Source organism: Marinobacter sp. HL-58, from assembly GCF_001314605.1.
Classification (GTDB): Bacteria; Pseudomonadota; Gammaproteobacteria; order Pseudomonadales; family Oleiphilaceae; genus Marinobacter.
On sequence record NZ_LIHP01000004.1, the window covers coordinates 114,943 to 172,613 of the forward strand.

The 57,671-nt window shown below is 58.5% G+C and carries 44 protein-coding genes (1 of these 44 running past the window's edge); 38 read left to right on the forward strand and 6 right to left on the reverse strand.

Annotation, left to right across the window (positions count from 1 at the left end):
* Positions 1 to 36: 36 nt before the first annotated feature.
* The 3 genes from HLUCCO03_RS04315 (at position 37) to HLUCCO03_RS04325 (ending at position 6,908) form a co-directional block, all read left to right on the forward strand.
* Positions 37 to 1,713 (forward strand): long-chain fatty acid--CoA ligase, encoded by a 1,677-nt coding sequence (locus HLUCCO03_RS04315; RefSeq protein WP_027832171.1) that lies wholly within the window; start codon positions 37 to 39, stop codon positions 1,711 to 1,713.
* A gap of 8 nt (positions 1,714 to 1,721) precedes the next feature.
* Positions 1,722 to 5,648 carry an ATP-dependent RNA helicase HrpA gene (gene hrpA / locus HLUCCO03_RS04320; RefSeq protein ID WP_027832170.1) on the forward strand — a complete coding sequence of 1,309 codons (3,927 nt, stop codon included), beginning with the start codon at positions 1,722 to 1,724 and terminating at the stop codon, positions 5,646 to 5,648.
* A gap of 138 nt (positions 5,649 to 5,786) precedes the next feature.
* Positions 5,787 to 6,908 (forward strand): beta-ketoacyl-ACP synthase III, encoded by a 1,122-nt coding sequence (locus HLUCCO03_RS04325; RefSeq protein WP_027832169.1) that lies wholly within the window; start codon positions 5,787 to 5,789, stop codon positions 6,906 to 6,908.
* A gap of 24 nt (positions 6,909 to 6,932) precedes the next feature.
* Here the strand turns inward: HLUCCO03_RS04325 and HLUCCO03_RS04330 are convergent, their stop codons facing one another.
* On the reverse strand, positions 6,933 to 7,340 hold the full coding sequence (locus tag HLUCCO03_RS04330; RefSeq protein ID WP_027832168.1) for a thioesterase family protein: 408 nt from the start codon (positions 7,338 to 7,340) through the stop codon (positions 6,933 to 6,935).
* A 95-nt stretch (positions 7,341 to 7,435) separates the two neighbouring features.
* On the opposite strand from HLUCCO03_RS04330, the gene HLUCCO03_RS04335 reads away from it, so the two are divergent.
* The 5 genes from HLUCCO03_RS04335 to dinG all read left to right on the forward strand — a co-directional run bounded on the left by HLUCCO03_RS04335 (position 7,436) and on the right by dinG (position 14,502).
* Complete coding sequence (locus HLUCCO03_RS04335) at positions 7,436 to 8,227, forward strand: VacJ family lipoprotein (RefSeq protein WP_027832167.1); 792 nt, start codon at positions 7,436 to 7,438, stop codon at positions 8,225 to 8,227.
* 36 nt (positions 8,228 to 8,263) lie between these two features.
* Positions 8,264 to 9,751 (forward strand): DUF3336 domain-containing protein, encoded by a 1,488-nt coding sequence (locus tag HLUCCO03_RS04340; protein ID WP_292016617.1) that lies wholly within the window; start codon positions 8,264 to 8,266, stop codon positions 9,749 to 9,751.
* Between the two features lie 98 nt (positions 9,752 to 9,849).
* Positions 9,850 to 11,565: an AAA family ATPase gene (locus HLUCCO03_RS04345; RefSeq protein WP_027832165.1), complete on the forward strand. Its 1,716-nt coding sequence runs from the start codon at positions 9,850 to 9,852 to the stop codon at positions 11,563 to 11,565.
* A 1-nt stretch (position 11,566) separates the two neighbouring features.
* Positions 11,567 to 12,313, forward strand: coding sequence for a general secretion pathway protein GspB (locus HLUCCO03_RS04350; protein WP_027832164.1), 747 nt, complete (start codon positions 11,567 to 11,569; stop codon positions 12,311 to 12,313).
* Positions 12,313 to 14,502: an ATP-dependent DNA helicase DinG gene (gene dinG / locus HLUCCO03_RS04355; protein ID WP_027832163.1), complete on the forward strand. Its 2,190-nt coding sequence runs from the start codon at positions 12,313 to 12,315 to the stop codon at positions 14,500 to 14,502. Before HLUCCO03_RS04350 ends, dinG begins: the two co-directional genes overlap by 1 nt.
* 260 nt (positions 14,503 to 14,762) lie before the next feature.
* Here the strand turns inward: dinG and HLUCCO03_RS04360 are convergent, their stop codons facing one another.
* The gene (locus HLUCCO03_RS04360) at positions 14,763 to 17,483 is read right to left on the reverse strand and encodes a LuxR C-terminal-related transcriptional regulator (RefSeq protein ID WP_027832162.1); all 2,721 of its coding nucleotides are present in this window, start codon (positions 17,481 to 17,483) and stop codon (positions 14,763 to 14,765) included.
* A gap of 251 nt (positions 17,484 to 17,734) precedes the next feature.
* Between HLUCCO03_RS04360 and cysB the strand changes: the two genes are divergently transcribed.
* Positions 17,735 to 18,712, forward strand: coding sequence for an HTH-type transcriptional regulator CysB (cysB, locus tag HLUCCO03_RS04365; RefSeq protein WP_027832161.1), 978 nt, complete (start codon positions 17,735 to 17,737; stop codon positions 18,710 to 18,712).
* A gap of 12 nt (positions 18,713 to 18,724) precedes the next feature.
* Here cysB and HLUCCO03_RS04370 read toward each other — a convergent pair whose 3' ends face one another.
* Positions 18,725 to 19,447, reverse strand: a complete 723-nt coding sequence (locus HLUCCO03_RS04370; protein ID WP_027832160.1) for a phosphoadenylyl-sulfate reductase — start codon at positions 19,445 to 19,447, stop codon at positions 18,725 to 18,727.
* Between the two features lie 201 nt (positions 19,448 to 19,648).
* On the opposite strand from HLUCCO03_RS04370, the gene thrH reads away from it, so the two are divergent.
* Entirely contained in the window at positions 19,649 to 20,260 is a 612-nt protein-coding gene (thrH, locus tag HLUCCO03_RS04375; RefSeq protein WP_027832159.1) for a bifunctional phosphoserine phosphatase/homoserine phosphotransferase ThrH, read from the forward strand.
* 52 nt (positions 20,261 to 20,312) lie between these two features.
* On the opposite strand, the gene pabB is transcribed toward thrH, so the two are convergent.
* Complete coding sequence (pabB, locus tag HLUCCO03_RS04380; protein WP_051603866.1) at positions 20,313 to 21,617, reverse strand: aminodeoxychorismate synthase component I; 1,305 nt, start codon at positions 21,615 to 21,617, stop codon at positions 20,313 to 20,315.
* A gap of 127 nt (positions 21,618 to 21,744) precedes the next feature.
* Here pabB and HLUCCO03_RS04385 point away from each other — a divergent pair, with 127 nt between their 5' ends.
* Positions 21,745 to 22,347 (forward strand): hypothetical protein, encoded by a 603-nt coding sequence (locus HLUCCO03_RS04385; RefSeq protein ID WP_027832158.1) that lies wholly within the window; start codon positions 21,745 to 21,747, stop codon positions 22,345 to 22,347.
* A 177-nt stretch (positions 22,348 to 22,524) separates the two neighbouring features.
* On the forward strand, positions 22,525 to 23,463 hold the full coding sequence (locus HLUCCO03_RS04390) for a DUF6160 family protein (RefSeq protein WP_027832157.1): 939 nt from the start codon (positions 22,525 to 22,527) through the stop codon (positions 23,461 to 23,463).
* Positions 23,464 to 23,610: 147 nt separating this feature from the next.
* On the opposite strand, the gene HLUCCO03_RS04395 is transcribed toward HLUCCO03_RS04390, so the two are convergent.
* The gene (locus HLUCCO03_RS04395) at positions 23,611 to 24,243 is read right to left on the reverse strand and encodes a hypothetical protein (RefSeq protein WP_027832156.1); all 633 of its coding nucleotides are present in this window, start codon (positions 24,241 to 24,243) and stop codon (positions 23,611 to 23,613) included.
* Between the two features lie 225 nt (positions 24,244 to 24,468).
* On the opposite strand from HLUCCO03_RS04395, the gene HLUCCO03_RS04400 reads away from it, so the two are divergent.
* The 10 genes from HLUCCO03_RS04400 (at position 24,469) to HLUCCO03_RS04445 (ending at position 35,614) form a co-directional block, all read left to right on the forward strand.
* The gene (locus tag HLUCCO03_RS04400; protein WP_051603865.1) at positions 24,469 to 25,506 is read left to right on the forward strand and encodes a DUF58 domain-containing protein; all 1,038 of its coding nucleotides are present in this window, start codon (positions 24,469 to 24,471) and stop codon (positions 25,504 to 25,506) included.
* Positions 25,506 to 27,605 (forward strand): transglutaminaseTgpA domain-containing protein, encoded by a 2,100-nt coding sequence (locus HLUCCO03_RS04405; RefSeq protein WP_051603864.1) that lies wholly within the window; start codon positions 25,506 to 25,508, stop codon positions 27,603 to 27,605. Before HLUCCO03_RS04400 ends, HLUCCO03_RS04405 begins: the two co-directional genes overlap by 1 nt.
* Before the next feature lie 31 nt (positions 27,606 to 27,636).
* Positions 27,637 to 28,641 (forward strand): DNA polymerase III subunit delta', encoded by a 1,005-nt coding sequence (gene holB, locus HLUCCO03_RS04410; RefSeq protein WP_027832155.1) that lies wholly within the window; start codon positions 27,637 to 27,639, stop codon positions 28,639 to 28,641.
* A gap of 114 nt (positions 28,642 to 28,755) precedes the next feature.
* Entirely contained in the window at positions 28,756 to 29,106 is a 351-nt protein-coding gene (locus HLUCCO03_RS04415) for a PilZ domain-containing protein (RefSeq protein ID WP_008171779.1), read from the forward strand.
* An 8-nt stretch (positions 29,107 to 29,114) separates the two neighbouring features.
* Positions 29,115 to 30,032: an alpha/beta fold hydrolase gene (locus tag HLUCCO03_RS04420; protein WP_036197502.1), complete on the forward strand. Its 918-nt coding sequence runs from the start codon at positions 29,115 to 29,117 to the stop codon at positions 30,030 to 30,032.
* The gene (locus HLUCCO03_RS04425) at positions 30,022 to 30,924 is read left to right on the forward strand and encodes a DUF4892 domain-containing protein (RefSeq protein ID WP_027832153.1); all 903 of its coding nucleotides are present in this window, start codon (positions 30,022 to 30,024) and stop codon (positions 30,922 to 30,924) included. Before HLUCCO03_RS04420 ends, HLUCCO03_RS04425 begins: the two co-directional genes overlap by 11 nt.
* A 5-nt stretch (positions 30,925 to 30,929) precedes the next feature.
* Positions 30,930 to 32,141, forward strand: coding sequence for a patatin-like phospholipase family protein (locus HLUCCO03_RS04430; protein WP_027832152.1), 1,212 nt, complete (start codon positions 30,930 to 30,932; stop codon positions 32,139 to 32,141).
* A gap of 60 nt (positions 32,142 to 32,201) precedes the next feature.
* Positions 32,202 to 33,086 carry a 50S ribosomal protein L3 N(5)-glutamine methyltransferase gene (prmB, locus tag HLUCCO03_RS04435; protein WP_027832151.1) on the forward strand — a complete coding sequence of 295 codons (885 nt, stop codon included), beginning with the start codon at positions 32,202 to 32,204 and terminating at the stop codon, positions 33,084 to 33,086.
* Between the two features lie 24 nt (positions 33,087 to 33,110).
* On the forward strand, positions 33,111 to 34,205 hold the full coding sequence (aroC, locus tag HLUCCO03_RS04440; RefSeq protein WP_027832150.1) for a chorismate synthase: 1,095 nt from the start codon (positions 33,111 to 33,113) through the stop codon (positions 34,203 to 34,205).
* A gap of 269 nt (positions 34,206 to 34,474) precedes the next feature.
* Complete coding sequence (locus tag HLUCCO03_RS04445; protein WP_027832149.1) at positions 34,475 to 35,614, forward strand: MFS transporter; 1,140 nt, start codon at positions 34,475 to 34,477, stop codon at positions 35,612 to 35,614.
* Between the two features lie 5 nt (positions 35,615 to 35,619).
* Here HLUCCO03_RS04445 and HLUCCO03_RS04450 read toward each other — a convergent pair whose 3' ends face one another.
* Positions 35,620 to 36,486 carry a LysR family transcriptional regulator gene (locus HLUCCO03_RS04450; RefSeq protein ID WP_027832148.1) on the reverse strand — a complete coding sequence of 289 codons (867 nt, stop codon included), beginning with the start codon at positions 36,484 to 36,486 and terminating at the stop codon, positions 35,620 to 35,622.
* Between the two features lie 627 nt (positions 36,487 to 37,113).
* Between HLUCCO03_RS04450 and leuC the strand changes: the two genes are divergently transcribed.
* The 16 genes from leuC to HLUCCO03_RS04530 all read left to right on the forward strand — a co-directional run.
* Complete coding sequence (leuC, locus tag HLUCCO03_RS04455) at positions 37,114 to 38,532, forward strand: 3-isopropylmalate dehydratase large subunit (protein WP_027832147.1); 1,419 nt, start codon at positions 37,114 to 37,116, stop codon at positions 38,530 to 38,532.
* Positions 38,533 to 38,549: 17 nt separating this feature from the next.
* Entirely contained in the window at positions 38,550 to 39,197 is a 648-nt protein-coding gene (gene leuD / locus HLUCCO03_RS04460) for a 3-isopropylmalate dehydratase small subunit (RefSeq protein ID WP_027832146.1), read from the forward strand.
* A 131-nt stretch (positions 39,198 to 39,328) separates the two neighbouring features.
* Complete coding sequence (leuB, locus tag HLUCCO03_RS04465; RefSeq protein WP_027832145.1) at positions 39,329 to 40,402, forward strand: 3-isopropylmalate dehydrogenase; 1,074 nt, start codon at positions 39,329 to 39,331, stop codon at positions 40,400 to 40,402.
* 119 nt (positions 40,403 to 40,521) lie between these two features.
* The gene (gene asd / locus HLUCCO03_RS04470; protein WP_027832144.1) at positions 40,522 to 41,637 is read left to right on the forward strand and encodes an aspartate-semialdehyde dehydrogenase; all 1,116 of its coding nucleotides are present in this window, start codon (positions 40,522 to 40,524) and stop codon (positions 41,635 to 41,637) included.
* Between the two features lie 384 nt (positions 41,638 to 42,021).
* Positions 42,022 to 45,219: a FimV/HubP family polar landmark protein gene (locus tag HLUCCO03_RS04475; protein ID WP_027832143.1), complete on the forward strand. Its 3,198-nt coding sequence runs from the start codon at positions 42,022 to 42,024 to the stop codon at positions 45,217 to 45,219.
* A 106-nt stretch (positions 45,220 to 45,325) separates the two neighbouring features.
* Positions 45,326 to 46,222 carry a tRNA pseudouridine(38-40) synthase TruA gene (truA, locus tag HLUCCO03_RS04480; protein ID WP_027832142.1) on the forward strand — a complete coding sequence of 299 codons (897 nt, stop codon included), beginning with the start codon at positions 45,326 to 45,328 and terminating at the stop codon, positions 46,220 to 46,222.
* A gap of 7 nt (positions 46,223 to 46,229) precedes the next feature.
* Positions 46,230 to 46,859, forward strand: coding sequence for a phosphoribosylanthranilate isomerase (locus HLUCCO03_RS04485; RefSeq protein WP_027832141.1), 630 nt, complete (start codon positions 46,230 to 46,232; stop codon positions 46,857 to 46,859).
* Complete coding sequence (trpB, locus tag HLUCCO03_RS04490) at positions 46,846 to 48,060, forward strand: tryptophan synthase subunit beta (RefSeq protein ID WP_036197499.1); 1,215 nt, start codon at positions 46,846 to 46,848, stop codon at positions 48,058 to 48,060. The genes HLUCCO03_RS04485 and trpB overlap by 14 nt, the downstream gene beginning before the upstream one ends.
* 20 nt (positions 48,061 to 48,080) lie before the next feature.
* Positions 48,081 to 48,893, forward strand: a complete 813-nt coding sequence (gene trpA / locus HLUCCO03_RS04495; protein WP_027832139.1) for a tryptophan synthase subunit alpha — start codon at positions 48,081 to 48,083, stop codon at positions 48,891 to 48,893.
* A gap of 41 nt (positions 48,894 to 48,934) precedes the next feature.
* Positions 48,935 to 49,861, forward strand: a complete 927-nt coding sequence (gene accD / locus HLUCCO03_RS04500) for an acetyl-CoA carboxylase, carboxyltransferase subunit beta (RefSeq protein ID WP_027832138.1) — start codon at positions 48,935 to 48,937, stop codon at positions 49,859 to 49,861.
* Positions 49,845 to 51,158, forward strand: coding sequence for a bifunctional tetrahydrofolate synthase/dihydrofolate synthase (gene folC, locus HLUCCO03_RS04505; protein WP_027832137.1), 1,314 nt, complete (start codon positions 49,845 to 49,847; stop codon positions 51,156 to 51,158). Before accD ends, folC begins: the two co-directional genes overlap by 17 nt.
* A 121-nt stretch (positions 51,159 to 51,279) precedes the next feature.
* Entirely contained in the window at positions 51,280 to 51,984 is a 705-nt protein-coding gene (locus HLUCCO03_RS04510) for an SPOR domain-containing protein (protein ID WP_027832136.1), read from the forward strand.
* Positions 51,985 to 52,079: 95 nt separating this feature from the next.
* Entirely contained in the window at positions 52,080 to 52,649 is a 570-nt protein-coding gene (locus HLUCCO03_RS04515) for a CvpA family protein (protein WP_027832135.1), read from the forward strand.
* Between the two features lie 35 nt (positions 52,650 to 52,684).
* Positions 52,685 to 54,208, forward strand: a complete 1,524-nt coding sequence (purF, locus tag HLUCCO03_RS04520) for an amidophosphoribosyltransferase (RefSeq protein WP_027832134.1) — start codon at positions 52,685 to 52,687, stop codon at positions 54,206 to 54,208.
* Positions 54,209 to 54,238: 30 nt separating this feature from the next.
* Positions 54,239 to 55,480 (forward strand): O-succinylhomoserine sulfhydrylase, encoded by a 1,242-nt coding sequence (locus tag HLUCCO03_RS04525; RefSeq protein ID WP_027832133.1) that lies wholly within the window; start codon positions 54,239 to 54,241, stop codon positions 55,478 to 55,480.
* A gap of 6 nt (positions 55,481 to 55,486) precedes the next feature.
* Positions 55,487 to 57,671, forward strand: the 5' portion of a protein-coding gene (locus HLUCCO03_RS04530; protein WP_027832132.1) for a DNA translocase FtsK. 404 nt of this gene lie beyond the right edge of the window; 2,185 of the gene's 2,589 nt are visible here — the first part of the coding sequence; its start codon is at positions 55,487 to 55,489; its stop codon lies beyond the right edge, outside the window.

The window sequence follows — 57,671 nt, forward strand, 5'->3', positions numbered from 1 at the left end:
AACATTACAAGCACAAACGCCTAACAGGAGATGGTGATGGATTTTGAGCAGTTCTATCAGGACAAATACCCACCCGGTGTACCCCGCACAGTGGACCTGGACAAGTACACCAGTATGGTGGACGTATTTGACCAGGCGGTAAAGAAGTTCGCTGACCGGCCTGCATTCAGCGCTGTTGGCGCTACGCTCACCTATCGCGACCTGGACACCCAGAGCCGTAATTTTGCTGCCTGGCTGCAGAACAAGACTGACCTCAAACCTGGGGACCGCATCGCTGTCCAGATGCCCAACGTGTCACAGTACCCGGTTGTGGTTTTTGGTGCCATGCGTGCGGGCCTGATTGTGGTGAACACCAACCCGCTGTACACCACCCGCGAGATGGAGCACCAGTTCAATGATTCCGGTGCCAAGGCGCTGGTCGTGCTGGCCAACATGGCCGACAACGCTGAGAAAGTGCTTCCCCATACCGGCATCGAGCACGTCATCGTAACCGAAATCGCCGATATGCATTCCCCGCTGAAGCGCACGCTGATGAACGCGGCGGTCAAACACCTGAAGAAAATGGTGCCGGCCTATAATCTGCCCCAGGCCCATAAGTTGCCAGCGGTCCTCAGCGCCGGCAGCAAGGAGAAGTTCACGCCGGTTGAGTGCAAGAAGGATGATATTGCGGTACTGCAGTACACCGGCGGTACCACGGGTGTGGCCAAGGGCGCCATGCTGACCCACGGTAACCTGGTGGCCAACCTGCTGCAGGTTCGCCCGATGATGGAAGACACGGTGGAGGAGGGCAAGGAAGTGGTCATTGCCCCGCTGCCGCTGTACCACATCTACTCGTTTACCCTGAACTGCGGCATCATGCTGGAAGCCGGCGCCCACAACGTTCTGATCCCCAACCCGAGGGATATCCCGGGCTTCGTCAAGGAACTCAAGAATCACAGGTTCACGGCTTTCCTTGGCCTGAACACTCTGTTTGTGGCGCTGTGCAACAACGAGGAGTTCCAGGACCTGGACTTCAGCGGCCTCAAGCTGACCTCGTCCGGTGGCATGGCGCTGACCAGCGATACCGCGAAGATGTGGCAGCGTGTTACCGGCTGTGAAATCTCCGAAGGTTACGGCATGACGGAAACCTCGCCGGTTGTTACCTTCAATCCGAACAGTGCCATTCAGCTTGGCACCATCGGCCTGCCGATTCCGGGTACGGAAGTGAAAACCATCGACGACGACGGCAAGGAAACGCCCATCGGTGAGCCGGGTGAACTGTGCGTGAAGGGCCCGCAGGTGATGCGTGGCTACTGGCAGCGCCCTGAGGACACCCAGAAGTCCTTTACCGAGGACGGTTTCCTGCAGACCGGTGACATTGCTCTGATCCAGGAAGATGGCTACATCCGTATTGTGGATCGCAAGAAGGACATGATCATCGTATCCGGCTTCAACGTATTCCCGAACGAGATTGAAGATGTGGTCAGCGGTCACCCGAAAGTCGTCGAGTGTGCGGCGGTCGGTGTACCCGATGCCAAGAGCGGCGAGGCGGTGAAGGTCTACCTGGTGCCCACGGCAGAGGGTGTCACGGAAAACGAACTGAAAGAGTTCTGCCGTGAGCGCCTGACCGCCTACAAGGTGCCCAAGTCCTTCGAGTTCCGCGATGAGCTGCCGAAGACGAACGTTGGCAAGATCCTGCGCCGCGAGCTCCGGGACGAAGCCAATAACAAGTAAAAGGCCCGATGACACAAGCCCCACCAGAACAGCCAGCGAATACACCATCAAACGGGGCGGCCGTGAAGGCCGTCCTGGAACAGTTGGACACCTGTAACCAGCAGGAAGCCGCCCGTATTCGCAAGCTGGTGGCCCGAAAAAAGGGCCGTTTGGGGCAGAAAGACCTGGAGAAAATGGCGCAGTGGCTTGACCGGGGCCAGGCAAAGGTCCGGGAACGCCAGGCCCTGCACAAGCCTGCGACTTTTCCATCGTCGCTGCCGGTATCCGAGCGGGTTGATGACATCCGTGAGGCGATTGAGCAGAACCAGGTGGTGATCATTGCCGGTGAGACCGGTTCCGGCAAGACCACCCAGATTCCCAAGATCTGCATGAACAGCGGCCGCGGGATTCGGGGGCTGATCGGCCATACCCAGCCCCGGCGGATTGCTGCCCGCACGGTCGCAGGCCGCATTGCCGAAGAACTGGGGGAGCAGACCGGTGGCCAGGTGGGCTACCAGGTACGCTTTACCGATACCACATCTGAGCAATCCCGCCTGAAAGTGATGACGGATGGCATTCTGCTGTCGGAAGTTCAGCACGACCGCTTCCTGGACCGCTACGACACCCTGATCATCGACGAGGCCCACGAGCGCAGTCTCAATATCGACTTCCTGATGGGCTACCTGCGCCAGCTTCTGCCAAAGCGCCCGGATCTTAAGGTGATCATCACCTCCGCCACCATTGAGGTGGAAAGGTTCAGCCAGTTCTTCAACGATGCGCCGGTGCTTGAAGTCAGCGGCCGCACCTTTCCGGTGGATATCCGCTACCGCCCGCTGACCGGTGATGAAGACGACCGTGACCAGGGCTGGACCGACGGCGTGCTCCGGGCCATGGAAGAAATCGAGCAGCACGAACGGGCGGAGAAACAACCCCCGGGGGACGTTCTGGTGTTCCTGCCGGGGGAGCGGGAGATCCGTGCCCTGAGCAAGGTGTTACGCCACGCCGACCTGCGGCATACCGAGGTGCTGCCGCTGTATTCACGCCTGAGCAACCGGGAGCAGAACCGGATATTCCAGAGCCACCGGGGCCGGCGCATGGTGCTGTCCACCAACGTGGCAGAAACCTCCCTGACAGTGCCGGGTATACGCTACGTGATTGACACCGGTGTGGCCCGGATCAGCCGTTACAGTGTGCGTTCCAAGATCCAGCGCCTGCCCGTTGAGCCCATCTCCCAGGCCAGTGCCAACCAGCGGGCAGGGCGTTGTGGCCGGGTGGCACCGGGCATCTGTTTCCGGCTATACGACGAAACCGACTTTATTAACCGGCCCGAGTACACGGATCCGGAGATACTGCGCACCAACCTGGCGTCTGTCATCCTTCAGATGACCACCTCGGGGCTTGGAGATATCCGCCATTTTCCATTCCTGGAACCGCCGGATCGCCGCCTGATCAACGACGGCTACAAACTGCTGGAAGAGCTGGGTGCGGTGGACGACAAACGCCGGGTGACCGGCCTGGGCCGCACCATGGCGCGGTTGCCGCTGGACCCCCGGCTTGCGCGCATGCTGGTAACCTCTTCGGAGCAGGGTAGCCTGGCGGAAACCCTGGTGATCATTGCCGGGCTCAGTATCCAGGACCCACGGGAACGCCCCCAGGACAAGCAGCAGGCGGCCGACCAGGCCCACGCCCCGTTCAACGACAAGGAATCCGATTTCCTGACGTTGCTGAACATCTGGAACTTCTATGAAGAACAGCGCCAGGAGCTGTCCCAGAACCAGCTCAAGAAGGTGTGCCAGAAAAGCTTCCTGTCCTGGATGCGTATGCGGGAATGGCGGGATATCCATCGCCAGCTGACGCTGATCTGCCGTGAACAGAAACTGAAGCTCAATAAGGAAGCGGCCAGTTACGAATCTCTTCACAAGGCCATACTGGCGGGCCTGCTCGGGCAGGTGGCTGTCAAGCTGGAAAAGAGGGAATACCTGGCCACCCGCAATCGCAAGGTGATGATCTTCCCCGGTTCCAAAGTGTCCAAAACAGGACCCAAGTGGATCGTGGCTGCCGAGATTGTTGAGACCAGCCGGGTATTTGCACGAGTAGTGGCAAAGATCGAACCGGAGTGGATCGAGCCCCTGGCCGGGCATGTGGTGAAGCATCATTATTTCGAGCCGCACTGGGAACAGAAGCGCGCCCAGGTGATGGGCTACGAGAAAGTCAGTCTGTACGGCCTGGACATCATTGCCAAACGCCGGATTCCCTACAGCAAGGTGGATCCTGCGGAATGCCGGAACCTGTTTATCCGCCGTGCGCTGGTGGAGGGGGATTATCAGTCCAGAGCGCCGTTTATTGCCCGCAACCGCGAGTTGCTGGATACCGTCGAGAACCTGGAGCGCAAGACCCGGCGCCGGGATCTGCTGGTGGAAGACGAAGTGCTGGTGGAATTCTATGACCAGCGACTGCCGGATGACATTGTCAGCGGGCGCCATTTCGAAAGCTGGTGGAAGCAGCTCGGCGCCGATGAACTGCGCAACATGGAACTGACCGAGTCGGATATTCTCCAGCGGCCGGTGGATGAGCAGGCGGGTGCCCTGTATCCGGATTACCTGGAATGGGAGGGTGTGCGTTACCCCCTGAGTTATGAGTTTGAGCCCACCAGCGAGCGGGACGGTGTCACCCTGCAGGCACCGGTGATGGCGCTGAAACAGCTGCCGGCCCGGCGGCTGGAATGGCTGGTGCCGGGATTGTTACGGGAAAAATGCATTGCCCTGGTCAAGGGGCTGCCCAAGGCGCTGCGGCGGAACTTTGTGCCGGTGCCGGACTTTGTGGATGCGGCCCTGGAAAACATGCAGCCTTCCAATGAGCCCCTGGCCCTGCAACTGGGTGAGCAGTTGCGCAGAATGACCGGGGTACGGATCGACCCGGACGCCTGGCCCCAGGAGGATCTGCCAAAGCACCTGCGCATGAACCTGCGAGTGGTGGATGATGCCGGCAAACCCATCGCCGAGGGCCGGGAGACGGAGAAACTCCAGAGCGAACTGGAAGACCGCGCGGAAGCGGCGCTGTCGTCCGCTACCCGCAAGGAGCCGGGCGACAAGCCTGCCAGTACCTCCCGAAGCTGGGATTTCGGAGAGCTTCCCGAAGCGGTCCGTACCGAGAAGAGTGGTATGGAGGTGACCGTATATCCGGCACTGGAAGACCTGGGTGAATCTGTGCGCCAGACCCGTTTCCTGGACCGCCTGACCGCGGACGATTCCACTCGCAGGGCGGTAGCACGGCTTATTCTGATCCGGTTGGGTAATGCGCTGGATGATATTGAGCGCAGGCTGCCCCATTTCAAGGCGTCTGCGTTGATGTTTGCTCCGGTGGGCAAGGCCCGTGTATTGCTGGACGACCTGTTGCTGGCAACCGCCATGCAGCATTTTGTACCCGGTGAGGTGCCGAGAAACGAGCGCGCCTTCGAGCAGGTTTTCGAGGCAGGCAGGGCGGATTTCTTTCCGGCCCTGGAAGAAGCCGATGAGCGTCTGCACCAGGCCATGACCGGCTATCATGGTGTGATGAAACAGCTGAAAGGCAAAATCAGCCTGGCGCTGGCCAACAGTATGGCTGACCTCAAGTTCCAGCTTCAGAACCTTGTTTATCCGGGCTTTCTCGTAGCGACGCCGCCGGAATGGCTGGCCCATTTTGGCCGTTATTTCGAGGCGGCCAGCATCCGTTATGAGAAGATTCCCCGGGAACTGGGCCGGGAACGGGAGTTCCTGCACACCATGGAACCCCTGTGGTCGCGCTATGCCAGCAAGCGGGATGAGCAGCAACGCCAGGGGGTGCGGGATCCGGAGCTGGTTCTGTACCGGTGGATGCTGGAGGAATTTCGTGTGTCCTTCTTTGCGCAGCAACTGGGTACCGCCTTACCGGTCTCGGTTAAGCGCCTGGACCGGCAGTGGGAGAAAACGAAGATCTAGGACGATTGTTCCCGCGGGCAAAACTTTGAGACTGTGTTAGTATTTGGCCAATATTGGTGCATTCATATCTCTGTCGGATTACGCCTGAGGCTCATTGTGCCCTTCATGGGTAAATCCGACCTACTACGTGGGGTGAGCGTGATTAAAGCCGTTATCAGCGGGACCGGGTTGTACACACCGCCAGCAACCATCAGCAACGACGAACTGGTGGAGGCATTCAATGCCTTCGTGGAGCTCCACAATGCCCGTCATGCCGACGAGATCGCAAACGGGGAGATGGAGCCCCTGCAGCCGTCCTCAACAGCCTTTATCGAGAAGGCCTCCGGGATCAAACGCCGGCATGTGATCGACAAGGAAGGCATTCTTGATCCGGAACGCATGTGCCCGAACATTCCCGACCGCAGTAATGACCAGCCATCGGTACAGTGCGAAATGTCGGTTGCGGCCTGTAATGAAGCGCTGGAACAGGCCGGCAAGTCGGCAGCGGACGTGGATGCGGTTATTGTGGCCTGTTCCAACCTGCAGCGCCCGTACCCGGCCATTTCCGTTGAAGTCCAGGATGCCCTGGGCGTTGCCGGGTTTGCCTACGATATGAACGTGGCCTGCAGTTCCGCCACCTTCGGGCTGCAGGCGGCGGTCAACGCGGTCGAAAACGGCACCGCCCGGGCAGTACTGGTGGTCAGCCCGGAAATCTGTTCCGGGCACCTGAATTTCCGCGACCGTGACAGCCACTTTATCTTCGGTGATGCCTGCACCGCGATTCTGGTTGAGCGGGATGCCGATGTAGCGGAAGGCCAGGGTTTTGAAATCCTAGGCACCAGCCTCAAAACCCAGTATTCCAATAACATCCGTAATAACTTCGGTTTTCTCAACCGGGGTGACGAGTCCGGCATCAACAAGCCGGACAAACTGTTTGTCCAGCAGGGACGAAAGGTATTCAAGGAAGTGTCGCCGCTGGTGGCCGAAACCATACTGAAGCAGCTTGATAGCCTGTCGCTTTCTCCCGACGACCTCAAGCGCATGTGGCTGCATCAGGCCAACCTGAACATGAATCAGCTGATTGCCCGTAAGGTGCTGGGGCGCGATGCCGACACCACCGAGGCACCGGTGATTCTGGATGAGTACGCCAATACCAGTTCGGCCGGCTCCATCATTGCTTTCCATAAACACAAGGGTGACTTCACCTCCGGCGACCTGGGTGTGATCTGTTCGTTCGGTGCCGGCTATTCCATCGGCAGCGTTGTGGTTCGCCGCCGATAGAACGTTGGGTTGAGGGCGTGGCCGTCAGTTTGCGGCCAGCGCCCTGAGTTTGTCCGGCAACGCCATGGAGCTGCGTTTGGTACGGTCAAACCAGACAATCTTTGCGTAACCTTCCGCGTAAAGTTCGCCGGTGTTGGCATCGGTCAGGGTATGATAGGTGTCGAGACTGGTGTTACCTGCCTTGTCAGCGTATGTTTTCACCTCAACCGTAGCCGGGTGGGAAAGTTCCTTCAGAAAGGTGGCGCTGGTCTTTATAATGACAGGCCCGTCGGGGTCGTTTTCTGCGCCAAGCTCGAGGGAAGCCAGCCAGACGATCCGGGCCTCTTCGAAAAAGCGGAAGTAGACTGTATTGTTGGCGTGACCGTATGCATCCATGTCACCCCAGCGCAAAGGCATGGTAATGGTACTGACCAGATTCCCGGGTACAGGCATCGGGCTCCTCCTGAAAAGGGGGTTAATAATAAGAAAAAGCAAAGCGCCGGTATTTTCGACGAACTGAAACAGGTTTAACAACCTCAGGCTTGATGATGAGAGACATTTTTTTCCGGCACCGGGTATTTGGCGCCCTGTTTGCACTATTTCTGTTTGCCGGCGGTGCAGCCGCGCAGACCGTTCAGCCCGCGGATCCGGAGACGGCCGGGCAGAAACTTGATGAGCCCGCCAGTGAGGTTGATCCCTACGAGGACTGGAACCGCAAGGTTTACCGCTTTAATGAAACCATTGATAACTGGTTTCTGAGGCCGGTTGCCAAAGGTTATCGCGCCGTTATGCCGGGATTCGCGGACCGCGGCGTTACCAACTTTTTCAACAACCTCACCGAGATCCGCAACTTCGCCAACAGTGTCTTCCAGCTGAAGGGCGAATCGGCCGTGGTTGCAGCCGGGCGTTTTACCTATAACACGGTATTTGGCCTGGGTGGATTTATTGATGTAGCAACCATGTTCGAACTGCCTGAAAGGCCCGAGGATTTCGGCCAGACACTTGGCTACTGGGGCGTTGAATCCGGGCCTTATCTGATGCTGCCGTTCCTGGGGCCGTCGAATCCCCGGGACTTCAGTGGTTTTGCATCCGACATGTTATTACTGCCCTCTGCCTGGGATCTGGCAGAGAGCCCGGACCAGTATTACGCCAGGGCTCTGCAGGTGGTGGACAAGCGGGCGGATCTGATCCCCGCGGAAGCATTCATGTCCGGTGACGGCTACACCTTTGTGCGCAACGCCTATCTTCAGCGCCGTGCCTATCTGATCAATGATGGCCGCACCGTGGACGATCCCTTCGCCAGCGAAGACGATGAAGACCTGATGCTCGAGGATTTCTGACCGAAGGCTCAGGCTTGAACAAGGGAGGTTGACCTGATGGCCGATGACCGTATCCGCAAATTCCGCAAACTGCTCGCGGAAGCGCCCAATTATGAAATGTGGAAGGCGGCTGCCCTGGAGCTGGATTTTCTGGAAGGCAATGTCGAGTGGAAGGAAGACTTCGCATCGGACCTGTATCATTACGAGCTGATCTACGACCGCCTCAGTAATCTGCGTAATTACCGCCAGCAGAATGATTTCGAACGCCTGAAGCGTGCCCTGCGGGAAGGACTCCACCATGACCTTGGCAATATGGGCAACACAGCGTTGTACACCCGCTCCCGTGTGGGCACCAAGCACCTGATCGAGGAATACATCACCCAGGTCTGTGAATCCCTCGATTTCCTCTGCGACACGTCTGTGCCGGGTTTTCCGGTAGCCGACAAGCTCCAGTTCTTCCGGGACACGCTCACCAGTTATGGCCGCCCCGCGCTGTTGTTAAGTGGCGGGGCTTCCCTTGGCATGTTCCATTTCGGGGTCATCAAGGCGCTATGGGAGAAGGGGCTGTTGCCCCAGGTGATCGCCGGTTCCAGCAGCGGTGCCATCATCGCCGGCATGCTCGGCGTTCACAGTGATGCCGAGGTGCCGGAGATGCTGGTGCCGGAAAACCACAATCTCGAGGCCTGGAAGTGGCGGGGAATACTCAGCGCCTTGCGGGGTGACGGCCTGATGGACCAGGCGCAGTTAAAGAAGTGCCTGCGGGCCAATATCGGGGAGTACACCTTCGAAGAGGCCTTCCAGAAAAGCGGCCGCTCCATCAACGTGAGCGTATCGCCGGTACAGACCCATCAGAAAGCCCGACTGCTGTGTGGTTATACCTCACCCTACCTGTTGGTCTGGAGTGCGGTGCTGGCCAGTGCGGCGGTGCCCGGGATTTTCCCGCCGGTGCCGCTGATGAAAAAGGACATTCACGGCAACATACTGCCTTATATGTCCCGTCTGAAGTTTGTGGACGGTTCCGTGGTCAGTGACCTGCCGATCGAGCGCCTGATGCATCTGTACGACGTGAATTTCACCATCGTCAGCCAGACCAACCCCCATGTAGTGCCCTTTCTCAACCGCCGGGGCCAGGATGAGAAGATCAATCTCGCCAATCTGCCCATGCACCTGCTGAAATCGGAAATCCAGTTCCATGGCCAGGGCATTTTCGATTACTTGCGCAAGCGGGTTCAGCCGGAAATACTGCGCCAGATATCGGGCCAGATGTACACCATCATGGGGCAGCGCTATTCCGGTGATGTGACCATCTCACCGTCCTATCGTTTGAAGGATTACCGCCGGATGCTTGCCAACCCCGACCCGGCCTGGGTTCGTGAGATGATATTGCAGGGGGAGCGGGCCACCTGGCCGAAGATTTCCATGATTCGTTCCCATGCCCGGATCTCCAAAACCCTGGAGCGTTGCATTCGCCGTCTCAAATCCGAGCAACGCCGTTCCACCGCCGAGTTACGACTGGTAAGCAGTGCGGATTCCGGCACATCATGAGATGACAGCCCCGGGAGCCGGGCGGTATGATACCGCGATGGCCGGGGAGCCCGATGGCGCCTCCCGCAAGCTCCGCCTGAGCACCTGACTGGACACTCATGTACTACGATTTCTTCGGCTTCCGGGAACCCCCGTTTTCGATTGCCCCCGATCCCCGCTATCTGTACCTCAGCGAGCGCCACAAGGAAGCGCTGGCGCACCTGATGTTTGGGGTGCAGGGGCAGGGTGGTTTCATCGTGATTACCGGCGAAGTCGGTACCGGAAAAACCACGGTCAGCCGCTGTTTTATCGAGAATGTGCCGGATCATGTGGATATCGCCCTGATCCTCAATCCGAGGCTGTCCGCCCGGGAGTTGTTGTCCTCCATCTGTGACGAGCTTGAAATCCCCCACGAAGTCGGGGCCACCATCAAGGAACTGGTGGGGCTGATCAACGATGATCTGCTCAAGGCCCATGCTGCCGGCCGTCACAAGGTGCTGATGATCGATGAGGCCCAGAACCTTTCCGCCGAGGTGCTGGAGCAACTAAGGCTGCTTACCAATCTGGAAACCGCTGAGAAGAAGCTGCTTCAGATTGTGCTGCTTGGCCAGCCGGAATTGCAGGCCATCCTGGAACTGCCGGAACTCCGCCAACTGAACCAGCGGGTTACGGCGCGCTATCATCTGGATGCGCTCGGCCGTGAAGAAATCCCGGCCTACCTGCGCTACCGGCTCAGTGTTGCAGGCCTTCGGGGCGAAATTTTCACCGACGGCGCGGTGCGGGCCCTCTTTCGTGCCAGCCAGGGCATTCCCAGGCTGATTAACCTGATCAGTGATCGTGCGCTGCTGGGCGCCTATGCCGAGGGTGAGCACCAGATTACGGCAGCCCATATCCGCACCGCAGCCCGGGAAGTGAACGGAAAGCCGGCCCGGCGACGCTCGGGTAGCGTCTCTGCAAAAGCCCACCTGTTATTGGTGGCTGCCAGTATTGTGATGGCCGTTATCATGACGGTCTGGGCACTGGACCGGTTGCCGGGAGCGGGCTGGATGACGCCCGACGCAACAGCCGGCGATGAGGGCGACGTCCTGTCAGGGGAGATTCAGCGTGTAGAGCCGGCGCAGCCTGAGCTGCAGCCGGTGATTGTGCAGCCAGACCTGCCAGAACAAAGCCCGGCGTTCGACGAAGATCAGCGTGAGCCGGAACCGGAAACCCTGGCGGAGGATTTCGAGTTTGCCTCCGGCGCTCTGTCCCTGCCGGAGGCGTTCCGGGAGTTGTTCAGCGTGTGGGGGAGAGAATACCGTGTCTCTGAAAGCCCCGTGGCCTGTCGTTATGCCGAGGAGCAGGGCCTTCGCTGTCTGGAGAACCGGGGCTCCCGGCGCAGCCTGGAATACCTGGACCGGCCGGCGATCCTGAAACTTCGTAATGGCGAGGGTAACAACCGTTATGCGGTGCTGAGCGGTCTTGATCAGGATCGAGCCACCCTGGAGCTGCCGGAAGGCCGCCGGGAAGTGACGTTTTCCAGCCTGGAGCCCTATTGGTACGGAGAGTTCACCGTGTTATGGGAAGTGCCTTCCCATATTGATGATGAGGAAGGCGGTGTTTCAGAGCAGATCTGGATGGGGTCGCGGATGATGGAGCTGGCGAGCCGCTATGCTGATTCCCGCGAGGAGGAAAACCGCGTTAACCGCATGTCTGCGGAAGAACAGATACGCTGGTACCAGGAGCGCAAGGGCCTGACGGTGGACGGTATTGCCGGTGCCATGACCATTATCCAGATGAATAATGATCTTGAGTCCGGTGGCCCGCGGCTCAGCTCGCAGGGGATGGTTAACTGACATGTCCTATATCCTTGATGCTCTGAGAAAATCGGAAAACGAGCGCCGTCAGGGCCGTGTGCCGGATCTCGGCCAACAGGTCCAGATGATCCATAAGCCCAGGAAGAAGTCCGTGCCGGTACTGGTGTGGGTAGCCATTGGCCTGGTGCTGAATGCGGGCATTCTGGTCTGGGCGTTCTGGCCTGAAAATAACAGGCTCTCCGCGGGGGAGCCTTCCGGGCAGCCGGTGGAGGCCCCTCAGGTTGCAGAGGCTGAACCGGCTGCAACGGCCCCGGAGCCCGTGCAGTCCGCGCCGGAACCGATTCCGGAAGTCAGGCCTGCGGAGGCATCCTCAAGGGAAAGTGATACCCTGGCCAATGCCATTGAAATACCGGTGCCGACCGTGTCCGGAACTCAGCCCGGTGACAGCCGTGAGCGGCCAACGGTGATTGTTCCGACACCCCGGGAACCCAGTGCGGTCAATCCCTCCGAATCAGTTGATAACGATACAACCGCCGAACGCACACCACACCTTGTCGAGCTGCCATTGTCATTTCAGAAACGAGTACCTGACCTTATCTTCAACAGTCATATTTATGCTTCCGAGCCATCCTCCAGGCGGGTGATGATCAACGATCACTATCTGAAACCCGGTGAATCATTTTCCGGCATTGCCGTTGAACGGATTACCGAGGAAGGGGTTGAACTGAGTATGGATGGCCGTCGCTTCCGTGTCGGTGTCGTTCGCAACTGGGTGAGCCCCGAGTAATGGCACTGTCCGAGGACGTCAAACAGCAGATACAGCAGACCTACCGGGATGTGCTGGCTGGCAAGGATATCCGTGCACGCTACGGGCAGCGCCTGATGATTGCCGAGATTGCCCGCTACATGGGCGATATCACCGAGAACGACGGCCAGCGCACCTCCGCGGCCGGTACCTGCGTGGTGGAAGCCGGCACCGGTACCGGCAAGACCCTGGCCTACCTGATTGCGGCCATTCCCGTGGCCCGGGCCCTTGGCAAGACCCTGGTCATCTCCACGGCCACTGTGGCCCTGCAAGACCAGATTGTGCACAAGGACCTGCCGGACCTGAAGAAACACAGCAAGCTGGATTTCACCTGGACCCTGGCCAAGGGCCGCGGCCGGTACCTGTGTATGTCCCGGCTGGAAGCGCGACTTCACGACGAGGGTAATGGCGACAGTGACACCATGCCGCTGTTCCTGCTGGACGGGCCCGGCAAGGAAGAGCCCGGCACCCGGGCGTTCTTCGAGGATATGCTGGCCAGTTATGGCTCCCGCAAATGGGATGGCGACCGCGACCACTGGCCGGACCAGATTCCCGATGATGTGTGGCGCCAGGTCACCACGGACCATCGCCAGTGCACCAATCGCCACTGCAGTTATTTCGACAGTTGTGCCTTCTTTGATGCCCGCAAGGACCTGGACGACGCCGACATTGTGGTGGCCAACCACGACCTGGTGCTGGCGGACCTGGCTCTTGGCGGTGGCGCCATTCTGCCGGAGCCGGAAAGCGCCCTGTTTATCTTCGACGAAGCCCACCATTTGCCGGACAAGGCCCTGAATCACTTTGCCGCGTCGGTGCCGCTCAATTCCACACGGCAATGGCTGAAACAGCTGTCACAGGCCCTGGGCAAGATGCAGCCGTTCCTGACCCCCGGCACCCAGGCGGCGAAAACCATCGACCGCATCAGCTCTGCTTCACGGGAGGTGGATGTCACCCTGGCGAAAGTCTACGAGGAGGCGGAGCAGAACACCGGCTGGGAATTCAACGAAGAACGGCGCTCCGCCCAGTGGCGTTACCCGGAAGGGGCATTGCCGGAGGCGCTCGCCGGGCTGGCGGTGGAAGCCCGGATAGCTACCGCAACACTGACGCGACAGCTCGGTGTGATGGTGGAAGAACTGCAGACCGCGTTCGACGAACGCAAGGCCAGCGATGTGGACCGGGATACCGCCGAGTCGTGGTACCCGGTGATCGGTTCATTCCACAGCCGCGCCGAAGATCAGCTGCGTTTGTGGGCGGCCTGGAGCGATAACCCCGGCCAACCGGCGCAAGATCCCGAACAGGGGGAAGACACGCCCGCCAGTCAGAACAAGCGCTCCGGCCCCCCAGCGGCACGCTGGGCGGTGCGGCAGCGGTGGGAACATGCCGAAGACATCACACTCTTCAGCAGTCCGGTGCTGGCGGATAACCTGTTGTATTCAAGGCTGTGGTCCCGGGCCTACGGCGCGGTTCTCACCAGTGCCACCCTCACGGCCCTGGGCAGGTTTGATCGCCTGAAGGCCCGGGCCGGCCTGCCGGAAGCCAGCCGGTTTGTGGTGGTTCCCAGCTCCTTCCGCTATGGGGAGATGGCCACCGTGGAAGTGCCTGCCATGACGGCCATGCCGACGGACGACAGTTTCACCGACCAGGTGGTGTCGCGCCTTCCTGACCTGTGGGCTGGCGAGAAAGCAACTCTGGTGCTGTTTACATCCCGGCGGCAGATGAAGCTGGTACGGGATGCTCTGGCACCGGACTACCCGGAGCTGATCACCACCCAGGACGACATGGCCAAAGGGGAGGTGCTGCGCCGGCATTGCAGCCGTGTGGACGAGGGCCTTCCCAGCGTGCTGTTCGGCGTGGCCAGCTTTGCCGAGGGCATTGACCTGCCGGGCAAGTATCTCAGCCATGTGGTGATCACGCGCCTGCCGTTCTCGGTGCCGGATGACCCGATCGAGGCCAGCCTGGCGGAGTGGGTAACACACCGTGGCGGCAATCCGTTCATGGAAATCACCGTGCCTGACGCCTCCATCAAACTGGTGCAGGCCGTGGGCCGCCTGCTGCGGACCGAGTCCGATACCGGTCGGGTCACCATTCTGGACCGTCGTATCATTGCCCGCCGGTATGGCCAGCTGTTGCTGGACGCGCTGCCGCCGTTCCGGCGTATCATCGAGCCATAAAAAAAGAGCCAACCCAATCGGGTGGCTCTTGTAAAGTGGGCTCTTTACGAACCCGGGCGTCGAAACAACGCGGAACAAGAAGTCTGAAGGCCTGAAGTTTCAGAATTCTTACCGAGGTTTCCCTCAGCGTCGGAAGAATCATAAAAGAGGAGGGGGCGTATCTGGATCGTCCAAAGGGCGTAGTGGGTCATTAAATATCGGCGAAAATGTGAAATGGGTCACAAAAATGCAGGGATTCAAGGCCCCCCATTAACGGATTGCTACGCCAACAACCGCAGTTCCCGGGCCCGGGCCAGGGCTTCTGTGCGTGAGCCCACCGCCAGTTTGCCGTAGAGGTTGCGGATATGCGCTTTTACGGTGGTCGGGGCTACGCCCATGGTCCTTGCGATATCCTTGTTTGCCAGGCCCTGGTTGATCAGCTCCAGCACTTCCAGTTCCCGCTGGCTGAGTGGTTCCGGCAGTTCATCGTTGCCCGAGTCCGCCGGGGCGGACGTCTCCTGAGGGGGCTCCACAGCCGTTGTCTCTGCCTCCGACTGTTCACGCAGCATGTCCAGCACGCGGGTGTTCCAGCGCCCCGGTGCCTTCAGTGAAGGCAGTTCCAGGCACAGCCTGCGGATAGTGGGGCTTTCCTCTGCCAGCAGGCGCATGAAACCCGCATCCGCGGCCTGCTGTACCGCCCGGGCAAGCATCTGTTCCGCCTCCCGGGTTTTCCCCTCCGCATAAAGCGCATTGCAATAGACCAGCTGGATTTCCACCAGATGACGGAAATGCTGGTCCTTTTCGGCGCTCAGGCGCAGGGGGGCGAGGGTGGCCATGGCTTCCCGTGTGTGGCCCTGGGCAACCTGTACCCGGGCAATACTGATCTGATTCTGTTCCCGGTTCAGGGGATTGGTGAAACGGTCATTCGTTACCTGCTGCATCCATTCCCCGGCCAGATCCAGGTGCCCGGTGGCCAGGTAACAGCGAGCCAGCAGGGCAGAGCAGGCCGGTGGTTCGAACAGGATATGCTCGCGTCTTCGACGTGCCACGCTGGCGGCGTCTTCCAGGGCTTCTATCGCTTCCTGGTAACGGCCTTCGCTGAACGCGAGGTGGCCGCGAACAAACTGGATGATCACATGCTGGCCGGGTTCCGTCCCGTTTTTCACGTGCTCCAGCAACGGTGCCAGGTAGGAAGCCGCCAGTTGGGGTTCGTTTCGCTCCCGGTAGATCTCGATCAGTGCGCTGTTCTGCCAGCAGGAAATCAGCTTGGGCTGACGGGGGTCGCTGTGATGCTGGTCCACCCATTGCCGCACCCGGGTGCAGGTATCCAGGGCCTCGTCGATGTCACCACGATTGTACTGGATCCAGGCCAGCAGACCACCGCTGGAGAGTACAGTGCTGGGCTTGCGCTCCAGCTCGCCATAACGCACCGCTGATTTCAGGGCGTCTTCCGCGGCGGCCAGATCCCCCTTGCCATAATAGTCCAGGCCAACTCCGTAATAAGTGACCGACTTCAGGGGAATCCGGGTGTGGTCGATGTCCTTCAATACCTGCTGGGTGAGATCGCTGGCGTTCTTGTCATCACTCTTCGAGCGCGCCAGGTAGGACCGGATCAGCGAAATTTCGCTCTGCAGGCCAAGGGCCCCTTCGGCATCCGGATGAGAGTCCGCCACGCGCTTGTCCAGCATGTCTTCCAGTTCCCCGAGTAGCGGGTCCAGCACGTCAACCCGGTTGGCGAAGAACAGGGCCCAGACCCTCAACATGAGCAACTGGGGGCTGCTTTGCAGGATATCGGCGGGCAGGGCGTCAAGCCAGCTCAGAACCGGAAGGTGGAAACCGCCGTGGATCAGGTTGTTGCCATGCTCCGCAAGCACCCGGGCCAGCCAGGGCCAGTCCTGGTGCTGGACAATCTGGGAAATGCCCTCCTGGACATGGCTGTGGGTCAGCAACCAGTCAACGGCACGCTGCCAGTGTTGTTCGGTGTCCGCCGGTTTGAAATGCCTGGCCCGTTGCAGCAGCGCATCGCGGAACAGATCGTGATAGCGGAACCATTCGTTGCGGGTATCCAGCGGGATCAGAAACAGGTTTTCCCGCAACAGTTGCTCGAGCAGTGCCTGGCTGTTGGTGGTTCCCCGCACAGCATCACACAGGGATGCGCAAAGCCTCGGGCAGCATGCGGTGTCCAGAAGGAACTCCCGGACCGGGGCCGGTTGCTGCTCCAGGACCTCGGTCAGCACATAATCGCTGATCTTTCGTTCATCCAGGTCTATGTGTTGCGGGCGTTCGCCGGATTTCTGGTCTTCAATGCTGCCACCGGAAAGTGCAGATAACTGCATGGCGGCCACCCAGCCTTCGGTTTTTCGGCAAATCTTTCGCACTTCCTGTTCGGAAAGTTCCAGCCCCATGGTGTCGTGGAAAAATTTCCGGCATTCCTCCTCCGAAAACGCCAGCAGACCGGGGTGTATGTCCTCTACCCAGCGACGAACCCGCCACCGGGATAATGGCAGGGCGGGTTCGGTGCGGGAGGCAAGCGTAACCAGGATGCCTGGGGGCAGGTAATCGATAAAATAGGACACCTGGCGCTGCAGTTGCGGATCACGGATGAAGTGGTAATCGTCGAGAACCAGCGACCAGGGGGAACCGTCCGCGGCGAGGACGTTGATCAGGCCGGTGATGGGGCCTTCCAGTTCCTGCAGGCTGCAGTGGCTGAGCTGTAGCCGGCATTCTTCCAGGCCGGCAAGGCCATTGTGTTCAAACGCTCCCACCACGTACTGCCAGAAACGCCGGGGCTCATCATCGTGTTCATCAAGGGATAGCCAGGCGACGGTGCCGGGGGAGCGGGAACACCACTGACTCACCAGTGTGGTCTTGCCGAATCCGGCCGGCGCCACCACCAGGTTCAGCCGCTTGGTGCCATCCGGCTGCAACAGGGCGCTCAGGCGCTCACGCTGCACCGAGCGGGGGTCGGCGGTTGGTCTGAGGAACTTGGTGGTTAGCAGCATTGTTTCCCTGAATGCCGGTGGATGATTTGATAACGGATTGTGTGCTTTGTCACAGTTAAGTCAAGGGCCATACAGACAAAACACCCGGTCACCATGCTGCGTTCTCTGTTTTTTGGTCTAAACTGTGGTGGAAGGGAATCTGTATACTCAATAAGAATGAAAAATCCTGTTTTTATGCGTATTCTTCTACAATAACACAAGCGTATACATGCCCCGGTTCCGACCGGGCCTTATGGGGAGCGACAGGGTAGATGAAATTACAACAGTTGCGCTATATCTGGGAAGTTGCGCACCATGATCTCAACGTATCCGCCACTGCCCAGAGCCTTTTTACATCGCAGCCGGGAATATCCAAGCAGATCCGCCTTCTGGAAGATGAACTGGGCCTGGAAGTCTTTGCCCGCAGCGGCAAGCACCTGACACGGATTACACCGGGCGGCGAAATCATTATCCGGGAAGCGGGTGAAATTCTGCGCCGGGTGGAAGGCATCAAGAAAATTGCCCAGGAATTCAGCAACCAGCGCAAGGGTGATCTGAGTATAGCCACCACACACACCCAGGCCCGGTATGCCTTGCCACCGATTATCAGCGGGTTTATCGAGTCCTATCCGGAAGTGTCGCTGCACATGCACCAGGGCACGCCGATGCAGATCTCGGAAATGGCCGCCAACGGGGCGGTGGATTTCGCCATCGCCACGGAAGCCATGGAACTGTTTACCGATCTGATCATGATGCCGTGTTACCGCTGGAACCGGAGCATTATCGTGCCCAGGGATCATCCGTTGGCCAAGAAGCCGGAATTGACCCTGCCGGACCTGGCGGAGTTCCCGCTGGTGACCTACGTGTTCGGTTTCACTGGCCGCTCGAAGCTGGATGAAGCCTTCCAGGCCTACGGCCTGACCCCGAAAGTGGTCTTCACGGCAGCGGATGCGGATGTGATCAAGACCTATGTGCGCCTGGGACTGGGCGTTGGCATTATTGCCAGCATGGCCTTTGACGAAAAGACCGACCCGGATTTGGTGGCACTGGATGCCAGCAAGCTGTTCCGCCCCAGTGTCACCCGCATCGGCTTCCGTAAGGGAACCTTCCTGCGGGGTTATATGTACGACTTTATCGAGCGGTTTGCCCCGCACCTGACCCGGGAACGGGTTGACGAAGCGGTTGCCCACCAGGGCAGCAGGGCCGAGATCGAGGCCCTGTTCAGCGATATCGAGCTGCCCACCTACTGACTCGGGCCCGGGTTACTCCCGGGCGATGAGGTTTCCTGCGTGAAGGCCGCATTCTTTCTGTGTGGCTTCTTCCCACCACCAGCGGCCCTCGCGCTCGTGTTGTCCGGGCAGGATGGCACGGGTACAGGGTTGGCAACCAATGCTGACAAAGCCCTTTTCATGAAGCTTGTTGTAGGGCGCTTCCGACATACGGATATAGTCCCATACCTCCTTTGAGCTCCAGTTCGCCAGCGGGTTGAACTTCACCAGCTGCTTGTCTTCTGTGGAGAAGGCATCGTCAATCTGTACCACGGGCACGTCGTTGCGGGTGCCGGGGCTCTGGTCCTTGCGCTGTCCGGTGATCCAGGCGTCCACCGTAGCCAGTTTCCTGCGCAACGGATTTACCTTGCGAATGCCACAGCACTCGCCGTGGCCATCTTTGTAGAAACTGAACATGCCTTTACGGGTGACCAGGTCCTGCACCTCGGCGGCGTCGGGGAACATCACCTCTATCTCGATGCCGTAGTGTTCGCGGACCCGGTCTATGAATTCATAGGTTTCCGGATGCAGGCGCGCGGTATCCAGGGTAAAAACCTGCAGGTTATCCGTCAATTTATGGGCAAGCTCGATCAGTGCCACGTCTTCCGCACCGCTGAAAGAAATGGCGATATTGTCGTACTTCGCCAGTGCCGCCTTGAGGACGGCCCTGGGGCTCTGGCCCTCGAGCTCGGCCTGTAGCTGTGAAATATCCGTCATTGAACGCATCACCTGGGGTGTAAATGTGTGATAAATCTACCATTAACCGGCTGTAGTCTGAAGGAATACCGGAATCTATCGATATAGCTGGCCATATCCACGATGCATTCCTGCGCGGATTTTTTTATCATAGCGCCTGATTCTGATTCCCCGGCTTCTTCCAGGCGGGGCTTACCGGCGTTTAATGACCAGGAGACCAATGTGGAACTCGCGTGCCTTGACCTTGAAGGAGTACTGATCCCGGAAATCTGGATCGCGTTTGCGGAGAAAACCGGCATTGAGGAGCTCAAGGCGACCACCCGCGACATTCCCGATTACGACGTGCTGATGACCCAGCGCCTGAAATTGCTGGACCAGCATGGCTACGGTCTGCCACAGATCCAGGAAGTGATCGGCGAACTGGACCCCTTGCCGGGTGCCAAAGAGTTTCTGGACTGGCTGCGGGAGCGGTTCCAGGTAGTGATTCTGTCAGACACCTTCTACGAGTTTGCCATGCCACTGATGGCCAAGCTGGGTTACCCGGCCCTGCTGTGCCACAAGCTGGAGGTGAACGAAGAGGGGCGGATCACCGATTACCTGTTGCGTCAGCGTGATCCCAAGCGCCAGTCGGTACGTGCCTTCCAGTTGCTGAACTACCGGGTTATTGCTGCAGGTGACTCCTACAACGACACCACCATGCTGGGCCAGGCGGAAGCGGGCATTCTGTTCCACGCGCCGCAGAACGTGATTGAAGAATTTCCGCAGTTTCCGGCGGTGCATACCTTTGAGGAGCTGAAAGGTGAGTTCCTGAAGGCCAGTAATATCCACGGCTGATTTGTTCAGGGAAGCCGGGGTGGTTCAACTGCCCCGGCATGGCTTCTTCGCGTTACATGGCTTCCAGTACACTCATCAGCTTCTGCACCTTGTCCACCGACTCACGGTATTCGTCATCCGGGTCTGAATCCGCCACGATGCCACATCCCGCCCAGCAGTGAATCTGCCCCTGTGAATCCGTCATCAGGGTACGGATTGCGATATTGCTTTCCAGGTTATTGGAAAAACTCCAGCTGAAAACCGACCCGCAGTAAGGCCCCCGACTGTGCTCTTCCAGACTGTCGATGATTTCCATGGCGCGGCGCTTGGGTGCACCGGTGATGGAGCCGCCCGGGAAGGCCGAGAGAAACGCCCGGAACGGCGTGAAATCAGGTTGCAGCTTACCTTCCACCGTGCTGACCAGTTGATGGACGTTTTCATAGCTTTCAATGTGGAACAGGTGCGGAACCGAGACGGAGAAGGGCTCACAGAATCGCGACAGGTCGTTACGGATCAGGTCCACAATCATCAGGTTCTCGGCCCGGTCCTTTTCGGCGGCGGCCAGGGCATCGGCTATCTTTCGGTCGTTTTCGACACTGCTCCTGTCCCTGGGCCGGGTGCCCTTGATGGGCTTGCTGACCACCTTTCGGCCCTTTTCGATGCTCAGGAACAGTTCCGGCGAAATGCTCAGTACCTGGTATGTTCCGGCATTGATGAAAGCGGCATGAGGTACGGGTACCGCCCGGCACAGAGCGCTGAAAGCGGTATAGGGTGAACCCTGGTAGCTACCGGTGTATTTGTTGGACAGGTTTACCTGGTAGCAGTCGCCGGCATGGATGTAGTCAAGGACCCTGGAGACGCCATGCCGGTATTCGTCTGCGGATCGGTCGGCGGTGAAACCCTGACACATTCTGAACGGGGCGGGCGTATCCGTTTTAGTGTGGATCAGGTTTATAACCGTGTCCCTGGTGTCATTGTCGCAGCGGGGGTGGAAATGGAGTTCCGGGGGCCGGGTTCCCGACATATCCAGAGTCAGTTGCCAGAGGTAAAGGCCGACATAACCATAATCCCCGGTGACTGTTGCCGCTTTGCCGGCGAATCCCGGCACTGTGCGATTCCCGGCTTCATAGAAAAGGGTGCCCATGAGGCCGCCCGCGACCTCATGATCGTCCCTGACCGAGAATTCCGCCCAGGCCTGTTCAATATCCTTTATGAACTCCCGGAAAGCGGATTCTTCATGGGGCACCTGCCAGCACTTCCATGGTGATGCCGTAACGATGCGCCGCTGACGAACAGCATCGGTGTAGTCGATAAACCCACGATCACTGCTGATCTGTGAAACAAGGCGTTCTGCCTCTTCCGCACTTAATGTTTTCACGATGTTACATACTTAACAAAATCTTGCATGGGTTCACGGTAGCCTGTGCGGCAGGTCGCGGGTTCTTGTCTCTGTACGGGACAGGGCCGGTGCATTCTAAACAATAATCCTGGGGGCAGTAACCAGTATGAAGATTTGTAACGGTATTGGTAAGCGGTTTGTTCTGGCACTTGTGGTTGGTTTTGCGTTTTCGATGTCTGCTTTTGGGCAGGATGCGATTGATCGGGACGACCATGTGCTTTCCGACGGTAAGCTGGATGATAAGGATCTGGCTGCGGTAGTGGCGGTTGCGCAGAAGCACCTTACGAAGATGACCGATGCGGCGCTTAAAAAGGCCGGTGATGAGCTGGAAGAGGCAGGCATATTCCGGCCTATGGCGTTCATGGTGATGAAATCGGAAAAAGTGCAGGAAATGAAGCTTGGGGAAGATGCCGACGGAGCCCCGGGAGAAATCAAAGTACTGATGTACCGTGCAGGTTTGAAGTCAATCGCCCGGCGAAAGGAAATACACGGAGCCGTTATTGCCTATCCCGGTAGCGTCGAAAAGGATGGCGAAAATATCCGCGCGTTGGTGTTGGAGCACGAGCACAGGCTGGGTGTGTCCGGTATCAAGCTGATTCCGGTGAGGCTTGACGATGGTGAGGCAAGCTTCGGTGAGCCGATGTCCCAGGACAAACCATTCCAGATTTTCTATGACGAAAAGAAAGAAGCGGAAGGGTCAGGTAACTGATTAATATTAAATTGTTTTTTTTGTCTTAATTAAGATTCTGTGTTGTTTTGTGACAATTTGTGAATGTATTCACGGAACCGGAGTGTAAAACAATCTTAAATGAGGGTGTGAGGTAAGGCCTCACACCAAAACGAAAAGTTCAACTGGATAACAATAAGTTCAATCAAGGAGAACAATATGAAAGGCCTGAAGAAACTAGCACTGGCAACAGCGGTTGCCGCTGCACCCTTCGCCGCTCACGCAGAGCTGCAGGCGATGGACGACAGCACGATGGGCGACGTCACCGGTCAGGCCGGTGTAACCATCGAGCTGGAAACCCAGGTAAGCATTGGTGAATTCACCTATACCGACGAAGGTACCTTCTCAGTAAAAGGTATTGAACTTGGTGGTGCCCTGACTAGCGACTCAGAATCAGCCGCGGCCTATGCAGATGCCAATGAAGCTGGTGCCCTTCTTGACCAACTGAAAATCGATATCGACATTGCTGATGATGGCGACGCGATCATCCACGTTGGTTCACTTCAGGAAGATGGAGAAGGCAATCCGGTTCCAATTGACTGGGGTATGACGGCCGATTCCATGGAGCTTGAGGGCAACGGCGACCAGAATACTGTTCTGGTTTCCAATATGGATGCATGGGGTCTTCTTGGCGTACTCGATATCCGCGTTGATACCGACGATGTAGGGGGAGAGGCCGGCACTGGCACTCTGAACATCGACACGGCGTTCACAGTGAATGAGATGAATTTCGATGTTGAATTCCTCGGCATTGGTGTCCGTGGCATGAGCATTGAAGGTTCCAACGCTGGTGGCGAGACGCTTTCCCAAGAAGAGTTGGCGGCGATGTTTGCTGAAGATCCCACTGATCCTTCTGAGACAGAAGCTCGCCTGATCGGAGCCGCTCAACAGGGCTTTGCAGTCGTGAGCCTGGATGTGTATAAGGGTGACGGCATCGGTGAGTCCTCAGCGACCGACGTGCTCCGTGTAGATGTGGACGATGTACTGATGGATATCAACGTTGCCGAAACCGTTATCGGCGGTGAAAGCATCGGTGCTATCGGTATCGACAACCTGCACATCAGTAACACTAAGATGGCTGTGTATGGTCACGAGTGATCGAAAGCTATATTTAGCTTGATATATAAGCGCCCCGCTCTGCGGGGCGTTTTTATGTCTGGGCGTTGCCCGGACACAAAAAAAGAGCGGCTCCTCTACAGGATTGCCGCTCTTTTCGTTTGTGTGGCTGACTTTGAACGAACCGCCTTACCGGTCCGGCACCTCAATTGACAGATCAAACCCGCCCCCGGGTCTGGGCGTCAGGTTCACCGGGCCTTCGTCAATACCATGGGGCACCTGGATATCATCAATGCCTGGCGGGTTGCCGATGGAGAAGTTCAGGTTCTGGCCGTCAAACCCGAGGCTCAGCTGATCGTTGAGGAACGTCTGGGTGAAAGGCTCGTCCGGGATTTCCGCCTGTTGTCCGAAGATAATCGGCGGAATGTTGGGGGTGAGGTCCCTGGGTGGCTGCGCACGGGCCAGTTCTTCCTGTGGTAACAGCAGGGCCCTGCGGAGAAACTCTTCCTCGGCGCTTTCCAGCGCATCGGATTTGCCTTCACGCTGGAAACGCTCCAGGGCTTCGCGGTAGGCTTCTTCTTCCGCTTCCGTGAGCACCGGCTCACCGGGTGATATGGTCAGGGAACGGAGGATTTTCCGGCGGTCCGCTTCGCTTTTCTGGCGCTCCCTGGGCACGACGATAACGGCGGAATCCTTCACGTAGGTTTCAACCATCTCGTCGGATGACAGGGATTGCACGCCTGCTACCAGGGGAGGCGCAATGGATGCTGCCAGGCCGGCGGTACCCGCCAGGGCAATATAAAGGGGTGTTCGGCGTATCATGACGTAGCCTCTTGCCGTGTCCAGACGCGAAATAGAGGTGCTGCTGATAGTCGACTGCAGTCAGTAGGCTCCTTTTGATCAGTATTCTTCTGCAGGCGCCGTATTTCAAGCCGTTTGTGTGGCATTTGTGATCAGAATCGGAGTAATTGCAGTATTCTTCTGTAAAGGGCCGAAAACGTGTTTATAGTTGGGGCCTGATCAATCCGGTTACGTAACAGGGCGTTTATGTTCAAGGCAATCCGCAACCGCTGGCAACGCTGGGTGAACCATCGTATTCCCCGCTCAGACCAGCGGACATTCGGGCAGCGCAATATATTCATTCTGCCCACCGGTGCCGGGGTTGTTTTCGGGGCCTTGTTGCTGATCATGCTGATCACCGGCATCAACTACCAGAACAGCCTGATCTACCTGCTGACCTTTCTTCTGGGTGCGGTTGCAGTGGCCGCCATGCACCAGACTCACCGCAACCTATCCGGCCTTGAGTTGACCCTGATCCAGGCCGGTGAGGGCTTTGCAGGGGATCTGATTCCGTTCCGCCTGCGTGCGGTATCGCCACGCCACGACACCCTGGCTTTGAGCCTCGCCTGCGATGACGTTGTCCTGAATCAACAGCATATTCACGCCGGCCAGCAATCCGACCTGAGTCTTTCCGTGCCGTCGTACCGGCGAGGCTACCTGCAACCGGACCGTATTCTGGTTGAAACCCGTTTTCCCTTTGGTTTGTTCCGGGCCTGGTCCTGGCTCCGGCCTGTGACTTCCGGCATCGTCTATCCCAATCCACTGCCGGCACCGGATGCGGCCAGTACGGTGCAGGACGGAGAGCAAGCCTCAAAATCCCGTTCCATCGATGGTAATGATCACGCGGATCTCCGCCCCTGGCGGGAAGGTGATATGAGCCAGCGGGTACAGTGGAAGCGCTTTGCCCGGACGGGTGAGATGGTCATCGCGGACTGGGAAGGTGAGCAGGGCAGCCCGCACTGGCTCGACTACGATGCCTTTGCCGGTGTCGACAGGGAATTGCGGCTGGGATATCTGGCGCAGCAAGTGCTGGAACGTTCCAGGAACAACAGCCGTTTCGGGCTGAACCTGCCGGGGCACGTAATAGAGCCGGATGCCGGGCCAGCGCATGCCAGCCGCTGCCTCAAGGCGTTGGCAGTGTTCGGACTGGAGCAGCCGCGGGAGGGCGGGCCGCTACCCCATGGTACCCGAGCTGGTGAGGGCGTTGGTCGCCCGGTTGCTTCCGGCAGGGAGGCGGCGCTTTGATGAAGTATTTTCGTAACCGGAGCGCTAAGCGGGAGGTTTCGGAAACGGCGGAGCTGGTGTCCGGCAAGGCTTTGATCTGGCTGATTGCCAGCTTTGCATTGCTGCTGGTGCCCCAGTGGGACCGGTTGCCGGTATGGCTGCTCGCCAGTTGCGCTGTGCTGGCGGGATGGCGCTGGCTGGCCCAGTCGGGAAGGGTAAGGTTACCCGGCAAATGGCTGCGTTCCGGCATTATGCTGGCGCTGGTGGCGGTTTACATTGCCACAGTCCAGGGGCGCTTCACGGTTGAGACAGCTGCCTCTTTCTTTGTGCTTGCGGTGGGTTTGAAGTGGCTGGAGACCCGCTCGGTGCGGGACTTCTATGTTTTGTTTTTCATCCTGGTGTATCTCGCCACGGTCAACTTCCTGTTTCGGCAGGAGATTCACTGGAGCGTGATCAATCTGGCCGGCGTTGTGCTCCTGCTGGTCGGGTTGCAGGTGGTCAATGCACCGGAAATTCCCGGGGCCCTGAAATCCGGCTGGCGTCGCCTGGGGATGATGCTGCTGAAAACCCTGCCTATCGTCGTGCTCCTGTTTGTCTTCTTCCCCCGGATGGCCCCCTTGTGGAGTGTCCCCCTTGTATCCGGTGAAGCGCGCACCGGTATCAGTGATTCAATGACTCCCGGTGATATCTCCAGCCTGGCCCAGAGCAGCGAGCGGGCGTTCCGGGTTACCTTTGGCGGAGAGACACCGGCGTATCGTGACCGCTACTGGCGCGGGCTGATTCTGGACCGCCTCGATGGTGAAACCTGGCAGCAGGGCTTCGGCCGGCAGTTTCGCAGGCCCGGGCGGGTCTCGGTTGATGGCGGCGTGGGCGAGCTGGAATCAAACCAGTACGATGTGTTGATGGAGCCTACGGACCAGACCTGGGCATTTGCCCTGGAAAACTCCCGGGCAGTCTCTGACAATGTAAAACCCAACGACGAAGACCTGTTCCGTTTCGACCGGCCGGCTGACAGCCCGGTCAGATACCGTATGGCGCTCTCGGGGCAGGACCTGCCCGGGGTGTCCGGTGCTGAGCCGGACAATGTTGAGAGATACCTGCAACTGCCACGAACAGGGAATCCCAGGGCCAGGGCCCTCGGACAGGATCTTGCCGACGAATACAACAACCCCGAAGCCATTGTCCGGCACCTGCTGGACCGGTTTCGGGAGCAGGAGTACTTTTACACGTTGCGGCCACCGGCCATGCCGGAGGATGGGATTGATGCCCTGCTGTTCGACGAAAAACGGGGGTTCTGTGCCCATTATGCCGGTGCGGCCACGTTTGTGCTCCGTGCCGCGGGCATCCCCGCCCGGGTTGTGGTGGGCTACCAGGGTGGTGATTCGGGCGCTGATGACGAGTACCTGATTGTGCGCCAGTATGATGCCCACGCATGGGTCGAGGCCTGGGTTCCGGGCCAGGGCTGGGTGCGTATGGACCCTACCGCTGCAATTGCCCCCCAGCGGATTGAATCCGGCCTGCGGGATGCCGTGGCAGAGGAGGGGTCCTTCCTCGAGAATGACTGGACTTCCCCCCAGCGTTACGGCGACATGGCCATGCTTCAGTGGGCTTCGCTGCAACTGGATCGCATGAACTACCACTGGCAACGGTGGGTGGTCGGTTACCAGGGCCAGTCGCAGATGGATCTGATGTCCCGTTTGCCCGGGGGCATCGGGCTTCGTGAGCTTGGTTACATTACCGCCGGTATTGTTGGTGCAGGCCTTTTGCTGGCTGGGCTGATTACCGCCTGGCACTATCGGCGGAACGAGAGCCGGGACCCTTTCAGCCGCCTTGTCGGCCGCTGGCATCGGCTCTGTGATCGCGCCGGGGTGCCCGTCCGGCACGGGGAAACGCCGTCGCAACTGGCTTTCCGCCTGGCACGGGCAAAACCCGCAGCGGCGGGAACCGCAACCGCTTTTGCCCGCATGATCAACAAACATTACTATGGCCGGGAACCCGGTATTGGTGCCCGCAGTGAACTTGCCAGGATGAAACGGCTGCTGGCAACCATGAAACGACAGGCCGAACGGCAACCACAGGCTGATCGCCAACCGCCGGGGCATCCGGAAGGGAACCATTGAAGGTGAATGAGTGAACACGTCGATAGCAACAATGGCCTGGCTGCAGGATAGCTGGAACAAGCTCATGCAGAGAATGACCGAAGGTCGACTGCCCCATGCGCTGCTGGTCACCGGCGAGAACGGTGTTGGCAAGCGCCTGTTTGCCGATGCCCTTGCTGCGTTGCTGGTCTGTGAGAGGCCGGACATGGCAGGCGGCGCCCCCTGTGGCAGCTGCAAGCAATGTGAGCTGGTTGCGGCCGGCACCCACCCGGACATACGGGTGTACACGCCGGAAAAATCCCGGATGATAAAGATTGACCAGATTCGCGCGCTGTCATCGTTTGCCGTGGGCTCGCCCCAGGTGGCGGCGCGCAAGGTCGCCATTATCGACCGTGCCGACCAGCTCAATATCAATTCCGCCAATGCGTTGCTGAAAACCCTGGAAGAGCCGGCCGAGGATGTCACCCTGTTACTGCTGCAGGAGAGTGGCAGGCCGGTTCTGCCGACAATCCGTTCCCGCTGCCAGAGTCTGTTGATTGCAACACCGGGCCGGGAGCAAGCTGCCCGCTGGCTGGCCGGGCAACTGAAAGAACTGGACGAAGAGAGTCGTCCGACCGAGGAACAATGTCACAAGGCCCTGGGCCTGGCGGCCAATGCGCCGCGCCTGGCGCTGGAATATGTGACTGGGGATTTCATCACTACCCGGGACGAGGCACTGGATAATTTCCGGCGTTTCATGAAGGACCAGCTCTCGGTGGCCGAGGCCGCCAAACCCTTCAAGGTCATGGGGCTGGAGCGAGCCCTGTGGCTGTTCGAAGGCTGGGCCGGTGATCTGGCGCGAATCTCCGCCGGCGGCCAGCCCCGGGATGCGGAAGCAGCGGAGATGCTGATGTTCCTCGCCAGCCATAACCTGCCATGGCGGGCTCATGAGCTGCTGGAAGCTATCCATGAATCACGCTCCGCCGGTGTCTATAACGTCAACCCGGAGCTGGAAGCCGGGCGGTTGTTGATTGCCTGGCAGAAACTGATGCCGGTACGCCGCCCGGCCGCGGGATGATTTTGCCGTCAGGGGCGTGGCAGGATAGGGCAGTATTGAACAACTACTGCTATGATTGCGAAATATCAGGAGTTTCCGGACTCCGGTCATCATTATGAGAGATAGGTGTTAACTATGGGGCCTGGCTTTGGCGCACGCAGTGGCATTCTTACCCTGACCATCAAGGACAAGGCTGTATTGTATGCAGCCTATATGCCCTACATCAGGCAGGGTGGCCTGTTCATACCCACTCAGAAGCAGTATCAGCTTGGGGATGAGGTGTTCCTGCTACTGAACCTGATGGATGAACCGGAAAAAATCCCGGTAGCCGGCAAGGTTATCTGGATTACCCCGAAAGGGGCCCAGGGTAATCGCGCAGCCGGCATTGGCGTACAGTTCAATGGTGACGACGAAACAGCCCGTACCAAGATCGAATCCTATCTGGCGGGTTCACTGAGCTCGGATCGACCCACTCACACCATGTAAGCGTTTCAATGAACGACACCGCTCTGGATACCCCTCCCGATGCCAAGGTTACGTATCGGGAAATCAACTGGCCATTAAACCACATCACTCTTGCAGGTCTTCACTGGCCTGCCGCCACGACCACCCGGGACTGCCCGGTACTGATGATTCACGGCTGGCTGGATAATGCCCTGTCGTTTGCCCGACTGGCACCGGAACTGGCCGGGCCAAGAGATGTCTATTCACTGGATATGGCGGGCCACGGCCATTCCGGGCACCGGCCCCCGGGCCAGGGTTATCTGTTGATGGACTACGTGGCCGACCTGGCTGAACTGGTTGAAACCCATTTCCGGCAAGGCCCACAGGACCAGGTAGACCTTGTGGGCCACTCCCTCGGAGGTATTGTCAGTGTGTTGTATGCCGCTGCTTTTCCGGAAAGGGTAAGACGGCTGGTAATGATCGACAGCCTGGGGCCCATCAGCCGGGAACCTGAGGAAGTGGTTGGCCAGATGCGCAAGGCTATCGAAAAACGGATGACAGGTTCTGGCAAGCATGTCGTATACCCTGACTTGCAGTCTGCGGCCAAAGCCAGGCAGGGGGGGATGATCCCTCTCTCCCGGGAAGCGGCAAGCATGCTGATTGACCGGAGCATGAGGCCCGAGGGGGATGGTTACGTATGGCGCACCGACCGCCGGCTACGACATCCTTCAATGATCATGATGGATGAACCGCAAGTGGAGGCATGCCTGGGTAAAGTGGTTACGCCAACCCGATTTCTGAAGGCCGAAAACGGTCTGCTGGCGCAGCGCCCCGAACTGGCTTCACGAACCAAAGCCATTACCAACCTGGACCTGGTTACCGTCCCCGGAGGCCATCATTGCCACCTTGACGGGGATATCAGGCCAGTTGTCGATGCAGTCAGAGGCTTTTTGAACAATGCTGAATAAGCGCTTGTCGCAATCTGTAGTGTGTTTTGCGGTGTTTTGCCTTGGCTGGACAGGCTCTGCATCTGCCCAGGTGCCGCCACCGGAACCGTTTCCGGATGCGGAACTGGACACGGAGGTAACCATAGAATCCCCCGGCCACCTGGTGCTGTTCAGCCCGGTCCGCGAAGTAAACGATGAAATCCGCTCGTCAGCCATGGCCCGGCTCCCCGTGAAGGGTGTGGGCCAGTTGTACGAGCTGCAGCGGGATGCCAACCGCGAAGAGGCCCGGAACCATTATTTGCGGGAGCTGCAGGCCCGTGGCGCCCAGACACTGTTTGAATGCTCAGGTCGTAACTGCGGACGCAGCAATGTCTGGGCGAACCAGATATTTGATCAGTCCAAGCTGTATGGCCGGGATTCGAATCAGGACTACCTGGTGGCAGGCTCCATTGATGAAAACGGGCAGCCCTGGCTGACCCTGGTTTATACCGTGACGCGGGGGAACCAGCGTGAGTATGTCTGGGTTGAGCATCTGGTCTTACCCCAGGGCACTGACATACCGGGGCTTGGTAATGAAAGCGAGCGTATCCGTGGTCCGATTGTCGTGCCTTGGGAGGGGAGTATTACCTTCCGGTTTGACTGGACAAGTTCGGACAGGCGGATCATTAATGACTGGGCCGATGAAGACGGCGCCAGGGTTATACTGACGGCCTATTCCGAGTTACAGGAAGACGAAAGCCTGGAAGAATCCATGGAGCGGGCCGAGAAGGCTGCGGAATCACTGGCCCAGGTACTCGGGAAAAGTGGCGTCTCGGAAAGCCGTCAGACGATTATTACGGTGGGGCCCGCGGTTGTAATACCCAATCCGGACCGCCAGGGCGACCGGGTTGAAGTGATGGTGATAACGAGGTGAAAGGAATGAACAGGCCATCGGATACCACATCACCGGATGACGACAGCAAGCCTGCCGGGGGTGTCTCGCAGGTGGTGACCAGTTCGGGCATTTCGGCCGCGCAATCCTCGGCGGGAAAGGAAGCCGACGTGTCACCGAAGCCTGGCAAGGGAAAGACCGTTGCCCTGGCGCTCGGTAGCGGCGGTGCGAGAGGCTATGCGCACATCGGGGCGATCGAGATCCTGGTGGAACGGGGTTACAACATCATTGCCATCTCCGGTTGTTCCATGGGCGCACTGATCGGTGGCGTGTTCGCTGCCGGCAAGATGAAAGACTACAAGGACTGGGTCACCGGCCTGGGTCAGTTTGATGTGCTCAAGCTGCTGGATGTTACCTTCAATTCCGTCGGTGCCATCCGGGGGGAAAAGATCTTTTCCGTGGTCCGGGAAATGATCGGTGACACCCGCATTGAAGACCTTCCGCTTGCTTATACCGCAGTTGCTACCGATCTTCTGGCCCACAAGGAAATCTGGTTTCAGGAAGGGCCGCTGGACCAGGCCATCCGGGCCTCCGTGGCCATCCCGAGTGTTGTGACCCCGCTGGTACTCAACGGGCGTGTGCTTGTGGACGGCGCACTGCTGAATCCCTTGCCGATTATCCCGACGATTTCGTCCCATGCGGATATGGTGGTGGCCGTGAACCTCAGCGGTGAAGACGACCGCGGCCGGCGGGTGCCGGATGCCGTGTTCGAAAATACCGGTGAGGGCGGGACGGACATGGATGAATGGGTAGACAAGATCCGTGACAAAGCATCGCGCTGGTTTGACTGGGATGCCATAAAAACATTCACAGCCAGAAAAGAGGCCGGGGCGGGAGAGTCACCGGTCGACAAAATCAGCAAGGCAGTTGCAAACAATGTTTCCCCGAAAACCGGGCCAGCCATTAAACCAGGCGACCCGAAACACAAGGACGACCACGAAACCATAGACTGGGACAAGCTGGGTATTGGCAAATTCGATGTAATGAACCTGACCATCGAGACCATGCAGAGCGCCCTGGTGCAGTACAAGATTGCCGGGTATCCGCCGGACCTGCTGGTTAACATTCCCAAGAATGCCGGCCGCAGCTACGATTATCACAAAGCGCCGGAGTTGATTCAGCTGGGCCGTGAGCGCATGGCAGCTGCACTGGACCGCTACGAAGACAACCTCAACAGTTCCGGGCCGCTGGCACTGTAATCATCGCTCCGGAAGCGTATAATTCCGCTCCTTGACCATTTCCGGACAGGAAGAGAGCTTGTGACCAGCCCCATTGATGACCTGCACACCGTCAGGGACTACCTGCGCTACGTATCGTCCCGTTTTGCGGACTCGCCCCTGTATTTTGGCCATGGCACGGATAATGTCTGGGATGAGTCGGTTCAGCTGGTGATGCGCAGCCTCCACCTGCCCCTGGAAAACAATACGCTGTTTCTGGATGCCCGTTTGACCCGGGATGAACGGCAACTGATCGTGGACCGCATGGAGCGCCGTATCAGTGAGCGCGTGCCGCTGGCGTATCTGCTGGGTGAAGCCTGGTTCATGGGGCTGCCTTTTCATGTGGATGAGCGGGTGCTGGTACCGAGGTCGCCGCTGGGTGAACTGATCCGGAATGGCCTGCAGCCCTGGCTGGGGGAGCATCCGGTGGGGAGAGTGCTCGATCTGTGCACCGGGAGCGGTTGCATCGGTATTGCCGCCGCTACGGTATTTGAGGAAGCGGAAGTGGATCTCTCGGATGTCTCGGCCGATGCCCTTGAGGTGGCAGCCGCAAACATCGAGTATCATGAAGTCGGTGATCGGGTCAGAACCGTCTTTTCGGACGTCTTTGAGGGTATTGAAGGCCGGTACGATGTCATCCTCAGCAATCCGCCTTACGTAGATGCTGAAGACATTGCCGATATGCCCGCGGAGTACGGCCACGAACCTGAACTGGGGCTGGCTGCCGGTGGCGACGGACTGGATATTGCCCACAGGATTCTTGCCGGGGCGGCGAAACATCTGAACCCGGGCGGCCTGCTGATTGTCGAGGTGGGCAATAGCTGGGTCGCGCTCCAGGAAGCCTATCCGGACCTGCCTTTCACGTGGCTGGAATTTGACAACGGTGGCGACGGTGTATTTCTGTTGACTGCTGAAGACCTACATTAAAAACCCTGGATAAGATACTGAATCATGTCGGGAAATAGTTTCGGAAAATTGTTCACGGTCACCAGTTTCGGTGAGAGTCACGGGGCTGCGCTGGGATGCATTATTGACGGCTGCCCTCCGGGGCTGGAATTGTCTGTGGAGGATATGCAACGGGATCTGGACCGTCGTAAACCGGGCACGTCGCGCCACACGACCCAGCGCCGGGAAGCCGATGAAGTCAAGATCCTGTCGGGTGTATTCGAAGGCAAAACCACCGGGACACCCATCGGGCTGGTGATTGAAAATACGGACCAGCGCTCGAAGGATTATTCAAAGATATCCGAGCAGTTCCGCCCCGCCCATGCTGACTACACCTACATGCACAAGTACGGCGTTCGGGATTATCGCGGTGGCGGCCGGTCTTCCGCCCGCGAGACGGCCATGCGCGTCGCCGCCGGGGCTGTGGCGCGGAAATACCTTGAGCAGCGGCTGGGAGTGAAGATCCGCGGCTATCTGTCCCAGCTTGGCCCGATAAAGATCGAAAAGCTGGACTGGGAGCAGGTTCACCAGAATCCCTTCTTCTGCCCGGATGCCGACAAGGTGCCGGAAATGGAAGCCTACATGGACGCCCTGCGCAAGGAAGGCAACTCCATTGGCGCCCGCATCAATGTCGTCGCCGAAGGTGTGCCCCCCGGCCTTGGAGAGCCCATCTTTGATCGCCTGGATGCCGACCTGGCCCATGCGCTGATGAGCATCAATGCGGTCAAGGGCGTGGAAATCGGTGCCGGTTTTGGCTGTATCGACCAGAAGGGCACTGAGCACCGGGATGAGCTGACGCCTGAAGGGTTCCTGTCCAACCAGGCTGGCGGTGTTCTGGGCGGCATTTCCTCAGGCCAGCCGATTCTGGCCAGTATTGCCCTGAAACCCACATCCAGTCTGCGTTTGCCGGGGCGGAGTATTGATGTGCACGGTAATCCGGTGGAGGTGATTACCACCGGGCGGCACGACCCCTGTGTGGGTATTCGTGCCACGCCGATTGCGGAGGCGATGATGGCCATTGTGTTGATGGATCACTACCTGCGCCAGCGCGGGCAGAACGGCGATGTGTCAGTCTCAACCCCGAACATCGGTCAACTCTGAAACCAGCACAGCTGCAATGTCGGATTTCCCTTCGCTCTATCCGACCTACGAATGCAACCACGTAGGTCGGATTAGCCAAAGGCGTAATCCGACAACAAGCAGGTAGTCTAAATCCGCGAAGCAGCTTCGGCGGGAAACAGGGTTCAAAAAACGCCCGTAAATACGTCCCTGTAGGGCTCGGTCGCGCCATCCCTGGCGCTCCACGTTTTTGAACCCTGTTTCCCGCCAAAGCAGCCAGGCTTTTCTGATATCTCGAAAGAGGTTTTGTTATTTACTGGCGACTATCCAACCTCTACTTCTGGTTCTTCGCTCTCCTGGGCGGCCTTCTGCCGTATTGGTCCCTGTACCTGGAGGGCCGCGGCTTCTCCTATCTTGAAATCGCCACGCTGATGGCAACCATCCAGCTGACCAAGATCGTCGCACCCAGCGTCTGGGGCTGGCTGGGCGACCGGACCGGGCAGCGGGTTCGTCTGGTCCGGTTCGGGGCGATTACAGGTTCCCTGTTCTTTGTTGGTGTATTCATGGAGCCCGGGTTCTATGGGCTTTTGCTGGTGATGCTGGCGTTCACGTTTTTCTGGAATGCCATTCTTCCGCTGTATGAAGTCATTACCCTGCGGTCGCTTGGTACCCAGCGTGACAGGTACGGCAAGGTGCGGCTCTGGGGGTCTGTGGGTTTTATAGGTGCTGTCGCGCTGGTGGGCGGGATTCTGGAGCTGGTGCCTATCCATCTGTTGCCGTGGTTGTTGTTGCCGGTTTTTGCGGGGATTGCGGTGTCGGCGTTTCTGGTGCCGGCGGAGCGGGGAGAGCGTAAGCCGCCTGCTCCGAAAGGCAGCCTGAAGGCGATTGTGACGCATCCGGCAGTGGTGACTTTCTTTTTGATGAATTTCCTGCTGCAGGTGTCCCACGGGGCTTACTACACATTTTTCAGTATTCATCTGGAGCAGCACGGGTACGGCAAGCTTTCGATCGGGTTGTTGTGGTCTCTGGGGGTTGTAGCTGAGATCGGGTTGTTCCTGGTGATGCATCGGTTAACCCGGAACTTTACGGTGCGCCAGATTGCCATCGCTGCGCTGACCCTGACGATGATCCGCTGGGTATTGATTGCCGAGGTAACCGATGTAGTGGCGGTGCTGATATTTGCACAGTTGCTGCACGCTGCCTCCTACGGAGCGCTTCATGCCATTTCGGTCCAGTACATCCAGGGGTTTTTCGGGCAGCATCATCATGGCCAGGGGCAGGCACTGTACAGTGGGCTGACGTTTGGTGCCGGCGGCGCAATCGGGGCCTGGATGTCCGGGTTCCTGGTGGACGGGTTCAGTACCTCCGCTGCTTTCTGGGGTGGGGCGATTGCCATGGCCATCGCCATTGTGATCACCTGGCGTGGTCTGAGGCCGCCGCCGGAGCATTGACCGGGTTACTTCAGCTCCGCTGCAATGTCCAGAAGCGCCCTGGCCTGCGGGCTCAGGGACCGGCCCCTGAGGCCAACGGCACCGAGTATCCGGCTGACGGAATGGGGTACCGGTAGCACTTTCAGGGTGTCATCCACCATGCTCACCGGCAATACACTCCAGCCCAGCCCGACGCTTGCCATCATCTTGATGGTTTCCAGGTAGTTGGTGGGCATCTGGATTTTCAGGGGCAATCCCGCGTCCAGGAACAGCCGGCTGATGGTGCGATAGGTGGCGGTCCCTGCCTCCGGAAGCAGGGCGTCATAGCGTGACAGGTCCTCCAGCCCCGGTTTGTCGAGAGAGGCCAATGGATGCTCGGGGGACACCACAAAAGCCATGGTATCCTCCCAACGCACGTGCACCTCAAACGCCTGATCCATACTTTCGCTCAGGGTCACAAACGCCAGTTCTGCCGTGCGCTTGCGCATCTGACCGAAGGCGCTTTCGGAGTCCATGAACTGGAGTTCCAGCGATACCTCGGGGTAGTCACGGTTAAGCCGTCGCAGCCAGGCGGGAAGGTGGTGAAGGCCGATATGGTGGCTGGCTATCACAGACAACGGCCCGGAAATCGCCCCTTCACGGTCCGACAGTGCCTGCCGGGCATTGTGGACCTCATCCAGAATTCGCCGTGCATGGGGCAGCAACCGCGCCCCGGCATCGGTCAGCCTGATCTGACGATTGCTCCGGTCAATCAGCTTGGTGCCCAACTGGTTTTCCAGCGCCGCAAGCCGCTTGCTGATGGCCGGCTGCGTCAGGTGCAGCAGTTCGGCCGCTTCCGAGAAGGATTCCTGGTCGACTATGGTCAGGAACGCTTTCAGGGAGTTTGAGTCCATGGTGGCTGCCTCTGTAAGACTTCAGCTTTGGGTGGAGGTCGCATGCCGGGAAGCCCCTTCCAAAAAACGCCCGTAAATACGTCCATGTAGGGCTCGGTCGCGCCATCCCTGGCGCTCCACGTTTTTGGAAAGGTCTTCCCGGCATACTCCCCGTAACTCGGAGTTAACTCTGTCGGTGTAAAAGTTGTCGTGAACACGCTGTCGGATTTCGCTGCGCTCTATCCGACCTACGGCTCCCCGACATTACGAGTTGCCTTCAAACAATGTAGGTCGGATTAGCCAAAGGCGTAATCCGACAACTTCTCACGGCAAAAAAGATCATTTCCCCGTAGGCCATTCATGTGTTCAACAAGCATGGCGACAGGGGCCTCCCAAAACCGTGGAGCGCCAGGGATGGCGCGACCGAGCCCCCATGGATGGGTTCACGGCGTGTTTTGGGAGGCCCCTGTCGCCATGCGACCTGCACCCAATAATCAGGCGCGGCGTTAGGGAAGGCCCCACAAAAGCCTAATATGCCAAACAGGAATTCACAACATAAAAAACATGAATTGAGGTTATTCAAGGGGAAGCGGTAAGATGGTACTCATAGTGGTAAAACCAGAAACCCCCAGAGAGTGAGAGAGAACCATGGCGGGCAAGACCTTATACGACAAATTGTGGGACGACCATCTCGTCAAACAGCGGGATGACGGCTCGGCGTTGATCTACATCGACCGGCACCTGCTTCACGAAGTCACCTCGCCGCAGGCCTTTGAAGGGCTTCGGCTGGCCGGGCGCAAGCCCTGGCGGCTGGATGCCAATCTGGCCACGCCGGACCATAACGTGCCGACCACCGACCGTGCCCGGGGTGTGGAAGGCATTGTCGACCCGGTGTCGCGGATTCAGGTGGAAACCCTGGACAGGAACTGCGACGAGTTCGGGATTCTGGAGTTCAAGATCAAGGACCAGCGCCAGGGCATTGTCCATGTAATCGGGCCCGAGCAGGGCGCGACCTTGCCGGGGATGAGCATTGTGTGCGGCGACTCCCATACTTCCACCCACGGCGCCTTCGGCTGCCTGGCCCACGGCATCGGTACCTCCGAAGTGGAGCACGTGCTGGCTACCCAGTGCCTGGTTCAGCAGAAGATGAAGAACATGCTGGTGAAGGTGAATGGCAAGCTCGGGCCTGGCGTGACCGGCAAGGACGTTGTCCTGGCCATCATCGGAAAAATAGGCACCGCCGGCGGTACAGGCCATGCCATTGAATTCGGTGGTGAGGCCATCCGTGGACTGTCCATGGAAGCGCGCATGACCATTTGCAATATGTCCATCGAGGCTGGTGCCCGTGTGGGTATGGTCGCGGTGGATCAGACCACCATTGATTACGTGAAGGACCGTCCGTTCGCGCCGAAGGGTGAAATGCGGGACCGGGCCATCGAATACTGGAAAACCCTGCACAGCGACGAGGACGCGGTGTTCGATAAGGTGGTCGAGCTCGAAGGCTCTGAAATCATGCCGCAGGTAAGCTGGGGTACGTCTCCGGAAATGGTGGCGGGAGTGGGCGGCCATGTGCCCGACCCGGAAGCGGAAGCCGATCCCATCAAACGTGAGGGTATTGTCCGGGCTCTGAAGTACATGGGCCTCAAACCGAACATGCCGATCACCGATATCAAGCTCGACCGGGTGTTTATCGGTTCCTGCACCAACAGCCGGATCGAAGACCTCCGCGAGGCTGCCGCCGTGGTGAAAGGGCGCAAGGTGTCACCCTCGCTCAAGCAGGCCATGGTGGTACCGGGCTCCGGGCTGGTGAAGGTTCAGGCCGAACAGGAAGGCCTGGACAAGATCTTTCTCGAGGCAGGGCTTGAATGGCGTGATCCCGGCTGTTCCATGTGTCTGGCCATGAACGCCGACAAACTGGGACAGGGGGAGCATTGCGCCTCCACGTCAAACCGCAACTTCGAGGGTCGGCAGGGCTTCGGCGGGCGTACGCACCTGGTCAGCCCGGCTATGGCAGCGGCCGCTGCGATCAACGGCCACTTTGTTGATGTCCGCGAGATGATGAACTGATCCACAGGAGAGACACCATGCGAGCGTTAAAGCAACACAAGGGCATTGTTGCCCCCATGGACCGGTCCAATGTGGATACGGACATGATTATTCCCAAGCAGTTTCTGAAGTCCATCAAGCGCACCGGCTTCGGCCCGAACCTGTTTGATGAACTGCGCTACCTGGACGAAGGCAAGCCTGACCAGGACTGTTCAAAGCGCCCGATAAACCCGGATTTCGTGCTCAACCAGAACCGCTACAGGAATGCCAGCGTGCTGCTGGCCCGGCGCAACTTCGGTTGTGGCTCCAGCCGCGAGCACGCCCCCTGGGCGCTGGAAGATTTCGGTTTCCGCATTATCATAGCGCCCAGTTTTGCTGATATTTTCTACAACAACTGCTTTAAGAATGGCCTGTTACCGATTGTTCTTCAAGAAGAAATTGTAGACCAGCTGTTCAGGGAGACCGAAGCGGAAGAGGGCTATCAGTTGGCGATTGACCTGGAAGCCAAGACGGTCACCACACCGTCTGGTGAGTCGTTCAGTTTCGAGGTGGACGATTTCCGCCGTCATTGTCTGCTCAACGGTCTCGACGATATCGGTGTGACCCTCGAAGATGCGGACGTGATCAGGGCGTATGAAGAGTCACGGCGGAAGACAGCGCCCTGGTTGTTCGGGGCCGGTGGTTGATATTCATTTGGTGGGTGCGAGAGGGTTTGTCGGATTACGCTTCGCTAATCCGACCTACATTGGATCGCAAACCGTAGGTCGGATTAGGTGAAGCCGTAATCCGACAATGTAAACATTTCAAAGGAAACAAAATGTCCCGAAATATCCTTTTACTCCCGGGCGACGGCATTGGCCCGGAGATCGTTGCCGAGGCCGAGAAGGTCCTGCACAAGATCAACGATAACTTCAGCCTGGGCCTGAACTTTGAGTCCGCTCTGGTCGGTGGCGCGGCGATTGACGAGAACGATACGCCACTCCCCGATGAAACCCTGGCCAAGGCCCGCAAGGCAGACGCGATTCTCCTGGGCGCCGTCGGTGGACCCCGGTGGGACAGTCGGCCCATGGCCAGCCGTCCCGAGAAAGGATTGCTGGGCCTGCGTTCCAACCTGGAACTGTTCGCAAATCTTCGTCCCGCTATTCTCTATCCCCAACTGGCTTCGGCTTCCTCCCTGAAACCGGAAGTGGTTTCCGGGCTGGATATCATGATTGTCCGTGAGCTGACCGGCGGTATTTACTTCGGCCAGCCCCGGGGTGTCCGTGAGCTGGAAAGTGGAGAGCGCCAGGGCTACAACACCTACGCCTACACCGAATCGGAAATTCGTCGTATTGGCCGGGTGGCATTTGAAGCCGCCCAGCAGCGGGGCAAGAAGCTGTGTTCCGTTGACAAGGCCAACGTTCTGGAAGTCACTGTCTTGTGGCGGGAAATCATGGAAGACCTGCGCCGGGAGTACCCGGATGTGGAGCTCTCCCACATGTACGTCGACAACGCTGCCATGCAGCTGGTCCGGGCGCCGAAACAGTTCGATGTGATTGTGACTGGCAACATGTTTGGTGATATTCTTTCCGACGAAGCGGCAATGCTGACGGGCTCCATCGGTATGCTGCCGTCTGCTTCCCTGAATTCCGAGAAGCAGGGCATGTATGAGCCTTGCCATGGTTCCGCACCCGATATTGCGGGCAAGGGCATTGCCAATCCGCTGGCCACCATTCTCAGTGTCGCCATGATGTTGCGTTACAGTCTTGGCGAGGACAAAGCCGCAGGGGCCATTGAGGCGGCGGTCAGCAAGGTGCTGGATCAGGGCCTGAGAACGGCGGATATCATGTCTGCCGATGGCCGGAAAGTATCGACCCGTGAAATGGGAGATGCGGTTCTGGCGGCGCTCTGAGGCCGGCAGTTATTTGAGACCCGACGACAACGCGATGCTGTTGTCGCGGGATCATCCATCCTGTCCCTGCCAGCGATAAAGGCAGAGGGCGGGCATAAAACGAGGTTCAAAGGTCGCACATGAAGCGAGTTGGACTTATTGGCTGGCGCGGTATGGTGGGCTCTGTCCTCATGCAGCGTATGCGTGAAGAAAATGATTTTGCGGATATCGAACCGATCTTCTTTACCACCTCCCAGGCTGGCAAACCGGCCCCGGACGTGGGGAAAGAGGGCGTGCCTGTGCTGCAGGACGCATTCGATATCGACACCCTGAAAACGCTGGACGTGGTGGTTACCTGTCAGGGTGGCGATTACACCGGTGCGGTATACCAGAAACTCCGTGATGCCGGATGGCAGGGTTACTGGATCGACGCCGCCTCCACACTGCGGATGGTTGATCACTCCGTGATCGTGCTGGACCCGGTCAATCGAAATGTGATTGATGACGCACTGGCGAAGGGCGTGAAGGATTATGTTGGCGGAAACTGCACCGTCAGCCTGATGATGCTGGCCCTGGGCGGCCTGCTGGAGCAGGACCTGATCGAATGGGTCTCCCCCATGACCTACCAGGCAGCGTCCGGTTCAGGCGCGCAGAATATGCGAGAACTGCTGAACCAGATGGGTGAGCTCAAGAATGCCGTGGGCGATGAGCTGGCGGATCCTTCTTCGGCTATCCTGGAGATTGACCGCAAGGTTACCGATACCATGCGCTCTGACGGATTCCCTACCGAGCACTTTGAAGTGCCTCTGGCGGGCAGCCTGATTCCGTTTATCGACAAACAACTCGATAACGGTATGAGCAAGGAAGAATGGAAAGCGGGGGTTGAAACCAACAAGATTCTCGGTCGCAGCGACAACCCGATTCCTATCGATGGAATCTGCGTTCGCATCGGTGCCATGCGCTCTCACAGTCAGGCGCTGACCATCAAGCTGAAGAAGGATCTTCCGGTATCCGAAATCGAGTCAATACTGGCCAAAGCCAACGATTGGGTGAAAGTGATTCCCAACGAACGTGACGCCACTATACGGGAACTCACGCCGGCGAAAGTCACCGGAACCCTGAGCGTACCCATTGGCCGAATCCGCAAACTTTCCATGGGGCCGGAGTACATCTCTGCCTTTACGGTCGGTGACCAGTTGCTGTGGGGCGCTGCGGAGCCACTGCGACGGATGCTTCGCATCCTTCAGGAAAAGTAGCGCGGTCCCGCAGTGGGCAAGATTATGCCAACTGTGTCCGGTTTCAGAGAACCGGTTGGGGGCGGAGGCTGAAATACGCCTCCGCCCCTGTTATTTTCAGAGGCGTTTTTGTACATGTTTGCGGTTCGGTGAGCTAGACTCTGGCTGATCTGGGGAACCGGATCATCGTTCGGTAACAATATGTTCCCCACCATTTATGAAAAAATGGTGCAAGGACTGCGGCTGATTGATTGATAAAAGAGGTATTATCAACAATACTTGCCCAACCAAATATTAAAAACATTACATAATAACGATAGTAATCAAGACGGAAGTCATCCAACCTCGTCCGATATCTGTTCGAAATGGGCAGTAACGAATAACGGAGACTGGTAAGGAAAAAGCATGAAGGTACGCAAGCTTGCGGTTGCTCTGGCTCTGGCGGGAGGGCTCGGTTCCGGCGTCGCACAGGCCCTGGGTCTGGGAGAAATCGAATTACAGTCCTATCTGAATGAGCCTCTGGACGCGGAGATCACTCTGCGTAAAAGCGAGGGAGTTGACCCCGGTGATGTGTTTGTAGACATCGCCTCCGAGTCAGCCTACGAACGTGTGGGCATAGACCGGAATTATTTCCTTACCAAACTGGATTTCGAGGTGACTACCGCCAGCGATGGCAGCCTGGTAGTCAATGTCTCCTCAAGGGAACCGCTACGGGAACCCTACCTCAATTTCCTGCTTGAAGTGACCTGGCCCAATGGCCGGTTGATGCGCGAATATGCCGTGCTGGTTGATCCACCGGTATACGCAGAAGACTCCGGGGTAGAGGAAGAGGTTGCCGCTCCCGCCACTCGCGAGGCAGCCCAGCCGTCGCAGCAGCAGGATGAGCCCCGCAGCCAGGCCCGTGAGCAGGAGCCTCAGCGCGCTTCCAGCCAGCGTCCGCGCACCCTTGACCCCACAAAGGCATCGGATACCCTCTGGAATATTGCCGCCAGTGTTCGCCCTGACAGCAGTGTGTCCATGCAGCAGGTGATGCTCGCGCTGCAGGATCTGAATCCGGATGCCTTCATGGGTGGCAACATCAATCGCCTGAAGCGTGGTGAAGTTCTGCGTGTGCCGGATATGGAAGACATTCGCAGCCGGTCCCGTGCCGAAGCCAACAGGCTGGTGGCGGCCCAGAATGAAGAATTCTCGAGCCCAGAACGCACCGTCGACGCGACAGATGAGGGTGCGGATGCCGATGTTGCTTCCGGCCAGGCCGGCGAAGGAGCTACCAGCGGTGATGAGCTTAGATTGCTGGCCAGTGAGGACACCGGTTCCCGGGATGCCGATGAAGGCGGTTCTGCGGGCGGTGATGGCGATACCGAAGGCGGTGTGGATGCCGGTTCTGCGGTTGCCATGGAAGAGCTGGAAAGCGCGCGCCGGGAGAACGAAGAGCTCAGCGGCCGAGTGGATGACCTGCAGGAGCAGGTAGAGACTCTCCAGCGTCTGCTGGAACTGAAGAACACACAGCTTGCCGAGATTCAGCAAACAGAAGGCGAAGAGGCGGGCGGTGATCAACCCGCCGACGCAGCCGATGAAGAAACGCTGTCAGATGAGGTAGCTGAAGAAGACGTTGACGCCGGTGATGAAGCCGATACCGAGGCTGACGTCGCTGCTGCAGACGCAGAATCTGACGACGCCTCTGAGTCTGAAATGGGCCAGGGTGAGGATGATACGGCCTCTGGTGAGGAGGAAACCGTTGCCGAGGACGACGCTGCTGAGACCGCTGTGGAAGAAGACAGTGGCACAGCGGACGAGGACCTTGCTGCTGACGAGTCGGAAACAGCCGTCGCGTCGGAGGATGATGAAGACCGGGAAGAAGAGGCCGAGGCTGCTGCACCGTCAGCGGAGCAGCCGAGCCAGGAACCCTCTACGCCGCCCGCTCAGCCAGATAAGGGCTTCCCGGACAATATCATTAGCGCTATCACCAACAACCCCACGTATCAGATCGCCTTGGGCGGTGGCCTGGTGGTCCTGTTGTTGCTGTTGCTGTTGCTGGCCCGTCGTAACGCCAATCGCGAGAAGGAATTCTACGACCAGCTCAATGGCGAAACCGAAGGTGAAACCGATTCCTTTGATCTCACCCTGGATGATGAAGAAGTTGGTGAGGGCCCTGATGGCGACCCGCTGGCCGAAGCCGACGCCTACATTGCCTATGGCCGGATGGATCAGGCCGCCCAGTCCCTCGAAACCGCCATCTCCCGTGAGCCGAGCCGTTCTGACCTGCGGCTGAAACTCCTGGGAGTCTATGCAGATACGCAGGACCGGGCATCGTTCGAGAAGCAATTGAGAGAAGTCGAGGCCCTGGAAGATGAGCAGGCGATTGCCGAAGCCCATCAATTGCGCTCGCGCCTTGAAGAAGCCGAGTCAATGCCCAGCATTGACGATCTCGAGTCGCAATTGCGGTCCGACTCCTTCGATACCGGCAGCGAGTCTACAACGGAGACTGCCGGGACTCAGGAGGAAGACAGTCTGTCTGATGAGTTTGCTTCCGACCGATACGAATCCCGCCCGGAAGAGGAAGATGAAGACGAGTTCGGGAGCCTGGAAACCGACTTCTCGGAACTCGATCTTGACGAACAGGAAGAAGCCGAAGCTGCCAGGGAGTCCGGACCGGACGATATGATCGAATACGATCTCTCTGACATTGGGTCCCCGGAGGATGATTCCGCGGAGGCCAATGCGGAGGATACATTGAGCGAATCAGATACTGATGAGCTTACGGATGATGCCTTCGACTTCACCCTGGAGGATGAATCTTCCAAAGAAGGCGACGATGACGATCTGAGTCTTGAGCTCGATGATCTTGAGACTGACACGGAAGCCAGTGCAGCAAAAGAAGCGGCTGGAGCGGAAGACGAAGCTGATGAATTTGCGTCACTGGAGCTTGATGAAGCGGACCTTGAAAGCCCGGAGCCTGAAACTGCTGAAACCGGCGATGCCGAGCCGGAAGAGGCTTACCGTCAGGAAGGCGACCTTGATTCGCTGGATGAGTCATTCCTGGACGAACTGGACGCCGAGCTGGACAAGGTTGCCAGTGACGACGAGGTATCCACGGGCAGTGACGAAGACGAGCTTGAGGATCTGGAGCTTGATGTTTCCGACGAGGATCTGGCGCTGATGGAAGAATTTGCCGACTCTGGCGATTCCGCCGGAACTGATGCAGAAGACGACTCGGCACCACTGGACAAAGAACTGGGCCTTGAAGATGCCCTGAGTGGTGAAGAACCGGCCAGCCCGGAAGAGACGGTTGCCGGTGCCGAAGCGGTTGAGGATGAACTGCCGGATCTGGGGGATGAGACCGAGGAAGAGCCCCCGGTTGCCTCCGATGCGGCAGCTGGTGCCTCACGATCCGCCGATATCGACGAGTCTGAACTTGGTGATGACGATGACTTCGATTTCCTGTCGGGAACCGATGAGGCGTCAACCAAGCTGGATCTTGCCAGGGCCTATGTGGAAATGGGTGATGTGGACGGCGCCCGGGATATCCTCGAGGAAGTCGCACTGGAAGGAAATGAGGAGCAGAAAGCGGAAGCGCAGGATCTCCTTAAAAATCTGTCCTGATTCGTTATAATCAGCGCAGGAAACGCAAAACGCCGGCTACCGGGCCACGCCCGGAACAAATGCCGGCGTTTTGTTTTGTTATCAGCACCGTAATCCGGACACGTCATTGTTTCTTACACCGCAACCACTGACCACCGACACATCCATCGGGGCGGGCCGTGTCGCACTGGCCTTCGAATACGATGGCCGGGGCTTTCACGGCTGGCAATATCAGAAATCCGGAGTTCGTTCCGTCCAGGGTGAGCTTACCCGGGCTGTGTCGAAGGTCGCCGACCATCCGGTGGACCTGGTGTGTGCCGGGCGCACGGATGCGGGTGTCCACGCCAGTTACCAGATAGCCCATTTCGAAACGCCTTCTGTGCGAAACCCGAGGTCCTGGGTGATGGGCATCAACACGTCCCTTCCGGCAGACATTGCGGTGCACTGGGCGGGCAACGGGGTTGGTGACTTTCACGCCCGGTTTTCGGCAACCTATCGCCGCTACCGTTACATTATCTACAACCATCCGGTGCGACCGGGCATCCTCAGCGGTCAGGTCAGCTGGACGTTCCGCCCCCTCGATGCTCCGGTGATGGATCGGGCCGCTCAGTTTCTCAAGGGCGAACATGATTTTTCGTCCTTCCGTGCCGCGGGTTGCCAGTCCCGATCCCCCATTCGTTTTCTGGAAGCCATCAACGTAACCCGAAAGGGTGAGTTCATCGTAATTGATGTTCAGGCCAATGCATTTCTGCACCATATGGTCCGGAATATTGCCGGCGCTCTGATGGCCGTTGGAGCAGGGAAGCAGCACCCGGAATGGATTCGTGAGATACTTGAAACCAGAGACAGGACCGCAGCGGGTGTAACCGCACCGCCACATGGGTTGTACCTGGTGGATGTGGGGTACCCCGACGAGTTTTCGATACCGGCAGCGCAATGCGGGCCGGGTTTCGTGGTGCCCTGGTTCAGCCCTGCTGACAACCGGCCGCGCGATCCGACTCATATTCACCGAAAGCAGCGATAGAACTCCTATGAGAACGCGAGTAAAAATCTGCGGGATCACCCGGAAACAGGACGCGATTGCAGCCTCCGCCGCCGGGGCGGATGCCCTCGGGTTCGTGTTCTACGAGCCCAGTCCACGGTGTGTGACGCCGCAGGTGGCCCGGGACCTTGTCGGGGTTGTGCCGCCATTTGTAGTGGCCACCGGACTGTTCGTTAACCCGGACGCAGACTATGTGAAACACGTGCTGTCGCAGGTACCACTGGATCTGCTCCAGTTTCACGGCGACGAATCACCGGAATTCTGCAACAGTTTCGGAATGCGCTGGATCAAAGCAATACGGGTGCGGCAACGTTCGGACATTGAGAACGCGTTTCGCGAATTCCACCAGGCCAGCGGGTTGCTGGTGGACGCCTGGGACCCGCAAAAGTATGGCGGTACCGGCCAGGCCTTCAACTGGTCGCTGATTCCGCAAAGCCGCCCGTTGCCACTGATATTGGCCGGCGGGCTGGCTTCTGATAACGTATCCCGCGCTGTAGCGCAGGTCCGGCCCTGGGCTGTCGATGTCAGTGGTGGTGTGGAAAGCAGCAAAGGTATCAAAGACGTCGAGAAGATCACTGATTTTATAAACGAGGTTCACCGTGTCGATGAAACTGACTGAAGAAATGCTCAAAGCGCTTCCGGATGCACGGGGCCACTTCGGAGCCTACGGCGGAAGATTTGTTTCCGAAACCCTCTTTGATTCGTTGTTGACCCTTGAGCGTGAGTACAAAAGGCTCAAAGATGATCCGGAATTCCAGGCAGAATTCGACAGGGATCTCGCCCATTATGTGGGCCGCCCGAGCCCCCTGTACTTTGCCGAGCGGCTGACCAGGGAGACCGGTGGCGCACAGATCTGGCTCAAGCGCGAAGATCTCAACCACACGGGCGCTCACAAGGTAAACAACACCATCGGCCAGGCACTTCTGGCACGCTTTCTTGGCAAGAAGCGAGTGATCGCGGAAACCGGAGCCGGGCAGCATGGTGTGGCCACCGCGACAGTCTGTGCGCGCCTGGGTCTGGAATGCCATGTGTTCATGGGTGAGGAAGACATCAAGCGGCAATCCCCGAACGTGTACCGGATGAAGCTGCTGGGTGCCGTCGTTCACTCGGTCAGCAGTGGCACCCGCACACTGAAAGACGCCATGAATGATGCCATGCGGGACTGGGTAGCCAACGTCGACGACACCTTCTACATCATCGGTACCGTGGCAGGCCCCCATCCATACCCGCTGCTGGTTCGGGATTTCCAGTCGGTTATCGGCCGCGAAACCCGGGCCCAGTGCCTGGACAGGACCGGAAAGCTGCCAGACGCTCTGGTTGCCTGTGTCGGTGGTGGTTCCAACGCCATTGGCATGTTCTACCCGTTCCTGACCGATGAAAGCGTGGAGCTTTACGGTGTGGAAGCGGGTGGTCTTGGTATCGAGTCCGGGCAGCACGCGGCCCCCCTGAGTGCCGGCCGGCCAGGCGTACTGCACGGCAATCGCACCTACCTGATGGAAGATGAGAACGGCCAGATTGCCGGCACACACTCTGTCAGCGCTGGCCTGGACTATCCTGGTGTCGGTCCGGAACACAGCTGGTTAAAGGATATTGGCCGTGCGCACTATGTATCGGTCACCGATGATGAGGCGCTGGACGGCTTCCGTAAGCTGACTCGCGTGGAAGGCATTATGCCGGCCCTGGAAACCGCCCATGCCGTTGCCTACGCGATCAAGCTGGCCGCGACCATGGACAAAGACAAGATCGTGGTTATCAATATTTCCGGGCGCGGTGACAAGGACATGCAGACCATCGCCGAAATCGATGGTATCGAGGTTTAGGCAACAGCAAAGGAGCTGGCATGAGTCGAATTGAAGGGGTTCTGAAATCCCTGAAGGGGCAGGGCCGCAAGGCGCTGATTCCATACATTACCGCCGGTGATCCGCATCCGGATCAGACGGTCGATCTGATGCATACCCTGGTGGATGCAGGTGCGGACATTATAGAGCTGGGGGTGCCATTCTCGGACCCGATGGCCGACGGGCCGGTTATCCAGCAGGCCTGTGAGCGTGCGCTTCGGCATGGTACCTCGCTGCGTCAGGTGCTGGGGATGGTCAAGACCTTTCGGGAAACAGACGACAAAACCCCGATCGTGCTGATGGGTTACCTCAATCCCATGGAAGCCATGGGCCAGGAGAAATTTGCCGATGCCGCCGTGGACGCGGGTGTGGACGGCATTCTCACGGTTGATTTGCCGCCGGAAGAGGCGGACGAAGTGGCTCCGTTGTTCACGGCGCGTAATCTCGACGCCATATTCCTGCTGGCACCCACCACCACTGATGACCGGATTCGTGCAATCAGTGAGCACAGTTCCGGCTATGTGTACTATGTTTCATTCAAGGGTGTGACCGGAGCTGGCAAGATTGATGTGGATGAAGTGGCTGCCAAGGTCGCTCATATTCACGAACTGACAGCACTGCCGGTGGCGGTTGGCTTTGGTATCCGGGATGCGGCAACGGCTTCTGCAGTAGGTCGGGTATCCGATGGTGTAATTGTCGGCAGCGTGCTGGTAGATACAATAGCCCGGAATCAGGCAGATCCTGACCAGCTCAAGCGGGCGCTGTCGGATCTGCTTCACCCGATGCGCGAAGCACTTGACAGCCTGGCTTCCTGATTGACAGGTATCCGGCAGGCATCAAAGGACAGGATGAGATCATGAGTAACTGGCTGGACAAGATCATGCCGAGCAAGATCCGCTCGGAATCCAAGCAACGGACCGGAGTTCCGGAAGGCCTCTGGAAGAAATGCCCGAAATGCGGCGCCTTTCTCTACAAGCCGGAGCTCGACAAGAATCTGGATGTCTGTCCCAAATGTCAGCACCATCTGCGGGTTACGGCCCGCCGTCGCCTTGATATCTTTCTGGACAAGGACGGCCGCCAGGAAATTGCGGCTGACCTGGAACCCTGGGACCGGCTGAAATTCAAGGACAGCAAGCGCTACAAGGATCGCCTGGCCCAGAACCAGAAGGCCACCGGTGAAAAAGACGCTCTGGTAGCGATGCGTGGCACATGTCTTGAAACCCCGCTGGTGGCGGTGGCGTTCGAGTTCAACTTCCTTGGCGGCTCCATGGGGCAGGTTGTGGGCGAGAAATTCGTTCAGGCGGCCAATGTGTGTCTGGAAGAGCGCATTCCCCTGGTCTGTTTCTCTGCCAGTGGCGGTGCGCGGATGCAGGAAGCGATTCTGTCGCTGATGCAGATGTCCAAGACCGCAGCGGTGCTTGAGCGCATGAAGCTCGAAGGCATTCCCTACATATCCGTGATGACCGACCCGGTTTTCGGTGGTGTATCGGCGAGTCTGGCCATGCTTGGAGACCTGAATATTGCCGAGCCCTATGCGCTGATTGGCTTTGCCGGGCCGCGGGTCATTGAGCAGACGGTTCGCGAGAAACTGCCCGAAGGTTTCCAGCGCAGCGAATTCCTGCTGGAGCATGGCGCCATCGATATGATTCTGCATCGCCACCAGATGCGTGAACGTATTGCGGCTCTGCTGGCCAAGTTTACCGGCCTGGAAAAGCCGGCCACGGAAGAACCGATTGAGTTCGAGGTGTCGGAGCGACCGGAAACCGATGCCCCCGCAGAATGAACCTGTTGCCCGGCACACCCCTGTGCCGGGCGCCGGCGCCACGCTTGAGCAGTGGCTCGGTTATCTGGAATCCATCCATCCTTCCGAAATTGACCTCGGCCTCGACCGTGTCCTGCTGGTTTTGCGGCGCCTTTTCCGTAATAACCCGGCGGCCCGGATCCTTACCATTGGCGGGACAAACGGCAAGGGCAGTGCCGTGGCGGCGCTGGAAAAACTGCTTCTCTGTGCCGGTCGAACCACCGGTGCCTACACATCACCCCATCTGCAGCGGTATAACGAGCGCGTTCGCATTAACGGTTCGAATGTCGCGGATGCTGACCTGGTTCGTGCCTTTGAACGGGTCGAGGCCGCGCGGGGCAACATTACGCTGACCTATTTCGAGTTTGGCACCCTGGCCGCATTTGTCCTTTTCGAGGAAGCTGGTGTTGACGACTGGGTTCTTGAAGTCGGGCTCGGTGGGCGACTGGATGCGGTGAATGTCCTGGATCCCGACCTGGCCATTATCACCTCTGTGGATATAGACCATGTCGCCTACCTGGGGGACAACCGGGAAGTTATCGGTTTCGAGAAAGCGGGGATTCTCAGGCCGGGGATCAACGCCATCTATGCGGACACAGATCCGCCCGCTTCGGTGTTGCAGCAGGTATCGGCCCAGAAGGTCCGGCTGGAGCGTCCGGGGCAGACCTATCAACTGGTGCCTGTGTCAGACCAGGGCATGGTTCCCGGATACGCTCTCAGGCAGGACCGCTACGGTGACGAGATAATGCTTCCGGATACCGGGCTTCCCATCCACAGCCTGGCTGCTGCGGTCGTCGCCATCCGGCAACTCGAACCTGGCCTGGCGCCTGCGACAATCGAGCAGGTATTGTCAGACCTGACGTTGCCTGGCCGTTACGAGGTGCTGCAGGCCTCACCCCGTGTGATTGTCGATGTAGGCCATAATCCCCATGCGGCGGCGTGGTTGGCGGACAGGATAGTGCGCCGGCGGGATAGCAATGGGCGTGTTATTGCCATCTACGCTGCCCTGGCGGACAAGGACGTGGAAGGTGTTGCAGGGGCAATGAATTCCGTGGTTGATCGATGGTACCTTTCCGGGCTGGACGTTCCCCGGGGCCTGGCCGCAGAGGAGCTGGCGTTGCGGCTGGAGGGGATTGTAGAGGGCTCCCGAGTATTGCTGGCCGGGTCAGTGGAGAAAGCCCTGGAGCAGGCCCTGAAGGGCGCTGCGGAGGAGGACCTGATCATTGTGTTCGGCTCTTTCTACACCGTTGCGGCCGCCCGTGACGCTCTGGGAAAATAACGCATCTTAAATATCCGTCATGCCTGCCATGAGCCTTTGAGTTCTCTGTAGGCGGCGGTTACTATCGGGCACAGTATTGATCATTTCTCGCGAGTCGTGAATCAACAGGGGATAGCGTAACGTGGACGGATTGAAGCAAAGAATCATCGGAGCCCTGGTACTGGTGTCTCTTGCCGTTATCTTTGTACCGATGATGTTTGATGAGCCCCATTCCGAGCGCGAGTCCACGTCTATCAAGCTTCCCGAGGAACCTCCATTCCCCGAAGTTGAAGCCCCTGAACCGGAAACTGCCGATGCCCCGGCCTATCGCATCGAGGAATCCGGTGATGAAGCGCAGCCGTCAAGCAGCGAGGAACTCGGTGATGAAGCGCAGCCCTCAAGCGCCGAGGAACCCGCCCTCGATGAGCCACCCCAGGTAGATGAACCATCCCGTGTGGAGGCTGAAACCGAAGCACCCGACCCTCTCCCGACGGTTCAGGAGCCTGAAGTATCCCGCCAGGAGACATCAGACACCGACTCAGAACCTGAATCTGAACCCGAAGAGCCTGTGCAGGACGAGGATTCGGCGGAGTTCACCCGGTCTCTTGAGGGCGCCTGGGTGGTGCAGCTGGGCAGTTTCGGCAGCAACGATAACGCCAGAAACCTGCGGGACAAGGTTCGGGAAAAAGGTTACAACTCTCATCTCCAGCAGATTACCCGTGGCGACGCCGAGCTGACCCGGGTTTTCAGTGGGCCATTTGCCGAGAAGGCGGAAGCCGAAAAGGCCAAGCAGGTTCTCGACAAAGCTTTCGGACTCAATAGCCTGGTGACTTCCGGCGACAAATAGGGTTGCTGTCAACTGTCACGAATGCGTAATGGGCGGTTTGGTCAGGTGACGTTTCCTGATAGAATTCGCGCTTCCTTATTTCCACCGGGTTTCCCATGGATGCGCTGATCTGGATTGACTGGGTCATCATTGCCCTGATAACTGTTTCCACCCTTATCAGTCTCAAGCGTGGCTTCATCAAGGAGGCCCTGTCGCTGATAACCTGGGTGGGTGCGTTTATTATTGCCCGGACTTTCCACCCACAGATGCAGTCTCTCCTGGAGGGCACCGTCGAAACACCGCTGGTGCGGTTGATTGCAGCGTTTGCCATTCTCTTTTTTGCCACTCTGATCGTTGGCGCCATCGTCAATAACCTGATTGGTCACCTGGTAAGGGCCACGGGTCTCTCTGCTACCGACCGGGTGCTGGGAATGGGATTCGGGCTGCTACGTGGCCTGGTGGTGGTGATTGTTGCCATCGCTTTCACGCGCTATACCCCCCTCGCGGAGGACACCTGGTGGCGCACGTCCATCATGATTGACCGCCTGGCCGTGGTGGAGGACTGGTCAAGAAGAACCCTCGGTGACGAATTTGCCCGCTTTCTCGGGCCGGCTGGTGGAGGCACGGAAGACTCCCCCGACTCTCAACAGGAAGATGACGTGGAACCTGCTTCCGCGTCCCGCTAACATTCAGTTTTAACGCTTCGGAGATTACCGTATCCATGTGTGGCATTGTCGGCATAGTCAGTACTTCCAACGTGAATCAGACGCTTTACGACGCGCTGACCGTATTACAGCACCGGGGCCAGGATGCAGCGGGTATCGTTACGTTTCAGGATGAGCGCTTTTACCTCCGCAAGGACAACGGGCTGGTACGGGATGTATTCCGGACCCGGCACATGCGCCGGTTGGTGGGTAATGTGGGGATCGGCCATGTCCGTTACCCCACGGCGGGAAGTTCCAGCTCGGCCGAGGCCCAGCCATTCTACGTGAACAGCCCCTACGGTATTACCCTGGCCCACAACGGCAACCTGACCAACGCTGAAGACCTGAGCCAGGATCTGTTCCGCACGGACCTCCGCCACATCAACACCAATTCGGACTCCGAGGTCCTGCTGAATGTGTTCGCCCACGAACTGCAGAAACTGGGCAAGCTCGACCCCACCAAGGAAGAGATTTTTGCCGCAGTGCGTGCTGTGCACAAGCGCTGTCGTGGTGCCTATGCGGTGATTGCCATGATTACCGGTTATGGGATTGTCGGTTTCCGTGACCCCAACGGTATCCGCCCGGCCTGTTACGGGGTGCGCAAGACCGAGGAAGGGGAGGAATACATGATTGCCTCCGAGAGCGTTGCTCTCAGCGCCGCCGGGTTCAAACTGGTGCGGGACATCGCCCCGGGTGAAGCGGTGTATATCGAAACCGACGGCACCCTCTACACCCAGCAGTGCGCGGAAGATCCGCATCTTTACCCCTGTATTTTCGAGCATGTGTATTTCGCAAGGCCGGACTCCATTATTGACCAGGTGTCGGTATACAAGGCTCGTCTCAGGATGGGTGAGACTCTGGCGGAAAAGGTTCTCCGTGAACGTCCCGACTACGATATTGACGTGGTGATGCCAATCCCCGACACCAGCCGTACGTCGGCCATGCAGATGGCGCACCGGCTGGGCGTCAAATTCCGGGAAGGCTTTATCAAGAACCGTTACATCGGCCGCACCTTTATCATGCCCGGCCAGAAAATGCGTAAAAAATCCGTGCGCCAGAAGCTGAACCCCATAGACCTTGAGTTTCGCGGCAAGAACGTGATGCTGGTGGACGATTCCATTGTGCGGGGCACGACCTGCAAGGAAATTGTCCAGATGGCCCGGGATGCCGGTGCCCGCAATGTGTACTTTGCCTCGGCGGCGCCCCCTGTTCGCTACCCGAACGTGTACGGTATCGACATGCCATCGGTCAACGAGCTCATCGCCCACGACCGTAGTGTCGAGGAAATCGGTGAGCTGATTGGCGCGGACTGGCTCCTTTACCAGGACCTGGATGACCTGATTACCTGTGTCAGCGATGTAAACCCGGATATTGAAGGCTGGGAATGCTCGGTGTTTACCGGCAATTACATCACCGGTGATGTGGATGCCGCGTATCTCAACAAGCTGGAGGCCGCCCGCAACGATGAAAACCGGTTCCAGGCCGGTTCCGGAGATTCCTCGGATAACGGTATTATTGATCTGTACAACGATGAAGACTGACCAGGCCATGGTCGTAAACAGGAGTTTGTCATGACTTATCGCCGCGAAGAGCACGTCCTGATCCCCGAGTCGGATCTTGAGGGCATGTCCGTGGACACTCTTGCGGTCCGTGCTGGTCAGATTCGTACCGGCCAGTTGGAGCACAGCGACGCGATCTTCCCGACCTCAAGCTTCGTTTACGGCAGCGCTGCCCAGGCAGCCGCCCGCTTCGGAGGTGATGAGCCGGGCAATATCTATTCCCGGTTTACCAACCCCACGGTTCAGGCATTCGAGGCCAGGATCGCCGCCATGGAAGGTGGAGAGCGGGCAGTGGCGACTTCCTCCGGTATGGCGGCCATTCTTGCCACCTGCATGGCATTGCTCAAATCCGGCGACCATGTGATTTGCTCCAGGGGGGTGTTTGGCACCACCAACGTGTTGTTCCAGAAATATCTGGCCAAGTTCGGCGTTGAAACCACGTTTGTGGGTCTGACGGATATGGCCGGATGGCAGGCCGCGGTGCGCCCGGAAACCCGGATGCTGTTTATCGAGACGCCTTCGAACCCATTGTGCGAAGTGGCTGATATGGCAGCGCTCGCCAGGTTGTCCCACGACAACGATGCCCTGTTCGTGGTGGACAACTGCTTCTGCACCCCCGTTTTGCAGCGCCCGTTTGAGCATGGCGCGGATATCATTATCCATTCCGCTACCAAGTACCTGGATGGGCAGGGGCGTTGTGTCGGTGGTGTGGTGGTTGGCCCTGGCAAGCTGATGGAGGAGGTGTACGGCTTCCTTCGTTCCGCAGGGCCTACCATGAGCCCGTTCAATGCCTGGGTTTTCCTTAAGGGCCTGGAAACCTTACCAATCCGTATGCGAGCTCACTGCGACAATGCGTTAGAGTTGGCTGGCTGGCTTGAAGGGCAGGGGACCGTGGATCAGGTGTTCTATGCCGGTTTGCCCGATCATCCTCAGCATGAGCTGGCGAAACGTCAGCAAAGCGGGTTTGGCGGTGTGCTCTCGTTTACGGTAAAAGGCGGAAGGGAACAGGCCTGGGCGTTCATCGATGCAACCCGGATGATTTCTATCACCGCCAATCTTGGTGATGTCAAAACAACCATTACCCATCCGGCCACAACCACCCATGGCCGGCTGTCTCCGGAAGACAAGGAGCAGGCTGGAATTACCGAAAATCTGGTACGGATCTCGGTAGGTATTGAAGCTGTTGAGGATCTCAAAACCGATCTGCAACGCGGATTTGAGGCTCTTGAAAATTACCGTCAGGGAACTGTCTGAGCATTCATGGCTGAGAGCGCAAAAGCAAAGAAATCAGGAGAGCTGACCGAAAAGCAGGTGCGATTCCGCCGTTTTCTGGCCCAGGGGGCCCGGGAAGGGGCGGTTATCGCCCTGATTGCCCTGTGTATCTACCTGGGCATGGCCCTGGTGACGTTCAGCCCGTCGGATCCGGGGTGGGCCAGCATAGGGCATGAGACCAGTGTCCAGAACTACGCCGGTCGTACCGGCGCCTGGCTCGCCAGCCTGCTTAGGGACTTCTTCGGCCATGTCGCTTTCCTTTTCCCGGTGATGATCGCCGCCTATGCGCTGATGCTCATCCGGCGCAGGAATGACCCCATCGATATGCACATGCCGCTGTTTCTGGTCCGGTTTGGCGGGTTCCTGCTGATCCTGCTTTCGGCCACCAGCCTGTTATCGCTCTATTCCGTATTCGGCCTGGGTGTGACATCCGGAGGCGTTCTCGGTACAGCGGTTTCCGAGGCCATGGTCAGGTTTTTCAATCTGCCGGCGACAACGCTACTGCTGATTGCCATTTTTCTGTTCGCACTGACAGTCAGTACCGGTCTGTCCTGGTTCTGGTTGATGGACCAGCTTGGCAAATTGACGCTGCGGGCTGCTGATGGCGTCAAAAACCTGTTCTCATCCGGTGGCAAGGCCCCGAAGGCATCGGGAAAACCGGCTCCCGCACCAGCCGAGCCCGTTAAGAAAACCGTTGAACCGCCGGTGGTGCGGGACAAGGTTGCAGGTCCCGGCGTGGACAAGGATTCCGCCCGTGCGCCCTGGTGGCGCCGTTTGCTGGGCCTGGGTCCCCGGAAGGTCAAGACAAAGGCAGCGGCACCCGCCAGGGAGCGTCGTGAACCGGGGCTTGAGGGTGTGAGCCCCGAAGCCGATGCAGAACCGGCGCGGCTGGAGAGCTTCAGTTCACGGGATGACAGGGCGCCAGATGCACCTGCATCGGCCCGTAGGAACGGCAAGAAGCCAGCGGCCGGCAAGTCTCTGAAAATCTCTCCGTTCAAGCGTGAGGATCAGTCTGCAACCAATTCAGATGGAAACAGTAAACAGGGGTCGCTGCTGGAAGATATCGAGAGCCCCATTCCACCCATCACTCTGCTGGACCCCCCGGAAGAGCACAAGGAACGAGGCTATTCCGAGGAATCGCTTCAGCACATGTCGCGACTGCTGGAAGAGAAGCTGGCGGATTTCGGCGTGTCGGTGGAAGTGGTAGAGGTGAATCCCGGCCCGGTGATCACCCGGTTTGAAATCAAGCCTGCACCCGGGGTCAAGGTCAGCAAGATCTCCAACCTGGCGAAGGACCTGGCCCGGTCACTGGCGGTTCTCAGTGTCCGTGTGGTTGAAGTCATACCGGGGAAGTCTGTCGTCGGTATCGAAATCCCCAACGAAGAGCGGGAAATGGTGCGCCTGAGCGAGGTTCTCAACGCGAGGGTGTTCAAGGAATCCTCGTCGGCACTCACCCTTGCGCTGGGAAACGACATCGGCGGTAACCCGATGGTGGCCAATCTCGCCAAGATGCCGCACCTGCTGGTAGCGGGTACCACCGGTTCCGGCAAGTCGGTGGGGGTTAACGCCATGCTCCTGAGCATGCTGCTGAAAGCCACGCCGGAGGAAGTCCGCTTTATCATGGTGGACCCGAAGATGCTGGAACTGAGCATCTATGATGGCATACCCCACCTGCTGGCACCGGTAGTGACCGATATGAAGGATGCCGCCAACGCCCTGCGCTGGTGTGTGGCGGAAATGGAGCGGCGTTACCGGCTTCTGGCAAGCCTGGGCGTGCGGAACCTGGCCGGCTACAACCGCAAGGTGAAGGACGCCGCCGCAGCCGGAGAACCTCTTCTGGACCCCACCTGGAAGCCGGATGAATACCTGGCCGACGATGAGCAGGAGCGACCGGAGCTGGAAACCCTGCCGTTTATCGTGGTGGTGATCGACGAATTCGCCGACATGATGATGATTGTCGGCAAGAAGGTGGAAGAGCTGATCGCGCGGATTGCACAGAAAGCCCGTGCCGCCGGCATTCACCTGATTCTGGCGACCCAGCGGCCCTCGGTTGATGTTATTACCGGGCTGATCAAGGCCAACATTCCGACCCGAATGTCGTTCCAGGTATCGTCGAAAATAGACTCCCGCACGGTGCTGGATCAGGGCGGGGCCGAGCAGCTTCTGGGCCATG

Coding starts and splice junctions, on each gene's coding strand:
- trpA (WP_027832139.1), top strand. CDS start 48,081: ATGAGTCGAATTGAAGGGGTTCTGAAATCCCTGAAGGGGCAGGGCCGC.
- HLUCCO03_RS04390 (WP_027832157.1), top strand. CDS start 22,525: ATGAAAGGCCTGAAGAAACTAGCACTGGCAACAGCGGTTGCCGCTGCA.
- folC (WP_027832137.1), top strand. CDS start 49,845: ATGCCCCCGCAGAATGAACCTGTTGCCCGGCACACCCCTGTGCCGGGC.
- leuD (WP_027832146.1), top strand. CDS start 38,550: ATGCGAGCGTTAAAGCAACACAAGGGCATTGTTGCCCCCATGGACCGG.
- HLUCCO03_RS04425 (WP_027832153.1), top strand. CDS start 30,022: ATGCTGAATAAGCGCTTGTCGCAATCTGTAGTGTGTTTTGCGGTGTTT.
- HLUCCO03_RS04340 (WP_292016617.1), top strand. CDS start 8,264: ATGGCCGATGACCGTATCCGCAAATTCCGCAAACTGCTCGCGGAAGCG.
- holB (WP_027832155.1), top strand. CDS start 27,637: ATGGCCTGGCTGCAGGATAGCTGGAACAAGCTCATGCAGAGAATGACC.
- HLUCCO03_RS04405 (WP_051603864.1), top strand. CDS start 25,506: ATGAAGTATTTTCGTAACCGGAGCGCTAAGCGGGAGGTTTCGGAAACG.
- HLUCCO03_RS04420 (WP_036197502.1), top strand. CDS start 29,115: ATGAACGACACCGCTCTGGATACCCCTCCCGATGCCAAGGTTACGTAT.
- dinG (WP_027832163.1), top strand. CDS start 12,313: ATGGCACTGTCCGAGGACGTCAAACAGCAGATACAGCAGACCTACCGG.
- HLUCCO03_RS04395 (WP_027832156.1), bottom strand. CDS start 24,243: ATGATACGCCGAACACCCCTTTATATTGCCCTGGCGGGTACCGCCGGC.
- HLUCCO03_RS04430 (WP_027832152.1), top strand. CDS start 30,930: ATGAACAGGCCATCGGATACCACATCACCGGATGACGACAGCAAGCCT.
- asd (WP_027832144.1), top strand. CDS start 40,522: ATGAAGCGAGTTGGACTTATTGGCTGGCGCGGTATGGTGGGCTCTGTC.
- accD (WP_027832138.1), top strand. CDS start 48,935: ATGAGTAACTGGCTGGACAAGATCATGCCGAGCAAGATCCGCTCGGAA.
- cysB (WP_027832161.1), top strand. CDS start 17,735: ATGAAATTACAACAGTTGCGCTATATCTGGGAAGTTGCGCACCATGAT.
- purF (WP_027832134.1), top strand. CDS start 52,685: ATGTGTGGCATTGTCGGCATAGTCAGTACTTCCAACGTGAATCAGACG.
- HLUCCO03_RS04415 (WP_008171779.1), top strand. CDS start 28,756: ATGGGGCCTGGCTTTGGCGCACGCAGTGGCATTCTTACCCTGACCATC.
- HLUCCO03_RS04475 (WP_027832143.1), top strand. CDS start 42,022: ATGAAGGTACGCAAGCTTGCGGTTGCTCTGGCTCTGGCGGGAGGGCTC.
- HLUCCO03_RS04360 (WP_027832162.1), bottom strand. CDS start 17,483: ATGCTGCTAACCACCAAGTTCCTCAGACCAACCGCCGACCCCCGCTCG.
- HLUCCO03_RS04350 (WP_027832164.1), top strand. CDS start 11,567: ATGTCCTATATCCTTGATGCTCTGAGAAAATCGGAAAACGAGCGCCGT.
- hrpA (WP_027832170.1), top strand. CDS start 1,722: ATGACACAAGCCCCACCAGAACAGCCAGCGAATACACCATCAAACGGG.
- HLUCCO03_RS04385 (WP_027832158.1), top strand. CDS start 21,745: ATGAAGATTTGTAACGGTATTGGTAAGCGGTTTGTTCTGGCACTTGTG.
- leuC (WP_027832147.1), top strand. CDS start 37,114: ATGGCGGGCAAGACCTTATACGACAAATTGTGGGACGACCATCTCGTC.
- HLUCCO03_RS04485 (WP_027832141.1), top strand. CDS start 46,230: ATGAGAACGCGAGTAAAAATCTGCGGGATCACCCGGAAACAGGACGCG.
- HLUCCO03_RS04400 (WP_051603865.1), top strand. CDS start 24,469: ATGTTCAAGGCAATCCGCAACCGCTGGCAACGCTGGGTGAACCATCGT.
- HLUCCO03_RS04335 (WP_027832167.1), top strand. CDS start 7,436: ATGAGAGACATTTTTTTCCGGCACCGGGTATTTGGCGCCCTGTTTGCA.
- HLUCCO03_RS04515 (WP_027832135.1), top strand. CDS start 52,080: ATGGATGCGCTGATCTGGATTGACTGGGTCATCATTGCCCTGATAACT.
- HLUCCO03_RS04345 (WP_027832165.1), top strand. CDS start 9,850: ATGTACTACGATTTCTTCGGCTTCCGGGAACCCCCGTTTTCGATTGCC.
- HLUCCO03_RS04525 (WP_027832133.1), top strand. CDS start 54,239: ATGACTTATCGCCGCGAAGAGCACGTCCTGATCCCCGAGTCGGATCTT.
- HLUCCO03_RS04330 (WP_027832168.1), bottom strand. CDS start 7,340: ATGCCTGTACCCGGGAATCTGGTCAGTACCATTACCATGCCTTTGCGC.
- aroC (WP_027832150.1), top strand. CDS start 33,111: ATGTCGGGAAATAGTTTCGGAAAATTGTTCACGGTCACCAGTTTCGGT.
- HLUCCO03_RS04315 (WP_027832171.1), top strand. CDS start 37: ATGGATTTTGAGCAGTTCTATCAGGACAAATACCCACCCGGTGTACCC.
- HLUCCO03_RS04450 (WP_027832148.1), bottom strand. CDS start 36,486: ATGGACTCAAACTCCCTGAAAGCGTTCCTGACCATAGTCGACCAGGAA.
- leuB (WP_027832145.1), top strand. CDS start 39,329: ATGTCCCGAAATATCCTTTTACTCCCGGGCGACGGCATTGGCCCGGAG.
- trpB (WP_036197499.1), top strand. CDS start 46,846: ATGAAACTGACTGAAGAAATGCTCAAAGCGCTTCCGGATGCACGGGGC.
- HLUCCO03_RS04370 (WP_027832160.1), bottom strand. CDS start 19,447: ATGACGGATATTTCACAGCTACAGGCCGAGCTCGAGGGCCAGAGCCCC.